Genomic DNA, 56,430 nt, shown 5'->3' on the forward strand with positions numbered 1-56,430 from the left:
GATCTGCCGCAGATCGGCACCGGCCGAGAACACTTCACCATCATTGCCGATGACGAGGCCGGCGAAGTCGCTTTTTACTTTTTCCACGGATTTATGGATCAGGTCGGTGATTTCACCGTTGATCGAATTCATTTTCGAGTGGAAGACCAGAGCGGCCACACCATCCTTGAGGTCCACAAGGCTGGCGCTGCCATTGCCAATGACCACGCGCTTGTCTTCAGGATTATGCGCCTTGGGCAGATAGAAAAGGTGCGGTTGTTTCGGGATCGGTTGATCCTTGCCTTTGGCCCCTGTGAATTGGGACACGGCGCCCGTCAGATGCCAGTCTACACTGTTAGGTGCCGGTTTATAAAATTTAACACCCGCCTTGAGCCAGTCCGGAAGTTTCACGCCTTCGAGTTTCATGCGCTCCAGGACGGTGTCGTAGCCCAGACCCTGCCAGAGTTCAAAGGGACCCCATTCCCAGTTGAAGCCCCACTTGATGCCGTTGTCGATGCTGAGCGGCTGACTGTCGGCAATCTCGTCGAGCAGAATCGCCGAATAGGCCATGGTATCGCGCAGGGTTCGCCAGATGAATTGCGCGCCGGCATCATTGTGGCTCAAGATCAACTTCAAGCGTTCGATGGTGTCGGGAACTTTTTTGGTCTGTTCCATCCAGGGAAACGTTTGCGGCTCCTGGGCGACATAGGTTTCTGTATCGGGACGATAGGCCAGGATCTCGGTTTCACCCTTGTCGCTGCTCGATTTTTTATAAGCACCGACCGAGTTGGACTTTTGACCCAACGAACCTTTTTGAATGAGGACTTCGATCCATTTCGGAACAGCAAAGACATCGATGTAAGGATCCTTGGGGGCATAGAGCTGGACGTTTTTCGCCACATGAGCGAACACGTCGATCCCCACCACATCCATCGTGCGGAACGTGGCAGACGCGGGGCGCCCCATGAGTTTGCCGGTCAAGGCATCCACGGTTTCCACGGTCAAGCCCAGTTCCTGCATGTGCTTGAACGAGACCATCATGTTGAAGACGCCGATGCGGTTGGCAATGAAGTTGATCGTGTCCTTGGCGTAAACGATGCCCTTGCCCAAATATTTTTCGATCCAGTCCGAAAGGTCGGCCACCAGTTTCGGATCGCTCTTGGAGTGGGGGATAATTTCGAGCAGCTTCATGTAACGGGGCGGGTTGAAAAAGTGCGTCCCGAAGAAGCGGCGATGAAAATGCTCATCGAGGTCTTCCGACATTTTTTCCAGGGACAGACCCGAGGTATTTGTGGTCACGGGAATATGCGGCTTCGCATGAGTTGCGATCTGCTTCAGGATATTCTTCTTGATATCGAGACGCTCGGCGACGACCTCGACGACCCAATCCACATCGGCGATCACCGACATATCATCTTCAAAGTTGCCGGGAATGAGATTGGCCAGAATCGAATCCGAGGCGAGGGGCGAGGGTTTCAGTTTTTTCAGATTTTCAATGGCCAGAAGGGCTGGAGTCGAGCGAAAATTCTTGCCGATGAGTTTGGCAATCTTGGGATCCTTGTGCGGTTCCTTGGCTGCCAAATCGAGAAGGTGGGTGCGCACCCCAGCAGCGGCGAGATGGGCTGCAATCTGCGCCCCCATCACACCAGCACCGAGTACAGCAACTCTGCGTATTTTGAGCGGCATACTTGAACTCCTAAAAAATTCTTGGTCGGTTGCGGTCCATTGCCCGTCAGCCCCGTGCGTACGTTGATTGACACCGTCAGGCGCACTTCAGCCCAATGCATTTGGTCTGGCCTATGCTTCACCAAATTCTCTTTTGTTTCAAGGGATCGTTTAGGGGCCGTGGCTGGGTTTTTGAGAAGAGAAGACAAACGTGAGCTGAGGGACTTGGGAAAAGACAATAAGGAGTTTTGTGAAAAGGCAAGAACCCTGTTCGCCGGGTGACGAACAGGGGGCTATGATTATTTCAGATCAAGAAAGTTTTTCATGCGAGCGGCGACCTGTTCAGGGGTGAAGCCATACTCCTTGGCGAGATCCCCGGCCGGGGCGCTGTCACCGTAATGATCCAAACCGATGTTCAAACCTTCACTGCCCGTATACTTCTGCCAGCCCAAAGTGGAGCCAGCTTCGATGGACACTCGTTTGCTGCATTTTGGATTCAGCACTTTGTCTTTGTAGCTTTTCGGCTGTTCATCGAAGAGTTCCCAGCAAGGCATGGAAACCACCTTGGCTTTCACGCCGGGCAGGAGCTTCAAGGCGTCCAGCGCCAGGGCGACTTCGGAGCCAGTGGCCAGAATCAGCACATCGGGCTGCTCCGTATCAACCACGGCATAGGCTCCAAAGCGGGCCTGTGACACTGTTTCCGAAGAAACAGGCAGAATCGGGAGCTTTTGCCGCGACAGACAGATGGCCGAAGGGGCACTCGGCAGATTCAGGGCAACTTCCATCATGACCTGGGTTTCGTAGGCATCGGCCGGACGCATCAGATAGAAGTTGGGAATCAAGCGCAACGACATCATGTGTTCCACAGGCTGGTGCGTAGGACCGTCTTCACCCAAATGGAAGGAGTCGTGGGTGAATTCATGAATCACGCGGGCCCGCTGAATCGCTCCCAGGCGCAGGGCTGGACGCGAATAGTCGGCAAAGGAAAGGAAGGTGGCATCGAAAGGAATAATCCCGCCGTGCAGCGCCATGCCGTTGCAGATGGCTGACATTGGGAATTCGCGGACGCCAAAGGCGATGTTGCGATTCTTTGCAGTGTCAGCATGGAAGTCGCCGCAGAGATGCGCGAAGCCTTCCAGACAGTTTGAAGGTTCCAGATCCGCACTGCCGCCCATCAGGTTGGGGAGGGCTTCCGCCCACTTCAGGATCACATCACCGAAGGCATTGCGCGTGGGATGTTCCTTATCACGCGGCCACTGAACCTGGGGCAGGTTCTGGTAGGCGTGGGTTTCGTAATAGGCGGTGAAGAGTTTTTTGAAGTTCGCATCGCTTTGTCTGGTTTCGAAGCGTTTTTTCCAGTTGGCCACGCGTTCGCTTTTGGCGCCGAAGAATTTACGGAAGTTATCATAGAATTCCTGAGGCGCGTAGAAAGCCTGATCGGTGGGCAGGCCCAAACGTTCCTTGGTTTTGGTGCGTTCATCCGCAGGCAGAGGCGAGCCGTGGGTTTTCTCGCTGCCCTCGAGCGAGTGAGCGCCCTTGGCCATGGTGCTGTTGCCGATGATGAGAAGAGGCCTTTTCAAGGCTTTTTCCGTGCCATCGAGCACCTTGCGCAACTGGCCGTGATCATGACCATCGATCGTGACCACATCCCAGTTCATGCCTTCAAAAACTTTTTGATAATCATCGGTCGCCGAGCGCGAGATTTTTCCAGAAATCTGCACCGCATTGCGATCGTAATACCAGATCAGATTGCCGAGTTTCAGGTGACCGGCCAACGACGCGGCGCCGAGGGTCACATCTTCCTGCATGCAGCCGTCACCCAGAAGGGCCCAGGTGCGGTGACTGAACAGCTCCTCATCCAAAACAGCCGCCTGATGTTTGGCGGCGATGGCAAATCCCACCGACATGGCCGCGCCCTGGCCCAGAGGTCCCGTCGTGCATTCGACGCCGTCGGTGATGAAGTTTTCCGGGTGACCTGGAGTTTTGGAATGCAGCTGGCGGAAGCGTTTCAGTTCGTCCATGGGCAGCCAGCCGATGCTGTGCAGGAAACTATAAATCAACATGGACTCATGGCCCGCGCTCAAAACGAAGCGGTCACGGCCCAGCCACTTGGTGTCTTTAGGATCAAAACGCAGATACTCACGGAACAGGAGATAGGCAAAATCCATGCTGGACATGGCACCGCCTGGGTGTCCTGATTTCGCTTTGTCAACGCCATCGATGACAAGGCCCTTGAGCACATTAATAGTTTGCAAATCATTCATGGAAATGTCCTCGGTTCGGGATACTATAGGGTGGCGGCGGGAGTATAGCGGCGAGGCCAGTGATGGTCAAATCACTTCGCTTGAGGACAAAGCGTGCCCCGCAGGAATGTCGGCTTAGTACAGATCCCGTTCCTGAGGAAGGTCCTGGGCTCCGGGGATTTCCCCTAGTTGAATCGGGATGTTAACTTGACCAGCGCGGCGGCGAAAAACCTTGGCGGTGACGCGGTCACCCGGTTTGCTCTTGCGCAGAAAGACCTGCAGATCCGTGATGTTCTGAATTTTCTGTTCACCGAGAGACAGAATCAGATCGCCGACCTGGAAGGAAGCGCGCGCCGCCGGGCCTTCCACGATCAGATTGTCGACCAAAACCCCGGCGCGAATACTGGGATCATAAAGCTCCGCCACGCTATCCAGCGAAGGCAGATTTTTGGCCACGAGGCCGAGCCATGGTTTGCTCAGCTTGCCATGGCGAATCAGATCCTGAATAAGACTCTGCATGACCCGGGATGGCAGTGCAAAACCCAGACTCCCCAGGCCGGATGAGGGTGATGCCAAAAGACCGATCACACGTCCCCGCGTATCCACCAAGGGACCACCGATATTGCCAGGATGAGTCGGCAAATCCAGCATGAAGTGCGCATCGTAAGGTCCAGCTCCCATGACCTGGCCACGCGCCGAAATCATGCCTGAGCTGACCATTGGTTTAAAACCCAGGGGAAAACCAAAACCCAGCACGGGATCGCCGGTTTCCACGCGATCACTATCGGCAAAATCCAGAGTGCGTAAACCTTTGGCATCGCGTATGCGCAGCAGCGCCAGATCACTTTGCCGATCACCACCCACGTACTCGGCGATATATCGCTTTTTTTGCGCTGTTATAATTTCCAAGCGCTGCAGCCCATCGACAAGTTGAAATGAGGTCACGCAATAACCGGCCGGCTGAATCAGAAAGCCGGTGCCCAGGGGAAACGTTGTACTGTTCTGTGGTGGCTGGCTTTGAAAAAAAAAGGCATAGGGATCTGTGCCGTTCGCAGGGCGCAGAGGCCTTTCTTTGGTTTGAATATGGACGACGCTGGGCTCAACTTGAGATACGATGTCATGAAAGCTCTGAAAAATGCGTGCTTCCGCCAAAGAGGGCAGGGTAATTATGAGAAAACACAGCACGCCGAGCCTTCGCCATCCACTTTTTTTCATGGGCCGTCGTCTCCTGAAATTTTCATTTCACTATTATAGCATATAAGCGAGTCCCACCCGATACAGAGAAGCTGTGGACTTCGCTCGAGCTTCGCGCGATAATTTACGAGTTCAGAGCTTTACATGCCAAAAGAGGTGCCCTTGAAACTCCAAAAAAAGAAATTCCTGGCCGTCCTTCTTGCGTTGGCCGGGGCCGGGGTGCTGAGCTTTCTTATCCTGGGAGGCATCACAGCATACCTGGTGTACTTTGGCGACGTATCGGAATTAAAAAAATCCACCATTCTCGCCCGTATCAACGAAGAGACAACTCTTTTCACGCTCGATGAGCAGACGAAAATAGGCAGCATCTTCGACGACGCGCATCGCAGTTATGTGACGATTGATCAGGTGCCGGAAAATATGATTCGGGCGATGGTGGCGGCCGAAGATAAAAACTTCTTCCAACACTTTGGTGTGGATCCCTTTGCCATCGGTTTGGCCTTTATGGAAGGGGTGCAGAGCGGGTTCCGTTTCAAACGGGGCGGTTCGTCCATCACGCAGCAGACCGTGAAAAACATCATGGATCACCGCGAACATTCCTTTAGCCGCAAGTTCAAGGAAGTGATTCGCTCGTTCCAGTTGGAGCGGATGTATTCCAAGCAGCAGATTCTCGAATTCTATCTGAACCAGTTCCATGTCACGGCCAACGGCAAGGGGATAGGGATTGCGGCGCGTTATTATTTTAATAAGGACGTCAAGGAACTGAACCTGATCGAGGCCGCATTCATCGCCGGCTCGGTGAAGGCCCCGAACAAATACAACCCGTTTGTGAAATTCACCCGCGAGGACAAGGAAACCGCCTGGAACAACGCCAACTGGCGGAAAAACTATGTGATCCGCCGCATGTATGAGCAGGGCTGGATCAAGGAAGACGAATTCAATGTCGCCTTCAAGGAAAAAGTCCCCTTTAATCAAGGCAAGTTCCGTACCCAGGAAGTGGCTCTGGTATCCCTGATTCGTGGTCAGCTGGATAAAAAGGAAATCCTGGAAGCCCTCGACATGGAATCCATTGCTGAACTCAACCATGCGGGTTTAAAGGTCTTCACGACGATCGACCAGAAGCTTCAGGACACGGCCCAGCTCCAGATGCGGCGGAACCTGTCGCGTTTGGAAATGATTCTGGAAGATTACAAGGTCGAGGATAAAAAGCACTATCGTCCCTTGCGGGAACTTGAAGTCAATCAGTTCTATTATGGAAAAGTGGATAAGGTGATCAAGGGCAAGACCCCCGAAGTTCATATCGACTTCGGTTTGCCCAAAGGGATCATTGCCACCGATGCCTTGATTCGCACAGCGAAAATTCTTTCGATACCCACCTATAGGCCCTATGAAGATCATTTGAAGGAAATGCTCGACCGCGTGAAGGTCGGTGATGTGGTCTTCCTTGAGGTTTTGGAATACGACGAGGAAAAACATCTGGCCGTCCTGGAATTGAAAAAGCGTCCCGAAGTCAACGGTGGTTTGATTGCCGTGGATGAAGGGGAAGTTCGGGCTGTGGTCTCGGGCTTTGATTCGCAGGGTTTCAACCGGGCCGTGTTCGCCACCCGGCAGCCCGGTTCCGTGTTCAAATCCGTGGTGTTCTTTGCTGCGCTCCAGCTCGGTTGGACCATCCTGGATCGTATCGATAACGAACGCCGGATTTTCCCCTTCCAGGGCAAGTACTATCTGCCTCGACCGGATCATAGCAGTCCTTATGAAGACGTCTCGATGGTCTGGGCCGGTGTGAAATCAGAAAACCTGGCGACCGTTTATCTTACGGCCCATCTTTTGGATAAGCTGAATTTCGAGGAATTCAAGGAACTGCTGGGCTCGATGGAACTGGTTCCCCTGGATGGCGAGGCGCCACGCGACTTTCATTATCGTGTGGCCAAGGAAACCGGCGTCCAGCTTGATAACAATGGCGTTAAGGAGCATATGCTCAACCGCGCGATCGAGGAGCTCAAGCCCGACCTGATTTTCTCGGGCCGCATGGAACTGCTCCGCGATGTGAGCAAGATCTGGTGGGGTCGTGGCTATATGACCGAACTCCAGAACATCTATCGACTGGATGATGGTGATGTCTCGGATCGTGAACGCAATCTGCGCCTTGATCTCGTCAAGAAAAACTGGGAACGCCTTTCCACGATGGCCCTGGATGCGCGTCAGGACTGGAAAATTCTAGCCTCGCGGGTGTCGTCGTCGGGCCCTGAGTCGATTTTTTCAGACCCGCAGACCCTCGGTCTGGTTTCGCGATTCCGCGTTTTGTCCACCGGTCATCGTCCTGCTTTGGGTTACGCGAAGGAGCTGCCGGGCGAGGAATTCAAACCCGGTTCCCGGGGCAAGATGGTGAACATAGATCCCCCTGCCGGCCGTCCCTTGAACCCGCTCGACGCGCAGGCTATCTGGGGCGGTGGCGGTGTAAGCCTTGAGGATGTGAACCTCGGTGGTTTCCTGCCCTTGCGTTATTACGATCGCATCGCGCAGTCGATGGAAGACCAGTATCAGTCGGTGATCTCGCAGAAAGATCAGTATTCTCTTTATCAATACTTTAACCACCACGATTTCCGCATCATCGTGGGTCTGCGCTACTTGAGCAACCTGTCCCGAGCCATGGGCGTGTACTCGAAACTGGAGCCGGTTCTGTCCTTTGGCCTCGGTACCAATGATGTGAGCGTGGCCGAGGTGGCCAAGGTTTATCAGACTTTCGCCAACGGCAAGATTTACCGTTTCTATAAGGAAGGTCCGGACAATCAGCTGAACTTTATCCGCCGCATCGAGGATCGTGACGGTAATCTGCTTTATGAACCCAAACGGCAGGAATTCCAGCTGGTCGACCCTTGCTATGCGGCCCAGATGAGCGAGATTCTGCGTAAAGTCGTAACTCACGGAACGGGTCGTCGTGCGCGCGGTGAACTTTATCTGGAATATCCGATCGAAGGACAGCCGGCGGATAAACTTCGTAGAATTGGTGTTCCTGCTTATGGTAAAACAGGTACGACCAACGATTACACCACAGCTTATTTCGCTGGTTATGTGCCCTTTCCTGTGAAGCCGAACGAAGCTCTGGAACCCATGGTTCATACGCATGTGATCGCTTCTTACGTTGGTTATGATCACAATAGAACCATGCGGCGCGGTGGATTCCGAATCTCGGGTGCCTACGGGGCTTTGCCGGTCTGGACCGATTATGCCAAAGCCATGATCAAGGAAACCGGCTACCAGAAAATGCTCGACCCGACGCAACCAGCCATGGCCAACATTCAGGTCTGGCCGACGCGCATGCATAGCTGTTCCGCGCCGGTCGCGGTGGATTTGCCACAAGGTCTTGTCATGCAGGGCGGTGGTGATGGTGATGCCTTTGAATTCACCAACTTTGAAAAAGAAGGTGAAACCTTTCAGAACGAATTCGCACGAAGTGCCAGCGTTCGTTCGTATGTGAACCTTGCTACGGTCTTGAGCGGTGGATCACGGGTTCCTCGCCGGGCTTTCCAGCCTTTCCTGAAACCTGATGGCGTGCAAAGTGGTCCCAAATTGATTGAAGGTCTACCGGGCAAGGATAATAGTGCGGCTCGCGAAGGCAGCATTCCTGTTCTGCCGGTCATGGATCAGGCTCCGATTGCCAAGGGCGAAGCTCCTCGCGGCTCAGCTGCTGTTACAGCCCCGGCCGGCGTAATGCCCAACCCAGGCTCCGAACCCGTGATGCCAGCTGCTCCTCCCGCACCCGCTGGTGCTCGAACCGACGCGCCGATGGTCCGACCGGTGGAGAAAGTGTCGGGCGCGGAAAAAAAGGTGGAACCGGCTAAGAAAATCGAAGAGGATGCAGGGCTTCAGGACGATGAACTCTGGTGATGGCTGGTCTTGAATTCAGTGCAAAAGGAATCTTTGATGAGTCGCAAAACTCTCTCGTTCACGCGCAGTAAAAAACTTTTTGATGAAGCCTGCCAGATTATTCCGGGAGGGGTCAATTCCCCCGTTCGGGCTTTCAAGCAGGTTGATGCGCATCCGCTCTTCATCAAAAGAGCTGAAGGTGCTTATGTGTGGGACGTCGACGGTAACCGTTTTGTTGACTACGTAGGCAGTTGGGGGCCGGCCATCCTTGGTCATGCGCATCCTGAAGTGGTGAAGGCGGTCACGGCTGTGCTGAGCGATGGTTTTTCCTTTGGTGCTCCTTGTGAAGCTGAGATTATGCTCACGCGCAAGGTTCAGGAAATCCTGCCCAGCATCGAGATGCTGCGCCTCGTTTCGAGTGGAACCGAAGCCTGCATGTCCGCTTTGCGCGTGGCGCGTGGGTATACGGGTCGCGAAAAAGTGGTCAAATTTACAGGTTGCTATCATGGCCATGCTGATATGCTCCTGGTCAAAGCCGGATCGGGCGTGGCGACTTTGGGAATCCCTGGCAGCCCCGGTGTCCCGCAGGGTTCGACCAAGGACACCATCACGCTGGCTTTCAATGATAGTCAGGGACTGAAGGAGCTCTTTGCTGCCCAGGGCAAGGACATCGCCGCCCTGATCGTGGAACCTATTGTGGGCAACGGCAATTTTATCCGGCCCAAGGATGGTTACCTGGAGCTGATGCGCGAACTTTGTACGACTCATGGTGTCGTCTTGATTTTTGATGAAGTGATGACGGGTTTCCGCGTCGGTCTGAGTGGGGTTCAAGGGCTTAAGAAGATCAAGCCCGACCTGACCACCCTTGGCAAGGTTATTGGCGGCGGCATGCCCATCGGGGCCTACGGCGGCAAAGCAGAAATCATGAGCAAGGTTGCGCCTGCAGGGCCGGTCTATCAGGCCGGAACTTTGTCTGGAAACCCGGTCGCTGTAACCTGCGGTATTAAGACGCTGGAACTCATCCAAAACAAATATACCTTTACAGAGCTGAGTAAGCGTACTAGAGAGCTGGTTCTGGGATTGAAGGAGCGGGCCTCACGTCATGGTGTAGCGCTTTCGGTCGACAGTGAAGGCGGCATGTTCGGCTTCATGTTTTGCTCAGAATTGCCCACCTCGTTTGAGGCGGCAGCTCTGGCGAATATCGATCAGTTCAAGCGATTCTTCCGCGGCATGTTGCATCAAGGCGTGTATTTAGCTCCGTCGGCGTTCGAGGCCGGTTTTGTTTCCTTCGCCCATGGCGATAAGGAAATAGCCGCGACTCTCGAAGCAGCTGATCATGTTTTTGCTAACTTGAGTCAATATTAAAATGAAAAGTGCCAGTACAGACCGCCAGGAAACGACCTTCATTGGTTGTTCCAATTCCTGGAGCTCACATCCTCTGGTTCAAGAACTCGAAAAGTACGCACCTCGTTTCCAACTCGTACGCGATGATGGAGCGGGGCTGAATAGGAAATTGGAACAGGGCGAAGTCACCATGGCCTTCTGTCCTTCCATTAGTCTTGTTCGTCATGCTGATTTCGAGATGGCCCTGCCTGTCGGTGTCGCGGTTGAAAGCGGCAGCTCCCTTGCCCTCTGGGGTCTTAGCAATCACAATATGCACCTTAAAAATGTCATCGATGCCCGCGTGGAAGCCCTGCGCGAGGTTTTCCGTTGGGCCCAGCTGCACAAGACGGAAAACCTGAAGCAGGCCATGACTGTTCTGCATCAGGGTCTGGCGAATCTTCCGGTGCCGCGTTTGGAAAATCTGCCGACCATGCGCCTGAATGCATCCGCCTCATCCTGGAATGTCCTGGCTCGGGTTCTTTATCGTTTGATCTTTGGGGCCGAAGCGTATGACCTGCTGGTGCGCATTGCCAGCAGCTCGGGAACCGGAACCAACTGGAACGGTGGCGGTGAGGACGGACCCAATCTGGATCTGCGCATTGAAAACGAAGCCCTTCAGAAGCGCTGCAGTTTCCGCCATTATTATGATTTAGGCGAGCTCTGGCGCACCATCACCGGTCTGCCTTTTGTGGCCAATGTTCTGCAGAAGAACAAACGCAACACAGCCAATTGTCGAAGTTCGCTGTCCGAGGTTCTGGAACTGGCCCAGATGCGCATGCAAATTGAACCTTGCAACTATCTGCCGGATATTCTGCCCCGTAACTGCCAGCAGCAGAGCATCGATCTCTGTTCGATGTGGAAGGGTGTGCATTACCGTCTGGGCAGTGAAGATTTGCGCGGTCTGCTGGTGTTTCTGGCCCTCTCCAAACCGGTTGAGAAAAAATCGGGCGAGGATGATGCTTTCACTTTGAAAATGCTTCGTTGGCAGCAAAGAGAAGGTTTCATGAATGGGCAACTGGCCTGAGAGGGCGGAATGATTATTCGGGCCCTAGGATATGGTTTGGTCGCTCATCTGATACTCGGATGGGCTTTCTTTTTTTTTATTCCCCGTCAGGCGCCACGCCGGGTGACTCCCCATCTTCCTGTGCAAATCCAAATCTCAGAAAAGACGGCACCAGTGGTTCGCCGTCCACGCTTGCCCGCTTCGGGACTGGGCTCAGGAACTGCGGTGAAGCCGCAGGCCGATGCCAGATCCTCAGCGTCACCGATCCCTGCTCCCGTTCCCCGTTACACGGACCTTATTCCCAAAGCTGCAACGGGACAGATGCCGCTGCCTGAAGCCTCAGCGCCGCGGGAACAATCACTGCTTCCAGGGCATGAATTCAAAGCAGGCAGCTCCGGACTGACGAAACAGAATCTTGTGGTTGATGCCAGCGTGCTCTCGGCGGCGCTTGATGTGCCCTTGCATGCCCGGCGTCTATCATCCGGATCCGAAGCCTTTCTTCGCATCAGGCGGATGCGTGCCAATCATCTTCGTATTGTTGATCTTCGCGGTGATCCGATGCTGCGTGCGGTGCTTTATGAAAAATTGCATCAGGCCAGTGTCATGGCGGTTATCCTGAAGCTTATGGATGAGCTTCAGGAAACATCGCTCCCGATCACACTGCAAACCCTGACCGGAGCCGCAGGTCGCATGCAGGACGAGACCGACTTCACCTGGATCGGACGCAAGCTGGTCATCCGCAAGTCGGCGCCGCCGCCGTCACGAGCGGGAGGCGGCGCTATTACCTTGCCGGATGAGGACGCGAAAAAAGCGATTATCAAAGATCGTCTGGAGTTCGAACAATTCCAGACGTCGCGAGCCTATCGTTCCGCGATTCAAAACTACGATCTTCCCACTCCCTAAGTCCCATTCTTGTCTTCTCTTCGAGGCTGATATAAAGGTAGAATTTGAATGTCGCAACGCATTGAATTTTAGGGTTTTTTTACCCATGCCAGTGGAACTCTGGAAACAAAGGAGCAAGACCTCGTGTCAACTGCATCGCTTCCTCTTTTGCAAACAGATGTCATCCCACAACCCCCACGCCTGCCGCTGCTTGGTCATGCCCATCATTTCATGGGCGCGGATTTCGTTCAGGGTTTGATGAAACTTGCCAGGCAGTATGGGCCCCTTTTCGAACTGCATCTGCCCGGGAATCGTGTGCTGGTTGCGACCGATTATGCGTTGGCGGAAGAGCTTTGCGATGAAAAGCGTTTTGGCAAGCGGGTCGGGGGACCGCTCAAACACGTCAGGCGTTTTACCGGTGACGGCCTATTCACGGCCATGAATGATGAGGCCAACTGGGCCAAGGCGCATCAAATCCTGATGCCTGCGTTCAGCATGAAAGCCATACGCGGTTATTTTCCTGGAATGCTCGAAATGGGTAAAAAGCTGGTGGAGAAATGGTCCAACCATGATCCTGCCGGCGTGGAAGTCGCCGAGGATTTTACCCGGCTGACCTTGGATACGATTGCCCTCTGTGGTTTTGATTATCGGTTCAATTCATTCGATAGCGACGAGCTTCATCCCTTCGTCAACGCGATGAACCGTTGCCTGGCGGATTGCCGGCGGCAGATGCGGTCCACTCCTGTGCAGCGGCTGCTCAATTTCAAGGGCAGGCGGCAGTTTACTCTGGATCGTGATCTGATGTTTCGCATCGTTGATGATGTGATTGCGGAGCGTCTGGCTGATCCTCGACCGGGACAGAAGGATTTGATGGGCCTGATGCTGGATGGTGTCGATCGTAAAACGGGAACCGGCCTCGATGCTGAAAATATTCGCTATCAGCTGATTACGTTTCTGATAGCCGGCCACGAAACAACCAGTGGATGGCTATCTTTCGCTCTTTATTTTCTAGTCAAAAATCCTGAGATTATGGCCAAGGCTGTGGCTGAAGTCGATCATGTGTTTGCGGATGCCAACCAGATGGACCCCACCTTTGTGGATGTTCAAAAGCTGACCTATCTGGATCAGATTTTAAAGGAATCGCTGCGGCTATGGCCCACAGCCCCTGCCTTTTCGCGGACGCCGCACAGTACCACGACATTGGGCGGCAAGTATCGAGTCCGGCTCGGGGATCGGGTCCTGGTCTTCACACCCATTGTGCATCGTGATCCACGCATCTGGGGTCCGGAGCCTGAAGTTTTCAATCCCGATCATTTCGCGCCCGAGGCCTGTAAGAAAAGGCCGGAGAAAGCCTATCGCCCTTTTGGAACCGGCATGCGGGTTTGTATCGGCCAGCACTTTGCCACCGTGGAAGCCACGCTGGCTTTGGCCCTTCTTCTGAAGAATTTCGAATTTGAGGATTTTGAGAACTACAAGCTCAAGATCATAGAAAATCTAACGCTCAAACCTCAGGGTTTCCGCCTGCGCATACACCCGCGTCGGGCGCAGTTTCAAAAGGCGATGGAAGCGGCCCGCGGTTGAAGCCAGAGAAGACAGAGCATGGGTATGGAGTCAGGCGGCGCGCGGTTGAGGCCAGTGAAGGGACAGCATAGCGCCTGGGCCGCGATCATTGGGCTGAAATTGGAGGCTTCCTCCGGTTTCGTGGCAAAGACTCTGCACGGCACTCATGCCGACGCCACGTCCGCTGGTGTTGGTCACGGTCTCGGTGGTGGAAAGTCCATCCGCAAAAACCAGATGGGTCAGTTCGTGATCGGATAAGCCCCATTTCCCCATAGCCTGTGCTCTTTCGCGGAGCTTGGACCAGGCGATGCCACGGCCATAATCACGAATCACGAGGCGAATGCCTCCCGCATCCTGCTCCGCGTCCACTTCGATGCAGACGGAATCGACCACCTGTCCTTCCTTCCGAGGCTGTAGATAACCGTGATCGATCGCGTTATTCATGGCATGAACAAAAATCGATTCCAGTTTCTCCACGACGCGCGATGGCCAATGCCTGACGAAATCCCGCACCACAACGCCCTGAAAGTCCAATCCGTTGTCGAGGCATCGGCGGCGCAAACCCGGCAAAAGATGATCAAGACTTGAGAATAGGGACTGCTCTGAAGCCATCGCTGCCCTGGGAGCGAGGGTCACATGCGATTCGAGGGAGACGTAATCATCAAAACAGGCTTGAAAGCGCACCAGACTCTGCTGCAGTTCCGCGGGATCCGGTTCGCGACCCACGAAAATATCCTCAAAATCATGCGCAGCTTGTGCGAGGTCACGCAGTCCAAGACTTCGCGCCAGGCCTTTGAGGGTATGGAGACGACGAAAGATCTCAGCGCCGTGGCGGTCCGATAGCCATTTGGGGCAGCTGCTCAGGAAATCTCGCGTGTCTTGAAACATGCGACTCGCCTTGATCGGACCCAGCTGGGTAAGCTCCTGCAGACAGCGCGTGATGCGATCACCGCGCAGACGTTCAAACGCCACCTGCTGCATGAGCTCCTTCTGATGCGTCATGTCCCGGAAACTGAGCAGGATCGACGACATGCGGCCGCGTGAGCCAAAGATGGGCTGCCACTGCAACGATAGAATGCGTTCGTTCTGCCAGATCAATTCCACAGGCAGAAGATGCTGGTTGAGTTCCCAGGTCAGAGGCCCTTCGCTCATCGACAAGGTCAGGACTTCTTGAAATATCTGCATATCCTCGGTCGTAAACGGTGCCGATGCCAGGACATCCCGGAGAATATGGCGGCCGTGCAGAGGTTTGCCAAAAACTTTCTCCACATACTGGGAATATCCAGCCCTGATCCGCAGTTGGTCATCGAAGGTCAAGATGCCTTCCTGGATTTGCTGCAGGATGCGACGCATATGCAATTCCCCGCGCCTCAACTGACGGGATCGATTCGCAGCCAGCAGGAGCGAAGCGATGGCCACCGCGGCCAGGATCAGGCTGATCATAAGCAGAAAGCGGAGATGCTCTGCATCCTTCAGTCGCTGGCTCTGGGAGTCATTCTCGGCTTTCAGTGTCCTATTGCGCTCCTCTTCCACGCGCAGGCCCAAATCAACCATAGCCTTGGAATATTCACGAACTTCATTCTCAGCCTTTAGCTTCTGACTGAGTTCAGTGAACTTTTTTAAATGATGGAGAGCGTGATGGGTCTGGCCTTGGCTTTCATACGCCAGGGCCAGCATCTGATGGATTTCGCTCTGGTCGTACAGATAGTCGGCTGGAATGAGCTTCTCGGCCTTGTGCAGAGCCGCCATGGCTTCCTCGTGCTGCTTCGCGCCGAGATAGGCGATGCCCAACTTTTTATAAGCGTCGCCACTCCAGAGATCATTGTCAAAGCTGTCGAACATTGTCACGGCCTGACGGCCCATAGCGATGGCCTCCTGATAACGCTGGAGCTTTGCATAGAGTCTGGCCAAAGCCGCATGACCTTTGGCGATCGTCCATTCATCACGGAAGGGACGCGCCTGCTGCATGGCGTTTTTAAACCAGGCTTCAGCTTTGGCCCAATCTTCAGGATCCTTGGAACTGCTGTAATGGAGTCCCATCTCATGGGCATTGGTAATACAGAGTGAACGGAGCATCTGCTTATCGCAGTGCGCGGCAATTTCCTGATACAGCTGCAGGGCCCGTTCAGGCTGGCCCTCCGTGTCCAGCACCATCGCCATATCGATCTTGAGGCGTAGCCGTTCAATCGCGGGAACGTTGGGAATGGAATTCAAGAGGTCAGCGGATTTTTTTTGCAGTTGAATAGCTGCTAGCATATCGCCTCGCTCATAGAGCCAGAACGCATGCTCTCGCAAAATGCGTGAAGCGGCTAACGGTTGCCGTAAAGCTTGCGCCTGCGCCAGGAGCTGCTCGAAATCCTTTTGCATGGAGTGCTTTTTCTGTTCGAGCAGGGAATCCAATTGCAGGTCCAGGGCTTCCCGAACCAGACGCAGTTCGTGGGCAAGGTGCCTTGCCGTTATGCGGTCATCGGGAGTCGCGCCCTTTTCTCCAAAATCCAAGGCAACGGGAGCCTCGGCCCAGACCGCTCGCACCCAGAGTTTTTCCTGACCCTGGGGACCGCGCTTGATAATCTCGCGGGTCATATTCAGGAGTATGCGCGGATCATCTTCACGTAGCACAAGCACGCGTTCGTCGTCAAGGATCTCGCTCACTTGCGCGAGAGCCTTGAAACTGCATACGAGAAGGATAAAGCTCACAAAAAAAGTCTTTGGCATTTTATAAGGATAGCAGTCATCGCTTTGAAAATTTTGCCGGCCTGGACAGTGTCGCACCCTTAAACGACTTTTCCGCCAATTATGATAATGATTCCCTTGAATTATTCGTGGTGTGGTCCTTGCAAATCTGTTCAGGTTGGTAAAAATTTGAAGTACGGAGAAGGCCATGAACCGCATGCTATGCTTGGCTGCAATGTTTCTATTGCTGTCCTGTAAAGGTGGAAAGAACGGCAGTGATGATCGGCAGTTCGGTTCGCTCAGTGCGAGTTTTGGCAGCAAGACCTATGGCCAAGGCAGCGAAGATGCTGTGGTCATTCCTGATGAAGATACGATCGTGATTGATAAGAACATTGACGGAGGCGTCATCGACGCCATCGGCAAAGGCGGCCCCAAACCCGAAGAAAATCCCGGTCCTGGCAAGGAGACGCCTCCTCCGGCCAAAGGCCCGGAACTGCCTGATGCCCTGAAAGTCAAACTCGCCAAGTGCTGGCCGCAGTGGGATAAAGGTGCGGCTGGTGAAAAATATGATATTCGCCAGGTCACCCTGGATGTCGAGAAGTTGAAAAAATCCACGATTCAATTGACGGGCGATAAACCTGAAGTGGTTTTCGTCAGCATCACGTCCGCCAGTTATATTGAAAAGGTGAGTCTGGCTTTGGAAAACGCCAAGGGACTTTATTGCCTGGATATAACGGCCGAAAAGGGCATCGAGTATCTGGATATCGCCTATGTCTGCGGCGCCAAACTTGGCCTCGTCGACATCGAAGGTGGCAAGGCCAAGAAGGTGAATATTCGCGAGGTTTGTAACAAGCCTTGATCGGATTCAGGACGCCAGAGCCAGATTCGTCTGGCTCCTTTTGAACTGAATTTCAAACCAGAAATCGTAGTACTCCGCGGTTTCATCCTTGGGCGCTCCCACGCGCACGTGGATAGTGCCGCCGACTTTTTCCATGAAGGTCTGCACGGCATGCATGCCGACACCCCGACCTGGAATCTCCGAAATTTCATGAGCTGTGGAAATCCCCGACGCGAAGATCAGATCCGCGACGTCCTGGAGCGTGCTGCTGCCGTTCAGTAAGCCATGCGCTTCGCCTTTGGCTCGCAATTTTTGAACGGCCAGTCCACGACCGTCATCACTCATGCTGATGGTCAGCAGATGCGGTTCGATGGTGGTGACAGCCTTGATGCAGACATGCTCGGATTTACCCTTACGCTTGCGCTCGGCTGGGCTTTCTATGCCATGATCCAAAGCATTGCGTAACAGGTGGACCATGCAGTTATCAAGCACCGTTTTTTGGTCGGGCGGTATGGAAATATCATCTATATTAAAATCAAAGATGGGATCCGCCTTGCCCAGATCACGGGCAATCTTCAGAGCCCGCTCCTTATAGCCATCAAAACTCGCGGGGAGCTGCTCAAAGATGAGGCGTGTGAGCGCTTCATTCTGCTCACGCAGCCAGTCGATGATATTGCCGACTTCCGGAGGATCCTCGATCAGGTCCTTGATAAAGAAGTAGTGCTTTTCAATGAAGTCACGTTCCAGGACGACTTTGCTATAGTTATCGGCGCGATTCAACTTGCTGCGGTTAATGTCCACATAGCGATGGATGACGGCCAGGGTTGCGGCAATATCATCCTTCAGCCGCTGGGTGAGGATCAGTTCGCCGTCTTTGAAAATATGGGCATAGTAATCTTCCATTTCATGAATCTGGCGCGCCAGGTCCTTGAACTGGAGCGTTCGCGCTGCACCCTTCACGGTGTGTGCATTCACAAACAGCATGCGAACCGCGGCTGGGGTCAGCTGCTGCTCCTGATGAATGATGCGTTCGTTTTCTTTGAGCAGGGGCAGACTGGTCGAGAAGAACTGGGCCGCCTTGCTGGGCGAAACATTCAGCAGTTCCTGGATCAGCATCAGTTCCTGACGCTGCTTATCGGTCTCCTTCTGTAACTCCCGCTCAGCTGTGGCGTCCAGAAAAGTGACGAGGAGGCGGACGACAATGTCATCTTCCACGTTCCAGGTCGCGCGCAGAAATTTTTCGTCTTTGGCGCCGCGATAGATCATTTCAAGCGGTAACTTGCCAGCATTGGCCTCGAAGTTAAACTCCTCTTCACCAAGAGGACGTCGCGGCGCCGCGGACGATATTTGTAGCCCTGCAGACCTCAGAGAAAGAATACCTGCTGTCGACACAATCCGATCATGTCATCCTTCGCGCGGATGAAGGTGGAGTCATGGGAGATCCATGGTCGGGTCTTTCGATCAATAGAGGGTCCTTCCTCGTTTCCTTCCTCGTTTCCTTTGCTGGAGACAGCAACTGGAGATGGAGCTACAATCTTCGCTTTCGATTCCAGGACAATGACTGGTTTTTGATCGGCAAGACTGAAGAGAACTTTGCCGTATCTTCAGGAGACGCCGACTTCGAAAAAACGGACTATAATCTTTTGACCGGAGTCATGATTCATACAGTCGGCAAAAAACCACCCGTTAAAAAAAATTTCGGAAAGAAGAAAATTCGGCTTAAAGATTGGGAATCGGAGACCTAAGTGGAAGTCTTCAAGTAGCTTTCTTCGCCCGGTTGCCATCTGACCGCATTATTTGGGTGAGGGCTCATGCTGAGATCGCATGGAAACTGAACATGCGCTTCTAGAAAGCTTGTACTTGCAGCTCCCATAGTCACAGCAGACCCAAGCGCTATTCTGTGTTGGGTGAAATTGTGCGCATACCCCCTCGCCTGGAACGTGAGCCGTGAGTATGATGGCTAAAAACCTTGAGCCTGCTCGCCAGGGCTCATGATGCCACCAATGTCCCTTGATGTCCCCCAGCTTTCCTTGTTGTCCCTCCAGCTAACCCATAAAACAAGAGCATCAAAAGCCGCTGTCTGCGGTACCCATACTTTCCCAGGAGTCCATGTTATGAATTTTCTCCGTAAAATCCTCTTCGGCCTTTTGCTTCTCTCCTCAGCTGCGCAATCCCAGGTAGACCCATTGACCGTGGAGTTCGAGGGCAACTTCGTGTCCACCGGGTCCGCCACCGGCACAGGCATTAAGATTTATTATGGTTCGCGACCGACCGTCACTGTCGACCTGGTCACCAATGATCTGTACTGGCAGTTTGCAGAAGGCAAGGACGTCCGGGTCAGCGGTCTTTGGACCCAATCGAGTGACGGTGATATGCGTTTGATTGCCAAGGATGTGCAGCCCATGTCCTTCAGGAAGGGCACGCTGGAAAGCGCGTTTGGGATCGGCGGCGAGTCTACCGGTTATCAGCTGCGCATGGCCAATGGACTGAAGATCGAAATCGATTTGCAAAGCTACGGCCTGACCGGTGAATTTGCTCTGGATCGCTCCGTGGAAGTCCGCGGCTATTTTAAGGTGATTCAGGCTGTGCAGACCCGTCGCGTGGTCCTGGTCGTCAATCAGGTCAAGCCTGCCCTTTAAGAAGAAAGGGCCTATCCGGGAAACATGGATACGCCCTTCAACTCCTACTCCTGCCTATGGACCTCCACGCTCCGGCCAACGATCTTCATAGGTGGCGTCGGTCCCTTTCATGTTATCGGGGTTTGTTTTCAGGCGTAACGGCGTCTCGATGGCTTTTTTCTCGACGAGCAGCTGTTGAAAAGCGGCCTCGTCCATGTACCGGGCTTCCACGAACTCGTTGGGAATGAACTGGATGTTCCCGTTCACATGAAAGTATTCCCGATTTCCAAGGTGGGTGAGATCCAGAGTTCCGCCCTGAATCGTAACCATCTCTTCCTGGGCGAAGCGGAGCACCGATATCTTGTGAAAAATGGAAGTGTCCGCTCCTGCCACGCCCGCCCACATCCATGCGAAGACCATGAGGAACCTGAACATACGAGCCTCTTATGCTGATTCCTGGAAACCAGCGGGTGGAGTCTGATTGGCAAAGAGAGAATCCAGAGCCAGGCGTACCTGATAATTGGGTTCGATCAGAAGAGTGCGAACGATATAAGGCAACGGGTCGCCGTCCTTGCGGGTCGGTTTGCTGCGCAGAACTTTGACGGTGAAATAGCGTTCCGTTAAATGCGGCTCGAGACCCTGGCAGAGGATATGCAGGACGGAATCCTTGAGGAAGTTGGCGGACGAGCGAACGAGAAAGCTTGCGGGCGTCACCTGAACGATTTTCATAACAGGCAAAATATTAACGTGGACCAGTTCGCAGGCGAAATCACAGACCAGCTTGCGGCTGAGATCCAGCGTGTCACAGGACATGCCGAGCAGGTCTTCCACTTTGGTGATAAGTTTGTCCAGTTGAACGGGCTTGGGAATGAAGGTGCCGACGCCAATGCGCAGGGCAGCATCCAAAAAGCTTTGGTCGACACGCTTGCCACTGATAAAGGCCATGGCGAACTCACGCGAACCGCGCTCTTCCTGAAATCGTTTGGCCAGAGCGATGCCATTGGTGTCTGATTCAAGATCAATGTCCAGGAGGATGAGTTTCAGCTCAGGATGCTCATGGAAGAGGCGGATGGCCGTGCTGGGCTGGCTAGCCGTTAGCACTTTATGGCCTCGCGCGGACAGCACGCCGTCAACCAGTTTGAGGGTATCCGAACTGTTGTCCACCACCAGGATGGAATTTTTGATTTTGAGGTCTTCTTGCACCATGATTCGTCCCTTCGCTTAAGACCGGAAGCTGCCTTGTTTATCGGTCTTTTCTCGCAGATTTCAATAAGGCGGCGATCGATTTGATGAAAAGGTATGAATTTGTCCTTTTAACTCGACGGGAAATGCGATAAGTCTGGAAAATTAGTGGGATGCAGTGAGGTAAGTTATGGATAACAGGATTATTGCATTGGAGCGCATCGACGAACTTAGAAAATACGACACAGAAGAAAGCCCTTTTGTCGACGACTTGCTGTCAGGATGCCTTGAGACGGCACGCCAAACGACATTCTTTCTGAAAAGTCATATTGCTGAGCGCGACAAAAAACTCCTCAACAGCAAAGCTCATACCGCGCGTGGATCGTGTCTGGATGCCGGTTACAATCGACTGGCTGGGATCTTTGGGACCATTGAAATCGCGGCCAACGAAGAAAGTTTCAACCAAATCGAGTCCAGCCTGCCCGACCTTGAACATGCCCTGGAAGCGACAGAACAGGCTTTGAAGCACCTGCTCAACGGCCGACCCTAGACCCTATCCAGCCGATCCGTCCTTCAAGTGACGGATCTTCTTGGCTTTTCTTACGTATCCTAACCGAAGCATCTCATGTCCCTGGAAGACATGGAATGAAACGGTTAGTCGTCTTTTCCATGAATGCACTTCTGGGTCTCATCATTTTGCATTGTTTCATCCTTCATCGCTGGCGCGGAACCCAGGGATTGCGGGCTTGGTTTGAAGAAACTCAGCGTGTGCTTCGGTGCCTGGAAGCACGACAGTATGCATTGGATACCGAGGTCCTGACGCCGCTGATGACCCTTTTTAGCGCGCAGTTGCGGACGGGGCGCCTGCAGCCTCAGGCTATACGCACTCTTTTGACATGGATAAGAACCCTGGATCGGGCCGACGCAGAACGCCGTCGCGTGGGCTATGGGGCGGCTTTGCGATTAGGACTGGCCGCGGGTCTGGGGCTTTTGGCCAGTCTTATCCTGGATGGTACCTGGTTTTTACGCCTGGCTGACAACCCACCGGCCATGCTGCTGATAATCGGTGATAGCCTTATTCTCTCACTTTGGTTACAACGCCTGAAAGCTCATCCCCTGGCGGATTCTACGGAACTGCGGGTCCAGTTCACCCGAGCGTTTCTAGGCCAAAGTCAGGGTGGACCCTGGCATGAAACCTGGATCAAAATCCACGAGCGTGGACAAATCATGGGACGCGATGGACATGATGAGCAGATCCAGGTTCTTGAGGATTGGCTTTTGAGCGGGATTCAGGACCAGGAAAAGCGTCTGACCTGGGCAGATGAGCTGTTTGGTCTTGTTGAATTGGCCGGCTCCGTTTATTTTCTTGGAACTGCGTGTGCCCTGCCTTTGCTGAAACTCTGGGGCGGATAATTCAAGGTCTTGTTTGGCAAGGAACCCTTATGCGATGGCCTTATCTTTGGCTTGTATGGATCATTTGGCTCGGATGGGTTTCAGAAACGTCGGCTCAAACCTTGACGGTAGGCCCGGTTCCAGGCTGGGTGCAAACCCACGATGCAACGTCAGCATCGGTATCTGATTTTGATGGTCCGGTGACTTACCTGCTGGTGGATCGTCAGGATTCCTTTGTGGGTACGGTTCCCCAAGCTTATTTTCGGCTGGTGGGTCGCATTAATAATCCGGCTGGGCTCGATGAGTTGAGTCAGATCATGGCCGAATTTGATCCCGGCTTTGAAAAGGTGATCGTTCATCACATCAAAATCAAGCGTGACCAGACCACGGCTGTCATCCCTGTGAAGCCAGGTGATTTTGAAATGATCCGTCGTGAAAAGGACAGTGAACGACAGATTTTTGATGGCACGCTCACCGCCTCCTACCTTCTGCATGATCTGCGCGTCGGTGACATCGTGGACTTCGCCTATACGCTGACCGGTCAGCAACCTTTGCTTGGAAAAAAATTCAGCGGCCGCCATGATTTGAACTGGAACGTTCCCGTGCTGGAAGCTCACGTTCGTCAAATATGGCCTCTGGATGCGCCGCTGCAGTGGAAGGTCACTCGGTCGGATATTGCCGTCCAGCAACGTGTAGAAGGTTCGCAGCTGATCACGCAATGGACAGGGCGCAAACTGCAGCCTCATCTGGAAGAAGATCAAATCCCCGCGTGGATGGATCCGATGGATAGCTTTGCGTTCAGCAGCTGGCAAAGTTGGGAAGAGGTGGCTCGCTGGGCCTTGCCTTTTTATCAGGTGAATGCAGCCAGTGAGTTGGCCGTGGAAGATATGGCTCAGCGTATTCGCGAGCGTGTGCGCGAGCCCAAGGCACGGATTGAGGAAGCGATTCGTTTTGTTCAGGATGACATTCGCTATGTGGGGATCGAACTAGGCTCTGGTTCCATTGTCCCAAGGCAACCGGATGAGGTCTTGCGACGCCGATTCGGCGATTGCAAGGATAAGACTTTGCTGCTGTCGCGGCTCATTCAAAAGCTCGGTTACGAGGCTTTCCCCATCCTGGTTCGCAGTGAAGGCGGTCAGGAACTGGATAAAATTCCGCCGACACCGTTGGCCTTCAATCATGTGATTGTAGGTGTGAAACATCCCGAGACGGACATCGTCTATTGGGTGGATGGCACCATGCAGCATCAGGGTTTCAAATTGGAAACGCGAGATTATGCGGGTCTGTATCAGGGCCTTCCGCTCCGCCCCGGTTCGAAAGAACTGCTGAAACAGGATTCCAAACTCACACCCTTGGGCCGCATCGAATATAGCGAACACTATGCAGCGCAGGATTTGAATGAACCTTTGGTGCTCACCATTCGCAGCAAATTTTCGGGATGGCAGGCCGAGAAAATGCGAACCGAGCTCGCGTCCCAGGGTTCTGTGGTGCTGAGCGATAGTCTGGCCAATTCCATTAAAAAAATGTATCCCGAAGCTCAAATCCAGCAGGATCCTGTGTTTCGCGATGATCGTTTCACCAATGAACTGACGGTTGAGGAGCGTTACGCCATTCCTGGTTTATGGCGTTCCTCCGAAGACGGCACCTGGCGATTGGATGTGTCAGCAGCGGCTTATATAGCGCAGTACCTTACGCAGCCGCATAAGGTGAAGCGTACCCATGCTGTGGCGCAGATGCATCCCCTGCAGATCACGCATCGGCAGACGATTGAGATTCCATCCGATTGGTCGATGCCTTCTGCTGAGCTTGAGATCCTGAACGCTGGTTTTCGCTATCACATGAACCAGACTTTTCAGGATGGTGTCATGAGCTTTGCCCATGAATGGGAAAGCCTCCAGGATCATGTGAACGTCAGTGATCTGGCCGAGTATCTGCAGGACGTAGAGTTGGTTCAGCAGGAACTGGGGCGGTATGTGAGCTACAAGCCCAAGGGCTCGCCTTCGGTATGGGAACGATTTACGGTAGCCTTTCCGCAGATCCTGGGACTTTTTATTTTGTTCCTCGTGGCGATTGGCTGGCATTTGCAGAGCGATGATTGGGTGGATGGGCGCATGCTATGGCCGTATCGGTCCCTCTATTTCATGACCATCATGCTGATTCTGAGCAGTGGGGCTTTTGCTTTATTCTGGTATGCCGATGCCGATCGTCGGATGCGGCGTACGGGGCGCAGTATCGCACCCCGGTCCCTCATGTGGCTGTCGCTCGGCATCTTTGCCGCTGCCCTGGCCAGTCGCGGCATCCAGGTGCTGATTGATCCGTCAACCTTTCAGGAGGCCCCCTGGCCATTGCTGGCGGTGATCCCCATTTTGCATCTGCTGTGGGCCGTGTTCATGCTCCGCCTGCTAACCCGCGAATTTCCTGAACAAGGCTGGCGCCAATGGCCGTCCTGGATCTTCGGTCCGCTCTATTTTCAAAGCAAAATGCAGCATCTGGCTGTGCCTCTTCGTCCTGAGACAGCAGCCCCTTTGATCGAGCCCTTGTCGACCGACCCTATGTTATCATCAAGTCGTCTGCATCCGGCCGAAGAGGGCCATGAACCACGTTCTGAGGGAGTCTAAGTCTTGCGTCAATTCTGGTCATGTCTCGCTTTTATCATGCTCGGCATTCTGCCGCGGGTCACCTTTGCCCAGGATAAGGTCAAGGAACAGAAACTGGTTCTGGCCATCGGTGTCGGCAATTTTGAAGATCAACGCTGGCCGAATCTGAAGTACGTGGAGAAGGATGCGGCGTCTGTTTATCAGTCCTTGAAAAATAACTTCGACGGCGGCTGGCTGCTGACACCCCAAAGCACAGGCCAGGCTGTGACGCGACGCAGCGTTCTGGATGCGATCGCCCAGCTTGAAAAGGAAAACCGCAGCGAGAACGATACCATCGTTATTTATTTTTCCGGACACGGCACGCTCGCCAGCGGCCCCCGTCCTGAAAGCGGTGGGCTCGGCCTACGAAAGTTCCTGGTGATGGGTGATACCAAATTCAATGATCCTGAAGACACCGCTTTGGGCATCGATGAACTGCTGAGTCGTTTCCAAAAATTGCGTTCCCGTCGCAAGGCTCTCATCATCGACTCCTGCTATGCCGGGGGTGGGAAGGCCTATCTTACGCCGCAGATCATGAGTATCCTGGCTCAGCAAAAAGCTGGCGCGATGCAGGAGCCGCCGGATAATGTGGTCGAGAGTGCCGCAATATACACCGCCAGTGCCTGGGCCGAGGAAGCGCGTGAGAGTGAAAAGCTCGGGCATGGTGTTTACACGTATTTTCTTCTGGAAGGCTTTAAATCCGATTTGGATGGTGACGGTGCCGTATCGATGTCGGAAGCCCATCAGTATGCCAGCAACCGCGTGATTGCCTATACGCAAAACAGCCAGCATCCTACCGCGAAAGTGGAGTTTGTGGGCAAGGATCCCGTGATTGTCTCGGGTAAATCCACCAAGGTCGGGGCTTCGATCCTTTATGCCTGGCAATGGAGCCTGCGAAAATACGAAGTGTTCGTCAACAAGTCCCCCATTGGAACTCTGCAGCAGGGTGCGGTGCCGATTCCTGATGGCAAGCATCAGCTGGTGATTATGGACCCCGTAACCAAAAAGGTGGTTCTGGATCGCGTCGTGGAATTTGAAAAAGGCCGCGATTATTCGCTTTCTGAACTCTTTGTCAGTCAACCTACCCATCACATCACGTTTGGTCCCACGGCCATGCAGTTTCTGGCCAGTGATCTGAAAGACCGTTGGTCGCCCAAACCCTGGGCCGGCTGGCATATCAACTATCAGAAGGATGAGGCCTGGCGGGATTTCAACCTGCATCTGCAACTGGCCCAGTATGCGGCCCGACGTCAGGACGTTATCATCGACCTTGAAGACGACGGGACTGGCCTGAGTCTCGATACGACCGATCAGGACATCAGTGCGCAAAAAATCAGCGTGGCGCTCGGCAAGCATGAAGAAATCAGCTGGCTTTCGCGGCGTGCGGCGGGCATTCAAACCCGCTGGCAATGGCAGGCTGGGCCGGAAGTGCTGCTCGTCAATCGAGCCTTGAGCGTTTATGGCGACCGCGATTTCAAGGAAAAGCAAACGGTCGGTGGCCTGACGTTCGGCCTGTCGCTGCACAGTGTGTTTCTCTATCCGCATATTGATTTAAGTCTGGGCACCAACGTCGATGCGCTGCAGGATGTCTTCATGGATAAAAATGTGGCGTTGACGTCCGTCTTTTATTTGGGGCTCGGCAGCAGCTGGTAAGGGGAAGCCTGGATCCTGGGATCCAGGCCGGATGCTTAGCGGGAAAGTTTACGCTGGTTGGGTTCTGTCATCATCTGCAGGGCAGCCAGCGGACTGATGATGCCCGAACCAAAGTCGAAATCAAACTTGGGTTCCATCGAATAGAGCAGGAGCGATTTCAGATCTGCCAGGGACATACGACCCGTATTCTGCAGGATCAGGGCAATACTGCCTGCGGCATGCGGCGTCGCCATCGATGTGCCGGACATGTAAGCATAGCCATTGCCGGGCATGGCTGAATAGATATCCACACCTGGTGCCGCCAAATCCGGTTTGAAAACATTCAACACATTCTTATTGATACGCCAGTAGTTGGGACCGCGGCTGGAGAATTCTGCGACATTGTTGCCTGCGTCGATCGCAGCGACGGACAGCACTTCAGGAAAACCACCGGGCATGCCGTTGGGTGAGGTTCCGCTGTTGCCAGCGGCAAAGACCGGAATGATATCGGAATCAACCCAAGCGATCATGGCGCGATGAAAGGCTTCAAATTCCGCGATATCCGTGATGTTGAACGGGATGTCGAGGCCCCATGAGTTGCTGACGAGATGGGGGAAGTCTTCGGTTTCAGGGTTGCCATCAGGATCATACATCCACTGCATGGCGTTCAGGAGCCAGGCGTCACTCGCACTGCCGGTGGCACTGAAAGCTTTGGCCACATAGAGATCCACATTGGGCGCCATGCCGGTGGTGGCGCCGGCAATCGTTCCCGAAACATGGGTGCCGTGGCCATTGTCATCGTAAGCATAAGCGATGCCGTTCACGAAATCCTTGAACACCACTTTATTCTTCTGTTCAAACTCCGGATGTCGACTTTGAATGCCCGTATCGATCACACCCACCCGTACACCCTGGCCGTTGACGCCGGGAAAATCGGTATGAATCTGTTCTGTATTCAGGCGGCGTAGACCCCAACCTGGATCCATAACCACTGGGGCTTCCTGGGTCACAGGCGCAATGTACTTGCGGGTCTGATTCGGAACCACGCGCTCGACAAAATCCAGCTTTTGCACCTGGGGCAGATCCGCTGATTTCAACTGCATTTCCACGGCGGAAACCAGCCAGAGGTCCTGATATTTTACGGTATCCTTGCTGACGCCCAGAGCCTGGAGCAGCTTGTCGATGCGTTCACTGTTGCTGACTCGTTTGCTGACCATTTGTTGTTTGTGAGCATCCTTGCCCACCACGAGAGTGGCCTGACTTTTAAAGAGAATGATATAGGATTCAGCATGCAGAGCCGCTGTCCATCCCCACAAAACCAGAAATAAGGTCCATCGTTGCATCATAAAAAGGCTCCTCAATTGATGGTCTGAATGACGATTTTTTTACCGGCGGCCTTGGCTGTCTCGAGGGTGTTAAGACCGAGCTTCGTTTTGAAGCTGGTTCCATCGGTCAGAAGCATTTCCACAGCACCCTGATAGCCTTTAGGGAATTTTTCATTGATGAAGGCGCGCATCTTCTGCTTCTGCTCGGCCGATACATTCATAAGCACGCCGGTCTGCGAAAGGGTGGTGGACAGTTTGATGGGAGCCTGGCCAAAATCCAGTTCCTCGTTGCCCAGCCGCACTTTACTGATTGCATAGTGCAGCTTGCCGCCCATAAACTGACCAGCGCGCAGAATGTCCCACTTCATACGGGTCTGTTCGGCAACACGCTCGATCAAAGCCTGCGGACGGGAGAAGAGACCTTCCTCACTCAGATTGCGATCATCGATCTCGTCCATGGAGAGGTCGTAATCCACCATTAACTGAATCTGGTTATCGGGTGGCAGGATGATCGTTCCATCCTTCGGGATCGAGATCATTTCGATCTTGCCGCCCTTATAAGGGAACTTGTGCCGATACGTGGTGCCGTCGGAATTGGTGCGAACGTTGGAGGTGTACGTATAGGCACTCGGGTAAAGTTTGGTGACGATCTGCTCCACACCATCGCCAGTGGGTGAATTATCGTAAGTCACTTCATAGACCCATAGGCCCACTTCATCGACTGTTTCCATGTCGATTTTAGCAAAACCATTGGTGCGGACTCCAGGTTGACCGGGATAGTTCTGGATAGCGCAGTTGCTCAAAAGCAGGCCTGACGCCATACAGCCGAGCAGCGCCCACCCTTGTGGTCTCAATACCATAGCATTCTCCTTCGAGTTGTTTGCATCATAGTAGCCGATGTGAGAGTTGGCGGTCTGTAAAAATAAACTGGATATCGGCGAAGGTTGGCTCAAAAAATAAACGCATGAAATTTCTTTTGTGCAGGTCGCGCGAAACGGCTAGATTCCTCAGGTTCTTTCCTGAACAGGTATAAAGATTTCGCCCCAGGGCATGTCCTGTCAGGATTTCGTGTTCACGTTTCCATCGGCGGAGCAGGCTTTTCCATGCAACATGCAGAACCCCAACGTCAATTGACCCTTCGCGCGGCCATTGCAGGCATGTTGCTCGGTGGGCTCATGAGTCTATCCAATCTCTATGTATCACTCAAAACCGGCTGGAGCCTGGGCGTCTCCATCACAGCCGGGATATTGGCCTTTGCGATCTTTTCTGTCCTCTTGCGACTTCGCATTGTGCGCACGGCCTTTGGCATGCTCGAAAATAATGCGATGCAATCGGTGGCGAGTGCCGCAGGTTATATGACCGGTGGGGGTACGGTGGCGGCCATCCCGGCTTTGATGATGATCACCGGCGAAACCATGGGCGCGTGGCCGATGTTTTTCTGGATCAGCGTGATTGCGATGCTGGGTGTGGTGATGGCGATCCCGATGAAACAGCAGATGATCAACGTGGAGCAGTTGCGCTTTCCCACGGGAACTGCGGCGGCAGCCACTCTGCAGGCCCTGCATGATCATGACGGGGGCGCAGAAAATAAGCAGGCGCGCTATCTGACCATCGCCGGTGTGATTGGGGCTGTCATCGCGTTTCTTCGTGATGCGCACGGACGCTTTATTCCCTTTAATTTACCTGACAAATTCACTTTTCCTGGCAAGTTAGCCGGTCGGCCTTTGGTGGATTACACGTTTGCGATGGAAAGCAGTTTAATCCTGATCGGCGCGGGCATGATCATGGGGTTTCGCGCTGCCTGGAGTATGATGCTCGGCGCTGTGATCAATTATGGAGGCCTTGCGCCCTGGCTTTATGAAAACGGTGTGATTGATGCCAAGCTTGGCTATCGGGTGATCGTTGGCTGGAGCGTTTGGTTTGGTTCGGCCATGATCTTGACCAGCGGGCTTTTGGCCTTTGCCTTCCAATGGAAAACCGTGGTGCGTGCGGTGCGCAGCGTGTCAGCAGCTTTCGGCGGTCAGGGCGAGGACGCCAAGGAAGTGCCCATGAGCTGGTTTTTTATGGGCGTTCTGGTGATCGCTCCCTTCGTCGTGTTTCTGGAATGGTATCTCTTTGACATTAAGATCTGGATGGGCGTTCTTTCCGTGATGCTGAGCTTTTTCATTGCCATCGTTGCCTGTCGAGCCACCGGTGAAACCGATACCACGCCTACGGGGGCCTTGGGCAAGATCACGCAGATTACATTTGGAGCGCTGGATGTGGGCAACGTCACGACCAACCTGATGACGGCCAACGTCACCGGCGGGGTCGGGCTTCATTCCGCGGATTTGCTGACGGATCTGAAAAGTGGTTACATTCTGAAAGCGGATCCCAGACAGCAGTTCTGGGCCCAATTTTTAGGCGTTCTCGCGGGCTCGCTCTTTGTGGTGCCGGCCTATCATCTTCTGATTCCAACCGCCGATGTGCTCGGCACGGATAAGTGGCCCGCACCTGGGGCCCAAACCTGGAAAAGTGTGGCCGAACTTCTGGCGAAAGGCTTCAATAGCCTGCATCCCACAGCTCAGATGTCACTGCTCGTGGGCGGTTTGCTTGGGATTGCTCTGGTGCTTTTGGAACGCTATCTGCCGCGCTGGAAAAAGTATATTCCATCGCCTACCGGCCTGGGTCTGGCCTTTACGATGCCGGCCTATAACACGATTGCCATGTTCATTGGCGCCCTGGTGGCCTTATGGCTCGAGAAGAGCCGACCGACCTTGGCAGAAAAGACAGTGATTCCCGTAGGCTCCGGATTCATTGCCGGCGAGAGTCTGATGGGCGTTCTGATTGCGATTTTGGTTGTGATCGGGGTGCTTTCCTGATCCAACAAGACATGGACATTCCCGGGGAACAGGTGTAAGGATCAAAGTTTGACCGGAAAAACCTTCCGATCCAGCCTGACCTTTTGCCGGGGAGCCTACCCATGGAAAATCGACTTTCTGACTCCTTCGTTGCTACCAGTCTCGATGCTGGACATCAAAATTTAGCCTGGGAACCAGGACCACCTTCGGGTTTCTTAGCAGGTATCGATCTTAAGGCGATCCTTGCCGATCCTGATGCTGCTGAAGTTGTGCCGGAATTGCCGACCCAGGCGCTTTACTATGCCTTGAAACAGCAGGGAGTTGAGGATGCCCTCGATCTCCTGCCCCTGCTCAGTCCCGAGCAGGTGGAACGCATGCTCGACTACGAGGCGTGGTCGCAGGATGAGTTGGTTCCTAAAAAATTCTTTAACTTTTTAAAGCCGTTTGGCGAAATCAGTCGCGAGCAGCTTTACGAGCGCTTTGCTCACCTTGATGAAGAGTATCAGCTGGCCGCGCTGCAGGGATTTTTCCGCGTGCATGAAGTGGAAGATGCTTACGATTTGCCAGAAAGTCTTGCGGAAACGGCCTATCGCATGCCTTGCAATCGCGTCTTCTACGAAATCCTGAGCGAAGATCCCGAGGAGATTGCTTTCCTTGAAGAGCTGATGGAATCGATCCGGGAAAACAATATGCGTTATGCCTATTCCGTCCTCGGTCACGCCAGCCATCAACCTCCAGGTGAAGCCTTGGCTCAGGTCGCCCGCTTCCGTAAAGGTCGTTTGGAAGATGAAGGTTTTGTGAGTTACGAGGAAAGTCTGAGCATTTTCGCGCCGATCGATCCGTCGAATCTGCTGAAGAAGTGGACCGAGAGCGACCGGTCCATGGACCTGACCAGCCTCGCGGTGCAGGGCGGTTCCGGTTTGTTTTTGGACGCTGTACTCCAGGCCGCGCGTGAACAGAATGTCTCGGTGGATGAGCTTTATAATATGCATCAGGGATTTTTGTACTTGGCGAACGCACTGTGTGCTTCGACCCAGGTTGGTCCTGATGATATCGCGGGATTGAATCGCCTGCTGGAACAGGGCAAGGCGCTTTTGAGCCTGGGTCTTGAATACCTCGCTCAAGGTGAATTGGAAACCGGCATTCGGGTGCTGCGGGGCGAGAGTACGCGGACGCTGTTCCGTGTCGGCCTGAGTCTGGTGGACCAGCTGCGCGGCGAGGTGATCAAGCGTCTTGAAGAGATGCGGTGGCCGCGTGCGGATCGTATGCGCCGCTTCTATATCGCCAGGCAGTGGGGCCAGATTCTTTTGGAACTCGATCGCCACTGGGTGACCCACGTGGGTTTGCAGGCCGGTGAGGTCATGAAGGGTCTGTTCAATCGCTTCCCGATGGTGCCGATGCGCATGATGCAGGATCAGAATCGCATCGTGTTTGCGCCGATCATCAACCTGCGGGAATTTTTGCAACTGGAGCGTAATCTTCAGACCATTATGGGTTATCTTTATGCGGCCACATTCAGCGGCCTGCCGTTGAATCAGTCCATCGACCTTGTCCTGCGTGAAGGGGCGATGAACGCCATCCGTAACGCCGGGACGGACAGCAACGTGCCACGGATTTTGGAAGAGTGGAGACACCGCCTCGAAGCCGAGCAAAAAGCCTGGTGGGTGGGCGAACATTCGGGCCAGGACGAAGTCCTGGATGCCGTCATTGATATGATCCATGAGGAATTGCATGGGCTGATCGTTTTGCCTCGCGGCAAGCGTTCGTCCCATGATTCACAGAGTGAGGTGCCAACGACATGAGTGAAGCCAACGATCATTCCGAATTTTTGACCCAGGAAGACTGCGATGCCCTGGCCAAAACCATGGAATCAAAATATGCCATGGCTTTGAAGGGTCGAGGTTTTCAGGTGGAAGCCGAAGTCAAAGGCCGCGGCGTCTTTGTGAAAGTCGTTCTCTCGAATCATGACAAGAGCTACTACTACCCGGTGGAAGCCCGCGTTCTTTATGAAAAAGAGGAACTGCAGAAGGGCGAAGCCGCGCTTTTCCTGCTCGATTACATCGATACTTATTTTGAAGAGTATTTGACTCAGGAACATGAGGACGTTTATCTGCCGATCGACTGGGCTGACTATCAGTATGAAGCGGTCGATTTTCAGATGCGCGGTCAGATTTTGAATTTGAAACTGGAAGAGATGGCGGAACAGCTGCTGAAAAGCGACTCGGCTGCGATGCATTGATGATGGAATAGGCGGACGGCTCCAGAGGTCAGGACCTGAGCAGGTCCTGATCAGTTCAGGAGCCGGTTGCTGTTCGAGCGGTATTGATGATCTTGCCGCCGTCGTGGAGTGAAACCATGTTTCGACCCTGGTGTTTCGAGTCGTAAAGGGCAGCATCCGCGCGGGCCATGGCTTCGGAATAGGTTTCCTTGCCGATTTGAATCGTCGCCACACCGCAACTCAAGGTTGTGGGAATGTGCTTCTCTTCAAAAATCATGACTTCATCCTGCACGGCCTGACGAAGTTTGTTCGCGGCGATGGCAGCATTTTCAAAGGTTGCCGCGGGCAAAATCACCAGAAATTCCTCACCACCGTAACGGCAGCAGACGTCAGTCTTGCGGAAAGTCTGTTTCATGATGCGCGAGACATTTTTCAAAACATAGTCACCGGCCTGGTGACCATATTTATCGTTGATCTTCTTAAAGAAGTCGATGTCACACATGACGACCGAGATATGATAACGCTCATTCTCAGGCAGGGCTTCCATGCGGGAGACCTGGCCGGTCAGGTATTCTTCGAAATAGGCGCGTGTAAAGAGGGTGGTCAGTGGATCCGTGATCGACTGAATCGCCTTGTCCTTATACTGATCCTGCAGATTGGTTTCTGCCGTCACGTCGCGTAACAGGAGGAAGAAGCCCAGCTTCTGACCCGTGCTTTGCTGCACAAAGGGATAAATGCCCAGGATCAGGTTCAAGGTCTCGTTTTCAGGTTTGCCTGCCAGATGACCCCGAACTTCATCGATCCGAATGGGACTGTCGTATTCAAGGAGTTCCTTGAAGCCGATGGTCTTGCCATCCAGGGAGAAGTTAATGATGGAATCAAGGCTGTCCGCTTTCAGGAGCTGACGGAGCTTCTGCCCCGTCACCTGCGCGAGCATCTGATTGGCTTTGACAACGCGACCTTGGGCGTCGATCACCATGTAGGCGTCCAGCAGTACTTTGACGAAATGCTCAAAACGCGCAAATTCCGTCGTAATGCTTTCGAGGTTGTCTAAACTTTTTACCGCTTCTGACATGCCCGCACCTTTTTAGGACCGCTTCTTCAACTTCAATTCCTGCGCTTCTCTAAGCCGCCAGGAACGCGAAATACTCTTCTTCCATCTCTTCCAATTCCATGTCGGCACCACAGGAGGAACACTTTACAGGTTCAAGACCAGCATCCGGATTCTCGGGAAGATTTTTACCAGCTTCAAACAGTATATCTTCTTCATGACCACATTCGTCACAAACATAACAACCATAAACTGAGCGGATATCCGCATTGCCCTTGAAACTGGGTATCATATTGATCTGCATGACGATTTCACCAGTGCACTCTTCGAAGATGATGCTCCGCTGATCCTTCTGCAGGTCCCGCATGAAGTTGATCCAGCTACGAACTCCGCAGCTATTGACCGAATCCACGTTCTTGAAATTAAAGACGACTTGTTTACCCAGCTTGGGGAGTAATTGACTCAGATGAACCTCCGCCTCGGCGTCGATCGGCCCGGCATAGTTCACATGGTCCCATCCATCTTTCTGGACGATTTGTATGCTAATCCCCATGAAATCCCTCTCAGTATCCCATCGCTGGCACAACACTAGTAGCAGGATCGGATTGAAACATGATTCCTTGAGGCAAAAAAGAAAAGGTCGCACAGGGCGACCTCGGTAAGATTTTTAACTCTCTGGAATTATTTGCCTTCTTTGAGGTAGGGCGAGGATTCCAGATATTCTTTCAAGCGGGCTTTGATTCCCTCGGCTTCAGCTTCGGTGAGAAGATCCTTACTCATGGCCGTATTCAACTGCTTGAAAAAGCTTTCCCAGAGTAATGGCATCTCATAGTTACGACTCGTCAGAAGTTCTTCAATCGGATCGCCGGTGGTCGTTTTGGTGATTTCCCAACGACCGTCGTTCTTCATGATGATTTCCGCTTCGTTGATCGCTCCGAAGAGGTTGTGTTCGTTCGCCAAACTCTCCTGATAAGCACCCACCAGGAAGAAGCCCAGGTAGTAGGGCTTCGCCGAGGGGGAGTGCAGATCCAGCACGTTGCGCATGTCGCGGCGGTCGATGAATTTCTCCAAACAACCATCCGAATCGCAGGTGATGTCGACGATCGTGGCCTTGTGCGTCGGCTTCTTCTCATGGTGCGACAAAGGAATCACGGGGAACAGCTGATCGATCGACCAGGAATCCGGGATGGACTGGAAGATCGAGAAGTTCGCCAGGAACTTGCTCACCATGCGTTGCTGCAGGTTCTCGAATTCTTCGGGCTGGTGCTTTTCGTAGGACGAAAAGAACAGGGCCCGACGGCAGATGCGGTAAAACAGCTGCTCGGCATTCGCGCGATCCTGCAGGGTCACATAACCCAGGTTGAAGAGCGTGAACATCTCTTCATAGTATTCGATCGCATCATGGTAGTACTCGACGAAGTTCTTCCGGTTGACGTTATCCAGGATGTACTTCAGCTCGGCCAGACCCTTGTGCGAACCATTCTTTTCCTGTGGAAAGAAGTCGTATTCACCGACCGCGGAAAAGCTTTCGGTGCTTTGGACTTCCCGAATGTCCGTAATCACGATGGAGTGATAGGCCGCGATCACGCGACCGGATTCGGTCACGATCTGGGGGCTTGGCACCTCTTCGTTCTTACACACTTCGCCGATCTCGTAGATCACGTCGTTGGCCAGCTCCTGGAGGGAGTAGTTGGCGCTCGACGCGAACGAGGTTTTACTGCCGTCATAGTCCACGCCCACGCCGCCACCGATGTTCAAACACACAGGTTTGAAGTTCATCTTGTGGACCTTGGCGTAAACGCGCGAGGCTTCCTTGATCGCGTTTTTAATACGCTTGATCTCGGTCACCTGGGAACCAATGTGGAAGTGCAGCATATACAGACGATCGCGCAGGTTGGCTTCGTCCAGCATCTTCAGACACTGCAGCACTTCAATGGTGGTCAGACCAAATTTCGACGATTCCCCGGACGACTTCGCCCATTTACCGGAACCGCGGCTGTAAAGCTTCACACGGATACCAATATAAGGACAGTGTTTGGGATCGGTCTTCGCTTGATCCAGGATCATCTGCAATTCATCCGGTCCTTCGACGACCAGAACCGCATTCTTGCCCATGGCGTTGGCAACGAACCCGAGGTCGATGAATTCGCGGTCTTTGAAACCGTTACAGACAAACAGAGCATCAGGGCTCAGATCGTAGGCGAGGGCCGCGATAAACTCGGGCTTGGAACCAACTTCCAAACCATAGTTATACTTCAGGCCGCATTCCACGATGCTGTCGATAAATTCACGGCGTTGGTTCACCTTAAAGGGGAACACCGCGCGGTGGCTTCCTTGATAGTTGTATTCCCACATCGCATCCTTGAACGCGGTGTGGAGACGGGCGATCTGATTCTCAATAATCTGCGGAAAACGCATGATCATTGGCGCATGAATGCCCAGCGACTTGGCCTTGCTGATAGCTTCAGGCAAATCGATAAACAGATGTTCTTCACCTGTGGGGTGGCAGACGACATTGCCGTTGTCAGCAATGCTAAAATAGCCGGCGCCCCAGCCGTCGATGCCGTAGAGTTCGCGAGCTTCCTGTATCTGCTGGATATTCATACGCTTTTCCCCGCCAAAAGAGACCTAAAGTAGCGATACTTTAGTGAATCGCTAGCAAATTGCAAGCCTTAATACCCCCTGGGGAAAAAATGATTTCAACCCAGCTCCAGCGCCTTGTCAGAGGCTGCGGAACCCACTAAGCTGCCCTCCGTAAGTCGTTAGGAATATACAGTTCAACTTCGAGGTCAAGCGTGGCAAGGAAGGAACCCACCCGATGAGTCTTCGCCTATCGTCTGGATTTTGTCAGGGCATGCGTCTCGAAAATCCTGCATCCGTGACTCGTCCCACCGCCAGTCGGGTGAGAAGCGCCATTTGGAATACATTGCAGTTGCGACTCCCAGGCGCGCGGGTTTTGGATATTTGCGCCGGCTCTGGTGCGGTCGGGATTGAAGCGCTGAGCCGCGGGGCGAGCCGGGCGACTTTCGTTGAACAGGATAAAGCCGCCTTGAAAGCTCTGCAGCGCAACCTTGCCGAAGTGGAAAGACGGGCGAAAAACCAGGGTCTCACGGTCGGGATTCAGGTGCTGGGCAAGGCTGCAGAACAGGCCCTCACCCAGTGCCCGACCGAGGGTTTTGATATCCTGTGGATCGATCCGCCGTTTGCCATCATCAGCGAACTCCTGCCACGACTCGTCTCTGAACTGAACCGACTCGGTGCCGAGGACAGCACGCTGGTCGTGGAAAGCGATAGCGCTGACCTGGAAAAAATTCCTGCCCTGCTCGATCCCACTGGGCAAGGAATGTGGGATCTCCACAAGCAAAAAGCCTATGGTAAAATTGGGGTGAGCTTCTTTAGCAAAAGAAAGAACGTGGCATGAAAACATCCAGCAAAGTCGCCATTTTTCCGGGGAGCTTCGATCCCTTCACTATCGGTCACCAGCAGATCGTCGAGCAGTCGCTTGATCTTTTTGATGAGGTGATCATTGCCATCGGTCAGAGTGCGACCAAGGTTCCGCTGCTCAGCACCGAGCTGCGGCTGGAAGCGCTCCGGGAAACCTTTGCCCAGAGCAAAAGGGTCAAGGCCGAAGCCTTCTCAGGTCTGGTCGTTGACTTCGCCCGTCAGCGAGGGGCGCGTTTTCTGATTCGCGGCCTGCGGAACGAAACCGACCTGGCGTTTGAATTGCCGATGGCCCACACCAACCGCTGTCTGGCCAGCGACATTCAAACGGTTTTTCTGCCGACATCCCCGGAACGCGCCTTTATCTCCTCGACCCTGGTGCGTGAAATAGCCAAACATCGCGGAGATTTTGCTGCTTTTGTGCCGGAATCCTTCGCGCGTCGCATGAAAGCAGCCCATCCCTGATTTTGGGTATGGTCATACATACCTGGAGCACTTGACCTGGATTCTAAAATCGTTTCTAATGGGAGAAGGTTCAATTCGCCAAACCGAAAAGATAGTTTAAGGGTCACCGACCTTTAGCATCTGAAAGCTATTCATACCTGGCAATGGGAGAGTCGATGAAGAAGGTTGAAGCAAACCGTTACCCCCATTCGGCAACCTTGTTCAGATTCTGCAAAGAAGCGCTCGAGATACGTTACGACGGCAACGTCAAGGTCATCGATCAGGACGTCGGTGCCATCCTCGGTTACGATCCAGCCGACTGCAGCCACTGGAAAAAGGGTAAGAAGAATATCCGCTCGCTGAGCACGCTGCGCAGCATCGCGGATCATCTGAACGTCGATGAATCCCTGCTGATCGACATCACCTCGGGCAAGGTCTCGCTGGATGAAGCGGTCTTTGAATTCCGCGGCTACGGCCAGTTCACTCTGAGCGGCAAGCCCCTGGAAAGCCTGAAAAAGGAATACTTCAAGAACCCAGGCAAGTGGCAGTCCTCGGGTCAAACCTCGGCCTTCGAAGAAGTCTTCGATATCCAGCGTTATGCTGTGGTCCGCCTGGCCGAAGATATCATTCATAATGGTGGCTTCACCGAAGCTCCTATTTATATACCTGAGATCCTCCGCATGTTCCCAGCCATCCAGCTGGCCACTCGCGTGGAGCAGGAAGAGCCCTTCACCGTTCGTCATGAAGGCGAAGGTCGCGATCTGAAGAGCACCATCGTCAGCCGCGAATCAGAAACCCGGCCTTACATTCGCTTTATTGCCGCCAAGACGCTATTCAAACACCTGGTAGCCAGTCAGTATCCTGATACCGGCATGTTTGCCAACAGCCCGGCCGAGATTCTTGATATCCAGTCCAACATCTTCGCTGGTGCCCTTTTGGTACCTGGCGACATGCTGCGGCGCGAAGTGGATCGCATCGATACTTCGTTTGATCTACTCCGTCAGCTGGCGGATATGTTCTGGGTCTCCAGGTCGCTTATGAATCAGAGATTGCGGGATTTCCTCGAATTCCATAATTGATTGTTGAAACGTGAAAACGAACAGCCCGCTTCCTCTCGAAGCGGGTTTTTTTATAAGCAGATTCGTGGTTTCCACCTCCTCCCCCATATTTGTCCCGATCATTCATGACCTGCCGGCTAAAGTTAAAACCCACTCAGCCGAAACTTAACTGGAATGCCGAGAGTGTAATAATACCCTCAGGACGGGATAGATGAGCCAGCTGTTTAGACTCAAAAATGGAACTGTGCTGCTGTCGACGGAAGCGCCTGGCGGTATCTATAATTCCAGCCAATTGAAGAAAATCGCCGAGTTATGCTCCAAGGAGCTGGCGATCGTCAAAGCGACTGAAGATCAAAGGCTGGCCTTATTCGTCAAAGAAAGCGAAGTCGAGAACGTTGCCAAGCAATTGCGGGCCATGGGTCTTGGCTTCCGTCATTATCAAGATAGTCTGCATCAACCCGTATCCTGCCTGGGCGAACTCTGTGAAGAACATGAGCAGCCCGCTATGGCCACGGCCATGGAGATTACCAAGGAAATTGCGAGCATTCAGCTGAGTGCATCTTTGAAAATTGGGGTGAACGGTTGTGCCCGTTGCTGCACGCCTTGCCATACCCTGGATATTTCTGTTGTGGGCGATGCCAGCGGTTACCGCATCAGTCTTGGTGGAAAAACCAAGCAAATGCCCGAATTTGCCAGCTATTTTGCCGAGGGCGTACCGCCGAAGGAATTGCCGAAGCGGCTGAAGGCTGTGATTGAAGCTTATAAGAGCCTCGCGGAAGACGGCGAAACCCTGCATGACGTGATCGAACGCTGCGGGGTTACGGATTTTGTCCAGGCCCTGGCTCCTTATAGTCAGGATGCGGCCCAGCGGGAAGATCCCTTTGCCAAGGAAGCCAGCGGTGAATCCTTGGATGATCTGGCGATCATGGAGGACAGCTCACTCGACGACGTGTCTCTGGATGGCGAATCTCTGGATGCTGAATCTCTGGACGACGCATCGTTGAACATGGAGTCACTCGACGCCGATGAGTCGCTGAGCGACGAGTCGTTGGAGACGGAAACTGCGGACTCTGCGGATGATGAAATTCTAGATTTTGAAGATGCTACGCCGGCCGCTGATCTGGAAATGGATCTGGCCGTTGAAGATGACTTGAGTGTTGTCGATGACCAGTTCGATGAAGGGACTCTTGAAGAAATCCCCATTGATAAAGCTGGCCATGGATCGCTTGAGGATGACTTGTCTCTTGGCAACGATGATGTTGCATTGGACATGAACGACGTTGATTTTACCGAAGACAGCGTGACGTCGTCTAACGATGACAGTCTGCTTGATGATACCCTGGAAGATGAGTTGAGCCTCGATCCAACTTCGGCCGTCGCGGAAGATGACATCGATCTGAATGCGCCGGAACTCGACGTGGCTGATGACGTGGTCGAAACTCTGCCGGAAACTTCGGACATGGAACTCGACGAGTCGATCTCCATGGAAGACGATCTGCCGGAAGACCTGAGCGCGGACCTTGGTGACGACCTTGATGACAGCAGCATGGACCTGGCGGAAACTCCACTGGACGAAGATCTGGAAGGTATTCCAGAATTGGATGAAGATCTTTCTCCAGAAGACGTGCCCGCACCGACTCTGGTGGCTCAAGCGCCTGCACCGGCTCCCGTAGCGGCCACGCATGATGAATTCGGTGAGGAGCTGCCGGCGGATGTCGCCGACCTTTCCGATGAAGAAGAAAGCCAATTTGAAGAAAAGCTTCAGGCCTCGATCGATGAAGAGAGCCGCATGATTGCCAAAGCTGACCCGGATTCCAATGTCGGTGATCGCGAAGCCGCGCTCAGCTTTTTGGAAAGTCCCGAAGCCATGGACGACGACCTTGAGGCCATTGAACTTGATGACGCCACCCTGGAAGAGCCGCTGGCTGTCGATGATGAGCTGGAAGAAATCAGCAGTGACGATGAACTCGAAATCCTCGGGGATGATGAGTCCCTCGATACCGATGCGGATACGTTGAGCGTGGCCGATGAAGAACTCGAACCCATCAATGAACCGATGGAAGAGTTCCCTGAACCGGGTCCGAGCGAGCTGGCGCATATCAAATCACGCCAGGTCGGACAGAAACTGCAGGGTTCTTCGACCCGTCAGCAATTTAAAGTCAGTGCCATTGCATTCCAGGACGAGCACATGCGCGTCACCTTCGATACCAGTGCCTATGTGGATTTCGATCTGAGTGCTTTGGGTCTGGGTGAGGAACGTAGCTTCCGACTGGGTGTCCAGAACGTTTCTGTGACCAGCACGAGCGAGGGTTACATACTCGAAGTTGACGGGATGCGACTTTTCCACCCGAAAACCAGTCTCCCTGCGGCTTCGTGAACTTCCGCCCTTGCCTAGCCTGACTTCGATCACTATGGTAAACCTTAATGATGAGAATCCTTCTCAACATGTCTGAGCAGACACATTGAGGTAATCATGACCCTCGGCGAACTCAAAAAAGGCCAGAAAGCCAAAGTCCTGCAAGCTCCTGTGTCACAAGGCACTGGCGAGCGTTTGCGGGAATTCGGCTTTGTTCCTGATGCCATTCTGGAAATTCTGGCTGAGGCTCCGTTTGGAGGCGATCCCATCCTGGTCATGATTCACGATACCAGAGTCGCCGTTCGACGCGATGACGCCCGTGGCATTCAGGTTTCTCTCCTTCAACCTTAAGCTGAGTCCCACGATGTCAGAAACGCAAGCCAGTCTTCCCACGCTTGTCCTGGTTGGCAGTCCCAACTGTGGCAAGACGGCTTTATTTAATGCCCTGACCGGTCTGAACCATAAGGTTGCCAACTATCCGGGCGTAACGGTGGACTGGGCAGAAGCCCTGAGCCGCAAACAATTTGGCCCGGCTATAAAAATCCTCGATCTGCCAGGAACCTATAGTTTGAATCCGCAGAGTGATGATGAGCTGCTGACGAAGCAGATCATTCAACGCGAAGGCCACTATCCGATCCAGGCCGATGTGCTGGTCTGCGTGGCCGATGTCAATCACCTGAGTTTACACCTGCGTCTGGTGATGGAAGTGATAGCCCTAGGCCAGCCGATGGTTCTGGCTATCAGCATGGTGGATCAGGCGGAAAAATTCGGCACCATGCCGGATCTGAAAGAATTGGAGCAGGCGCTTGGCATTCCCGTGCGTGCGGTCAGTGCTTTAAAGAATCGCGGTCTGCAGGAACTGATGGACACGATTCATGAGGTGCATGCGAAGTCGATTCAACCGCGAACTCTGTCCCTGCCGCAGGAACCTGTCGGTCGCATTCATTTTTTGAATAATCTGCTGCGCAAGGTCCAACCCAACGCCATGAAGCGCGGGTCGGGATGGACCGATCGCATCGATCGATGGCTTTTGCATCCATGGTTGGGACCGGTCGCTTTGATGTTGGTTTTCCTTCTGATCTTTCAGGCCATTTTTTCGTGGGCGAGCCTGCCTCAGGATTGGATTGAAGGCGGCATGGGGAACCTCGGTGTCTGGGCCGGCGGATTTTTGCCGGATGGACTTTTGAAAAGCCTGATCGTCGATGGTCTTATCAGTGGTGTCGGTGCGGTGGTCGTCTTCCTGCCCCAGATTCTTATTCTGTTTTTCTTCCTCCTCATCCTGGAAGATTCCGGATATATGGCACGCGCGGCTTTCCTCCTGGATCGCCTCATGCGCGGGGTGGGGCTGAATGGGCGTTCAGTGTTGCCGCTGGTTTCCGGTTTTGCGTGTGCCATTCCCAGTATCATGTCAACGCGCATCATGGGATCGCGCCGCGAGCGTTGGGTCACGATTCTTATTACGCCGCTGATGACCTGTTCGGCGAGGCTTCCGGTTTATACGCTATTAATCAGCGCCTTTATTCCTGAACGGCACATCTTTGGCTTCTTGAATCTGCAGGGATTTGTGCTGTTTGCTCTGTATGTCGGCGGCATCGCGTCAGCTCTGATGGTGGCGTGGGTGATTCAAAAGTTTGGCTGGGTCGGTGGTGCCAGTAGTTTTGTAATGGAGCTGCCCACCTATCGTTGGCCCACGAGCTTGAACGTCATCCGTGGACTTTATGATCGCGGCCTGGCGTTTCTTACGCGCGCGGGTACCTTCATCATGTCGGTGGTCATCATCCTGTGGTTTCTGTCGACCTTTCCGCTGCCGCCTGACAATGCGACCTTGCCAAGCATTCATTATTCGTTTGCGGGTCAAATGGGGCAATGGCTTGAACCCATCTTTGCTCCGCTCGGTTGGAATTGGAAAATAGTTGTCGCTTTGATTCCGGGATTCGCCGCCCGCGAAGTTTTGGTGGGTGCCCTGGGCATGGTCTATGCGATCGATCATACCATTGCTGATGAGCAGCAGATTACGGCGTTATCATCGATACTGTCTCATGAATTAACGCTGGCTGCTGCGGTCGCACTCCTGGTCTGGTATGTGTTTGCTCCGCAGTGTTTTGCAACTTTCGCCGTCATGCAAAAGGAAACACGTTCCTGGCGGATGACAGCGGCTGGATTCTTTTATCTTTTGGCCCTGGCTTATATGTTTGCGTGGATGGCCCACGGTTTGACGGAAGCCCTGGCCTGAAGGAGCCCTTATGCAGCCTTGGGATTATTTGGTTTTTGTCCCGGTGATTGGCGCGGGTTATTATCTTTGGCAAAGCCGTCGCAAAAAATCCTCCTGCGGGTCCTGCTCGTCGTGTCCGGCGACTCAGGGTTGTGGCAGCCGTGAGGATAAGGGCAAAAAAGTTACGCGCCTTTAATTTTTTTCGGGGATGCTGCGTGGCCCAAAGCCCGGATCATCCTTCCGCTCGACCTCGATGCCCCGGGGCTGCCAGGTCCCATCTTCCGTGCAGACCCTTTGATCATTGACACTGCGAACCCAATAGACGCGACCGACCGTGATGTCATCACAGGCCGGCAGCTCTTCTTCACTTTCCAGGGAATCCAGGGCAACCGCAGTGGGACGGCTGTCCCGAGTGGTTTTGCAGGCTGATAGCAGAGCCAGATTCATGATCACGAACGCCGTGAGACGCATGCGGTTCCTCCCAGAAAACCAGGGCGGAACCCTGGCGGTCTAATCCTGATGGGGCTTTTTCTTAAAAATGGTACCCGAAGACGTCACCGGAAGCATCAGGAAGCTGTTCTGAGCAAAGAATTCCGTAAGGTGCGGATAACGACCTCGCGATTGATAAGCCCAGAAAAGCTGGCGACGCGGATGCCGATGATTGAACAGCATTTCAAGAACGCCGATCTCTTCATCACTGAGGTTCTTTTCCTGTTTTTGTTGCAGAAGCAGTTCCACCGAATCACGCAAGCGATGATCGAGTTCAATGTGCTTATGCCGGGCTTCGAGGATATCAACCTTTTCCGTCTCTTCCTCGAACAGGGTCTGGTAGTGATGCCAGGCACTGGCCAGAAGGCTCAAGGTGGGAATCCGCGTTCCAAAGTGACGAACGACGATCAGCACTTGATCCACGGGATGAGTGTCGACCAGAATCTTGGCATCGCGTTCGGCGTTGAGAATTTCCTGATCGTTGACATCATCGCGGCCTTCCATAAACGCTTCCAAAATGCGTTTCCAGGTCGGCAGGGGATGCTTGATGGTGGGGGTGATGTCGCTTTGATGTTCACGATCATGCAGATAACGGACGTTGCTTTCGCGCTTGAAGGGGAAGAGCACCGCATCGTGACTCGTCACATCCTTGTCGAAATTCAACTGCCACAGATGAATGTTATACTGCAAGCCAATTCGCAGGGATTGACGGCCTTTGGGCTGCCCTGAGTCATGCACTTTTACATGCACGATATTGCGATCGATAAGATTTTGCATGGCCGCATGAAGAACTTCCTCCTGCTCCCCGACCAGCGACGCGAATTCCTTTTCGGTCGTAATCAGTTCGTGCATGTTGGACACAGCACAATTCAGAAGATAGAGGCAAATACTGTATTCACATGAACCGAGTCGTGCCATGGCCAGCACCTTGAAGCCTGACTCGGTCATGAAAGTTTGAAATGGCATGGGGCCTCCTTTCCCATTGAGTTCTCTCGAAAGAGCCTGATTCCTGCGCGAACAATAATGTCATAATGTCTTGTTCCGCGTGGATTGTCCAGCGCGGAGCGAATTCCGGACTTACGGAGCCGCAACACGCCACCGGGCAAGCAGTTCATCAACCTGAACCTGTTGACCTGTTGCCACAAGGACTTCATCGATAGTCCCTGAACGACTGGCTTGCACTTCGAATTCCATTTTCATGGATTCAAGAATGGCAACGATCTGCCGCTCTTTAACATTATCACCTGTTTTTACCAGAACTTTCACAACTTTTCCTGGCACGGGGGCGCAAATGTCAGCACTTTGTGCGGAGGAGCGGCCCGAAGCCAGGACGTCATCGGGTCTTTCCTCGCGCCAATAGGGTAAACCATCCAGGCTCACCCAGGTCAGGCGATGCCCCTGGTATCTGGCTTGGCAGAAGCAAAAACTCTGCCGATGCCCCTGTTCAAAAATAAGCCCACGACCCAGGACCGCCTGTCTATTGCGAAAGCGATGAGGCACCGAGACCTGTTGAACATACGGCAGATACATGTCCACATCAGCCAGTCGGGATTCCTTTTGGAAGATATCACGTGTCAGCTCGGAAATGCCGGGCGTATGCTGCGACGCTGGCTTATCCCTTTGTTCAATCTTCTGCAGAATACGTTCCGCCGTCTTTTGCTGCTTTTGGATCCTGCTATCCAACCATTCCGTGATTTCCGTCAGGTGCTCATCGATAAAGCGCGTGGTGGGAATGGATTCCGCGAAGGCTTTGTGATGCAAGACCGCGAGCAGAAATGGGACATTACTGGTGGGAATGGCCAGCACCGTGTGCGTCAGGCTTTGAATTAAGCGTTGAATCGCCTGCGTCCGATCGGCTCCCGTGGCCACGAGTTTTGCGATCATGGGATCAAAGCGGGACGTGACTTCGTCGATGGCATCAATGCCGACTTCCCAACGGATGCCCGGTCCGTGGAACGGCAGGAAGCCATGCACCGGACCGGGAGCAGGGAGAAATTTATTTCTGGTATCTTCCGCATACAGGCGCAGCTCAATGCTGTGGCCGGTCGGTGTCTGATGAATGCGGTCCTTAATCGTTTCCCCGTTGGCCACGCGGAACTGCCAGGCAACAAGGTCTTCGTTGAAGATCTGTTCGGTCACAGGATGTTCCACCTGCAGCCGCGTATTCATTTCGAGGAAATAAAATTGCTGCTCGGCTTTGGTGCGCTGTTCAGGCGACCAATCGACCAGAAATTCCACCGTTCCTGCAGAACGGTAGCTGACAGCCTTGGCGAGGCGGATCGCGGACTCGTGCATGCGGGCCCTTGTGTCGGCGCTCAGACCCGGGGCTGGGGCCTCTTCAATAATTTTTTGATGGCGCCGCTGCACGGAACAATCCCGATCACCCAGGGCCACCACGTGGCCGTGGCTGTCGCCAAAGATTTGCACTTCCACGTGACGAGGATATTCCAGGTAACGTTCCACAATCAGCGCGCCATCACCAAAGGCATTGATGGCTTCCGACTGCGCACGACGGATGGCTTCCTCAAATTCCTCTTCGGCGCGAACCACGCGCATCCCTTTGCCGCCGCCGCCCATGGCGGCTTTCAAAAGGATGGGGAAACCATGTTGCCTGGCAAAATCCCGGACCAGTTTCAAGTGGCTGCCATCTTCATGAATCGGCAAGCGTTCAATACCGGGGACCACCGGTACCTGATGCGCCTTGGCAATGTCACGAGCTTCGGCTTTGGAAGCCATTTCAGAAATGGAGCGCGCGGTCGGTCCTACCCAGGTCAGTCCTGCGTCTTCGACAAGGCTGGCGAAGCGAGCGTTCTCGGACAGAAAACCAAAACCCGGATGCACGGCATCGCATTCACTTTGCTGAGCGAACTGCACCATCAGCTCAGCGTTCAGATAAAGAGCCGGATTTTCTTCCGGAACTTTGATAAAGCGATGGACGAGGCCTTCCAGAAAAGCCGGAGGCGCGTCGCCGCTATAAATGGCGGCCGATTCAATACCAAGAGTGCGCGCGCCGAGGGCAATACGCCGAGCGATTTCCCCACGGTTGGCGATAAAAACACGTTGGATAGACATCTCAGCTTCCTTAGGACAAAAGATTCTGCGGAAGAGCCACGCGCTGCGCAATCAAACCCTGAGCAAAGGTTTTACCCTGGGCATCAATGCGAAGTGTCATGGTTCCCCCACCGCCCAAGGCCTGATCCAAAAGGAAGTTAAAGCCTTGCATGTTGGGCAGACTGTGCCTTGTAACGGTGCCATGGCAAAGTTCCTGGAAGAGATCCTTCACGCGTTGGGCGGTCAGGTATTTATCCAAAAACTCATAAGCCGCCTGGCTGCGCGCCATGACTCCGATGTTGGCCATATCTCCTTTATCACCGCTGCGCGCGAGGCAGATACGGCTCAAGGGCTGAAGCTGTTCACCTTGGTATTCCTTGATAACGTCCGCAATGGGTTTGGATGCCTTGGATGCGACCTGAGCCTTGGCTTCGGTCGGGGCATAGTGTCCCACCGGCGTTGTCGTGACGGTTTTTTCACTGGTGATTTCTCCCTTTTCATAAAGGGCGATCCGCGGATGCACGATATCCTTAGGCATCAGCGCCGGCCAGTAGCTCATGACCTTCTGGGCCTTGGGCACACCGCCGATCACAGCGACGCCAGGGGGCCCGCTCAGGATCAGCGATGGAATCATTTTGCCGAAGAGTCGCAGATCTTTTTCATCGGTCGCGCGAGCGCCCAAACGCAGCAGGATTTCATTGCCATCATCGCGATGAATCAACGAACGATGGCAGGCATTGAAGCCGACGTATTCAGTCAGCGTTTCAATAAAGGGCCCAGGACAGCGCTTCCAGAAGATTTCTGAAAAGGCTTCAGCCTTGCGCCGGGCGTTCGGACCCGAGATCATGATGGAGCCGATGGATTTATAGCCATCTTCATAGGCCATCGAAACTTTATAAAGAGGCGTGGGCTCAAAGCCTTTGACACCGAAGACGCGGACCCGGTCCTGACCATCCTGAGCCAACTGGATACTGCTGAAATTCGCCACCACATCCGGGGTGATATAGGCTTCGGGATGCCCCATTTCGTAGAAGAGCTGTTCACGGACGGTATCCACCGTCACCATTCCACCGCTGCCGACATGTTTGGTGACGACGAAGCTGCCATCTTCATTGACTTCAACAATGGGATATCCAATGTTGTCGAAGCTTGGCACTTTTTCCCAATCCGAGAAATTGCCACCCGTCGATTGTGAACCGCATTCAATAATGTGACCGGCGACGATGCCGCTGGCGAGGCGATCCCAGTCGTTCAGCTTCCAGTTAAACTCATGGATCATCGCGGCTATGGTGATGCCGGTATCGGTCACGCGACCGGTGACTATGATATCAGGATTCCATTTCAGAGCCTCGACCACAGGGGCCGCACCGAAATAAATATTCGCGGCCTGGATTTTATTCTGCACCGTGGCGAAATCCTCGCCGTTTTCCATATTGGCGAATTTGCAGCCTTTGGACTGCAGATCCTTAATATCGGGCAGAATATCGTCGCCGTAGACGATGGCGATCCTGGGTTGCAGGCCCAGTTCAGCGGCAAGCTTCGCGATCGCACGGGCACAGCTTTGTGGATTGACACCACCCGCGTTGGTGATCACAGTGGTTTTATCGGCCATCAGTTTGGGCAGAACGCCCTTGAGCATGCCGAGAAAATCCTTGGCATAACCCATCTCGGGATCAGTGGACCGCTGTTTTTGCAGGATGGACATGGTGATCTCAGCAAGGAAATCCATGCTGATGTAATCCAGGCGTCCGCCTTGGACCTGGCGCTCCAAAGCGTTGGGATCGTCACCCCAATAGCCTCCCGCATTGCCGATTCGTATGACTTTCTTCTGACTCATAATGTGATGCCCCTCTTGAGAATTGTCTTGAGCTTTACATGCGGAAGACGCCGTTAACCGTCTTCTCCCAGTTGTGGTGCAGCGTGCTGGCCAAAGCCATGGCCAGAACCTGCCGGGTTTTGCGCGGGTCAATCACACCATCATCCCAAAGCCGGGCGCTGGAATAATAGGCGGAGCTCTCGCGCTCATATTTTTTCAAAATCGGTTCGCGAATGGCGGCCAGATCCTCCGGTGACAGCGACTTGCCCTGTTTGGCCAACTGCTGAACCTTGACCGTAGCCAGAACATCGGCGGCCTGCTCGCCACCCATGACCGAGATGCGGGCATTCGGCCACATAAAGAGATAGCGTGGTTCATAGGCACGACCACACATCCCGTAGTTGCCAGCCCCAAAACTGCCACCGACCACACAGGTCACTTTGGGAACATTGGCATTGGCCACTGCATGCACGAGTTTCGCGCCGTCCTTGGCAATGCCACCGTGTTCGTATTTTTTACCAACGATAAAGCCGGTGATGTTCTGCAGGAACAGGAGCGGTATACGTTCCTGCGTGCAGAGTTCAATAAAGTGCGTGCCCTTCAGAGCGCTTTCGGAAAAGAGCACACCATTATTGGCAATGATGCCAACCGGAATGCCGCAGATATGGGCAAAACCCGTGATCAGGGTCGTCCCATAGTTGGGTTTGAATTCGAAGAGGCGCGAACCATCGACGACGCGAGCGATGACTTCCCGAATATCATAGGCTTTGCGCGCATCCATGGGCACCACGCCGAGCATTTCCTCGGGATCATAGTGCGGCTCTTCAGGTGTTTCGAGTTTAACGGGGGAACTAGCGGTTTTGCCGAGATACTTTACGATTTGACGCACGATTTGCAGCGCGTGATCATCATTTTCCGCCATGTGATCGGCCACACCGCTGACGGAGGTGTGAACCTTGGCGCCGCCCAATTCTTCGGCCGTGACTTCTTCACCGGTTGCAGCTTTGACTAAAGGCGGGCCGGCGAGGAAAATGGTTCCCGTCCCTTTTACGATGACGCTTTGATCGGACATCGCCGGGATATAAGCCCCGCCTGCCGTACAAAAACCGTGCACGGAACTGATCTGCTGAATGCCGAGGCTGCTCATGCGCGCCTGATTATAAAAGATACGGCCGAAGTCGTCCTTATCGGGAAAGACTTCATCCTGCATCGGCAAAAATGCGCCACCCGAATCCACTAGATAGATACAGGGCAGATGATTCTGCGCGGCGATTTCCTGGGCCCGCAGATGTTTTTTTACGGTAATCGGAAAATACGTCCCGCCTTTGACCGACGCATCGTTCGCGACGATCATACAGGGCCGACCCTGAATCATGCCGATGCCGGTGACAATGCCGCCCGATGGAACGGGTGAATCATAAAGTTCATGACCCGCCAGTGACGAGAGTTCCAAAAATTCGGAGCCGGGATCGACCAGCTTTTGAATGCGTTCACGGGCCGGTAATTTACCCTGTTTTCGCAGGCCTTCGATGACCTGCGTGCCGCCGCCGAGCTGGACTTCTTCCAGGCGGGCGTTCAATTCCTGCGTCAGCTTCTGATGATAAGCTGTGTTCGCCTGGAATTGTTCACTGTTCCGATCGACCTTGGATGAGATGCGCATAGACCCCCACGTATCACGCGACTTGGAAGGCGGAAAAATCCTTCCATTGCTGCAGTCCGGCCCCCTCGCCGAGCAGCAGAGATTGCAGCACAGCGCCGGTCACCTCGCAGTCACCGATGGACCGGTGACGGGCCGCGAAGCTGAGGCCATAGTGCTGTGCCAAACTATCAAGATTTTTGGATTCCAGATCCGGCAGCAGCTGCCGGGCTAGTTTCAATGTACAGAAACACGACCACTCAATCTGATACCCGAGTCGATGGCAGGCATTCTTAAGAAAGGCCATATCGAACTCGGCATTGTGGGCCACCAGAAGCGACCGATCAATAAACTGGAGAAAAGAGGGCAGCACATCTTCAATGGATGGCTGATTTTCGAGCATCTCGCTCGTGATCCCGGTGATGCGACTGGCCACCTCGGGCAGTGGAATATCGGGTTTGATCAGCGTGGAAAAATCAGCGACACGTTGCCCGTTTTGATATTTAATGGCCCCCACCTCGATGATGCGGTCACGCAGTGAGTCCAGGCCGGTGGTTTCAAAGTCGAAGATGACCAGGGTCGAATCCCGAACCAGGCAATCACCGGCGAGATGATGGCGAAGGACCTTTTGCAGGAACAACTGGCTATGGCTTTGGCCGTCCTCTTCATCCGCGGGAAAGAGGATGTCGTAGAACATGGAGTTTTGTAATTGTGTCATGCTCGAAACCTGCTCCCTGTCAGCTCGTATGGGCACTTTCAGGCCGGAAAAAATGTCACTCGAACTTAACCGATATAGCCCTGAGGGGCAAGGCCCGCTGGAAATGCCGGCCTTAGCTCATGGTTTGCCTGGGGCGGGGCTTGTGTTATAAGACTGCAACTTAATGAAACGGAATACGACAAGGAGGATAGTGAATGAAATCCTTTTGGCCCAGTATATGCGGACTCTCGGTTCTAATGTACAGCAGCTGGCTGCATGCGGACACGTTGGATGAGGTCAGGAAACGCGGCTTTCTCAAGTGTGGCGTGAGCCAGGGACTGGCAGGCTTTTCCAGTCCTGACAAAGCCGGCCAGTGGCGTGGCATCGACGTCGATTTTTGTCGTGGCGTGGCCGCGGCGACCCTGGGCGACGCGAACAAGGTGAAGTACACTTCGCTTTCCGCCAAGGAACGTTTCACGGCCCTGCAGTCGGGCGAAATTGACCTTTTATCGCGCAACACCTCGTGGACCATTGTGCGGGATAGTTCCCTGGCAGTGGATTTTCCTGGCGTGCTTTATTATGACGGCCAAGGATTCATGGCCCCGAAAAAATTGAATCTGAAAGGTCTTAAGGAACTGAACGGGGCCACGGTCTGTGTCAATCTGGGAACCACCACGGAACTCAATCTTGCTGACTATTTCCGTTCGCAGAAGATGACCTATAAGCTGGTGGCTTTTGAGAAGAATGATGAGGTCGTCGCCGCTTACGATGCGGGTCGTTGTGATGTGATGAGTTCCGATCAGTCGGGTCTGTACGCAGATCGCACACGCATGAAAAAACCCGAGGATCATGTGATCCTGCCTGAAATTATTTCCAAGGAACCCCTGGGACCTGGGGTTCGTCACGGCGACAACCGATGGGCCGACATTGTCCGCTGGACTCTCTATGCCATGATCGAGGCCGAGGAACTGAAGCTGACAGCTGCCACGATCGAACAGCAAAAAGCCAATACCAATCCCGCAGTGCGCCGCCTCATGGGGCTTGAAGGTGATATCGGCAAGAACCTGGGATTGAAGCCCGATTGGGCTTTGCAAGTGATCAAGCAGGTGGGCAGTTACCAGGAAATATTCGAGCGCAACCTTGGCAAGGATACGCCGTTGAAAATTGCGCGCGGACAGAATGCCCTTTGGCGTGATGGTGGTCTGCAGTACTCCATGCCCTTCCGCTGATCGGTCGCTGCATGGCTCAAGTCGCTGCAAAAAAAATGCGTTGGCGTAGCCTGCTTTTGCAGGCTTTGGCCCTGGTGGTGGTCGCAGGTCTGATCGGCATCCTCATTCGCAATACGGCCCTGAACCTGGAGGCGCGGGGAATCGCGTCCGGTTTTGGCTTTCTCAGCCAGCCGGCTGGGTTTGATCTGGCCTTTCATCTTTTACCTTATGATCAGACGACGACCTTTGGTCAGGTCTTTATCATCGCCCTCTTGAATACGCTGCTCGTCTCCCTGATCGGTGTTGTGATGGCCACGATCATCGGATTGATCGTGGCTCTGGCCCGACTGTCGTCCAACCCCATCATTCGCCTTCTCGGTACGACTTATGTGGAGACGCTGCGCAATATCCCGCTGCTGCTCCAGCTGTTTTTTTGGTATTTCGCCGTACTGCGGAACCTGCCTGGGCCGCGGGACAGTCTGGAGTTTTTTGGTTTTGCGTATTTGAATAATCGCGGCCTCTCAATTCCTTTCCCGGTGGAGCCTGTCGCGGCAGTTTATATTGCATTGGCTCTGGTGGTCGGCCTTGCCCTGGGGCACTTCGCCCGTCAGGCTGCGGATCGGCAGCGGGTGGAACGGGGACGTTTTCCTGCCTGGTATCCGGTGCCTTATGCCCTGCCATTGCTTTTTCCTCTCGTGACTTTGCTGTTCCTTGGCCAAAGCTGGGACATCAGCTGGCCTGAGCTCCAGGGATTTAATTTCAGTGGGGGTCTGCAGCTGATTCCCGAATTCGTTTCGCTGGTGGTGGCGCTCAGTCTTTACACAGCGGCCTTTGTCGCCGAAATCGTAAGAGCCGGGATTCTGTCCGTTCAAAAGGGACAAATGGAAGCGGCGCAGGCCCTTGGGTTATCGCGATGGAACAGCATGCGCTTGATCATCCTGCCTCAGGCTTTGCGGGTTATCCTGCCGCCTTTGACATCGCAGTACCTGAACCTTGTTAAAAATTCCTCGCTCGCCGCGGCGATTGCTTTCCCGGACCTTGTGCTGGTGTTCTCCGGAACTGCCATCAATATCACCGGTCAGGCTGTGGAAATCATGGCGATGGTGATGCTGGTGTATCTGGTTTTAAGCCTGAGCATCAGTGCGGTCATGAATCGTTATCAAAGAAAAACTTTGCATTATTTGGGTCAGAGGAGTTGAACGCATGGCGACCTCGCTTACGGCATGGTCCCGTTTTGCCAAAAAATCGCCGCTGCAGCTCCTGATCACAGGTCTTCTCGTGCTTGGCCTCATCTATCTTGCGTGGCCGGTCTTCGACTGGCTGTTTTTCAAAGCGCAATTTACCGGCAATGATCGGAGCGCGTGCACCGGCGAAGGCGCGTGCTGGCTGTTTGTACGGGAACGCTTTGATCAGTTTATCTTTGGATTCTATGAGAAGAGTGAGCGTTGGCGACCGATGGTGGTGACGGGGCTTTGGCTGCTGGGATTTGTACCGCTTCGGTGGACCAGGTTCCCCGCACGGAAATTGATTATACCGATTCTGCTGGTGCTCTTGCCTGTGAGCAGCTGGTTTATTTTGCAAGGCGGGTTCTGGGGTTTGCCCCTGGTCGAAACCTCGCGTTGGGGTGGGCTGATGCTCACGCTCTTGATTTCGGCCATTGGTATTTCGCTCTCGTTGCCACTCGGCATTCTGCTGGCCTTGGGGCGCCGCTCGTCGTTGCCCCTTTTGCGCCTGCTGACCGTTACGTTTATTGAACTCTGGCGCGGTGTCCCACTCATCACGGTGCTTTTCATGGCTTCGGTCATGCTGCCTTTCCTTTTGCCTCCGGGCGTTGAGTTTGACAAGCTGCTCCGTTGCCTTGTCGGAGTTGTCCTCTTCACCAGCGCTTACATGGCTGAAGTTGTGCGCGCCGGGCTGCAGGCCGTTCCGAAAGGCCAGCATGAAGCCGCATCCGCGCTTGGTTTTGGTTACTGGCAGAGTACGGCCCTGGTGGTCCTGCCGCAGGCGCTGCGACTGGTCATCCCCGGGATCGTGAACACCTTTATCAGTTTATTCAAAGATACGAGCCTCGTGTTGATCATCGGTATGTTTGATCTGCTCGGGATGGTTCAGGCGGCCAGCACGGATCCGGAATGGATGGGCTTTGCGATGGAAGGCTATGTGTTTGCCGGCCTGGTGTTTTGGCTGTTCTGCTTTTCCATGTCGCGGACCAGTATGCGACTCGAAAAACGCCTGGAGCAGGCTCGTTAAAGGAGACAGGATCGATGCTGCAGTTGAATGCTGTTCATAAATGGTTTGGTGATTTTCATGCCCTCAAGGGCGTCAACCTTCAGGTCAAGGCCGGTGAAAAGCTGGTGATCTGCGGACCCTCGGGTTCAGGCAAATCCACTTTGATCCGGTGTATCAACCGCCTCGAAGCACATGACCAAGGGGAAATTACCGTCGATGGCATTCGCCTGGATGATGCGCCGAAGTCCATTGAAAGCGTGCGGCGCCAGGTGGGAATGGTATTTCAGCAGTTTAATTTATTCCCGCACCTCACGGTCCTTGAAAATCTTTCGCTGGCACCGATCTGGGTCCAAGGTCGCCCGAAAAAGGAAATCGACGCTCAAGCGATGGAGTATCTGCACCGGGTCAAGATTCCGGATCAGGCGCATAAATATCCTTCGCAGTTGTCAGGCGGGCAGCAGCAGCGCGTGGCCATCGCCCGGGCGCTGTGTATGAATCCTCGTATCATGCTGTTTGATGAGCCCACGTCGGCACTGGATCCTGAGATGATCAAGGAAGTGCTTGATGTGATGGTGGAACTGGCCGGCAGCGGTATGACCATGGTGTGCGTGACCCATGAGATGGGCTTTGCCCGCCAGGTGGCGGACCGGGTTATCTTTATGGATCAGGGCGAGATCATCGAAGAGGGTGCGCCGCAGGAATTTTTCACGCATCCGAAATCGGAACGCACGCGGGCTTTTATCGCTCAGGTTTTGCATCACTGAGACAGGGGCGGGTCCTTAGCCCTGTTCCAGCTGCTGAAGAAGATCGTTAGCCCTGTTCCAGCTGCTGAAGAAGAGTAGGCGCAATTTTATTGAGTGACACCACATACTGCGCGGCCCCCTGATCAATGGCGGCTTTCGGCATCCCAAACACGATCGAGCTCGCTTCATCCTGGACGATGGTTTTTGCCCCGGCCTCACGCATGGCCAGAAGACCAGCCGCTCCGTCTTTGCCCATTCCTGTCAGGATAAGGCCAATTGCAGCGGATCCACAATGTTCCGCCACCGACTTGAGCAAGAAGTCGGCGGCCGGCCGTACACCATGAAGAGGGGGCGCCTGGTGCAGACGTACGACGTGTTCACCGCCCTTCCTGATGACTTCCATATGAAAATCTCCTGGGGCGAGCAAGGCGACCCCAGGCTGAATCTTATCCCCATCTTCCGCTTCCTTCACGTGCATGCGGCAAATATGATTCAGGCTGGAGGCAAACGCCTGCGTGAAAAAGCGTGGCATATGCTGCACGATGACAATGCCGGGCATGCCTCGCGGCAACTCACTCAGGACCTGCTTCAGCGCTTCGGTGCCGCCCGTGGACGCTGCGAAGGCAATGATCTGCTGAGAAATCTTGAGCCCATCATTCACGGGCGCCGTCTTTCCCTCGCGAAGGACCTGGGCTGGCAAAGCAAGTTTGGCGATCGACACGACTTTTATTCGCTCGACGAGTTCGGTACAGAAGTCCTGCATAGCCTCAACCGATGACATTTGAGGTTTGCCGATGACCCCGATAGCTCCTGCAGAAAATGCCCGGAGCGCATTGGCGGAACCAGGATCGGTGCTGCTGCTAATTACG

Annotated in this window: 45 protein-coding genes (1 of these 45 cut by a window edge); 26 read left to right on the forward strand and 19 right to left on the reverse strand. The window is 53.8% G+C overall.

Translation table 11 applies throughout. From position 1 onward, the window contains the following. The 3 genes from VE954_RS20715 to VE954_RS20725 all read right to left on the reverse strand — a co-directional run. Positions 1-1,665, reverse strand: partial view of a 3-hydroxyacyl-CoA dehydrogenase/enoyl-CoA hydratase family protein gene (locus VE954_RS20715; protein ID WP_324956296.1) — the 5' portion only. Its footprint begins 762 nt before the window's first position; 1,665 of the gene's 2,427 nt are visible here — the first part of the coding sequence; it begins with the start codon at positions 1,663-1,665; the stop codon falls past the left edge of the window. A 278-nt stretch (positions 1,666-1,943) separates the two neighbouring features. Next, the gene (locus VE954_RS20720; RefSeq protein WP_324956298.1) at positions 1,944-3,908 is read right to left on the reverse strand and encodes a transketolase; all 1,965 of its coding nucleotides are present in this window, start codon (positions 3,906-3,908) and stop codon (positions 1,944-1,946) included. A 114-nt stretch (positions 3,909-4,022) separates the two neighbouring features. Continuing rightward, positions 4,023-5,102 carry a S1C family serine protease gene (locus VE954_RS20725; RefSeq protein ID WP_324956300.1) on the reverse strand — a complete coding sequence of 360 codons (1,080 nt, stop codon included), beginning with the start codon at positions 5,100-5,102 and terminating at the stop codon, positions 4,023-4,025. Positions 5,103-5,243: 141 nt separating this feature from the next. On the opposite strand from VE954_RS20725, the gene VE954_RS20730 reads away from it, so the two are divergent. The 5 genes from VE954_RS20730 (at position 5,244) to VE954_RS20750 (ending at position 13,797) form a co-directional block, all read left to right on the forward strand. Then, positions 5,244-8,969, forward strand: a complete 3,726-nt coding sequence (locus VE954_RS20730; RefSeq protein WP_324956303.1) for a transglycosylase domain-containing protein — start codon at positions 5,244-5,246, stop codon at positions 8,967-8,969. Positions 8,970-9,005: 36 nt separating this feature from the next. Next, positions 9,006-10,313, forward strand: coding sequence for a glutamate-1-semialdehyde 2,1-aminomutase (gene hemL, locus VE954_RS20735; protein ID WP_324956304.1), 1,308 nt, complete (start codon positions 9,006-9,008; stop codon positions 10,311-10,313). A gap of 1 nt (position 10,314) precedes the next feature. Next, complete coding sequence (locus VE954_RS20740; protein WP_324956305.1) at positions 10,315-11,355, forward strand: hypothetical protein; 1,041 nt, start codon at positions 10,315-10,317, stop codon at positions 11,353-11,355. 9 nt (positions 11,356-11,364) lie between these two features. Continuing rightward, positions 11,365-12,237, forward strand: coding sequence for a hypothetical protein (locus VE954_RS20745; protein WP_324956307.1), 873 nt, complete (start codon positions 11,365-11,367; stop codon positions 12,235-12,237). A gap of 123 nt (positions 12,238-12,360) precedes the next feature. Beyond that, on the forward strand, positions 12,361-13,797 hold the full coding sequence (locus VE954_RS20750) for a cytochrome P450 (RefSeq protein WP_324956309.1): 1,437 nt from the start codon (positions 12,361-12,363) through the stop codon (positions 13,795-13,797). Positions 13,798-13,827: 30 nt separating this feature from the next. Here VE954_RS20750 and VE954_RS20755 read toward each other — a convergent pair whose 3' ends face one another. Then, a complete protein-coding gene (locus tag VE954_RS20755; protein WP_324956311.1) occupies positions 13,828-16,473 on the reverse strand; it encodes a tetratricopeptide repeat protein in 2,646 nt (881 codons plus the stop codon). Between the two features lie 184 nt (positions 16,474-16,657). Between VE954_RS20755 and VE954_RS20760 the strand changes: the two genes are divergently transcribed. Then, complete coding sequence (locus VE954_RS20760; RefSeq protein WP_324956313.1) at positions 16,658-17,308, forward strand: hypothetical protein; 651 nt, start codon at positions 16,658-16,660, stop codon at positions 17,306-17,308. Positions 17,309-17,314: 6 nt separating this feature from the next. Here VE954_RS20760 and VE954_RS20765 read toward each other — a convergent pair whose 3' ends face one another. Next, a complete protein-coding gene (locus tag VE954_RS20765; RefSeq protein ID WP_324956315.1) occupies positions 17,315-18,679 on the reverse strand; it encodes an ATP-binding protein in 1,365 nt (454 codons plus the stop codon). 41 nt (positions 18,680-18,720) lie between these two features. Between VE954_RS20765 and VE954_RS20770 the strand changes: the two genes are divergently transcribed. Continuing rightward, complete coding sequence (locus VE954_RS20770; protein ID WP_324956318.1) at positions 18,721-19,032, forward strand: hypothetical protein; 312 nt, start codon at positions 18,721-18,723, stop codon at positions 19,030-19,032. A gap of 369 nt (positions 19,033-19,401) precedes the next feature. Beyond that, complete coding sequence (locus tag VE954_RS20775) at positions 19,402-19,926, forward strand: hypothetical protein (RefSeq protein ID WP_324956320.1); 525 nt, start codon at positions 19,402-19,404, stop codon at positions 19,924-19,926. Positions 19,927-19,980: 54 nt separating this feature from the next. On the opposite strand, the gene VE954_RS20780 is transcribed toward VE954_RS20775, so the two are convergent. Beyond that, on the reverse strand, positions 19,981-20,340 hold the full coding sequence (locus VE954_RS20780; RefSeq protein ID WP_324956323.1) for a hypothetical protein: 360 nt from the start codon (positions 20,338-20,340) through the stop codon (positions 19,981-19,983). 9 nt (positions 20,341-20,349) lie between these two features. Next, positions 20,350-21,111 carry a response regulator gene (locus VE954_RS20785; RefSeq protein WP_324956325.1) on the reverse strand — a complete coding sequence of 254 codons (762 nt, stop codon included), beginning with the start codon at positions 21,109-21,111 and terminating at the stop codon, positions 20,350-20,352. A gap of 166 nt (positions 21,112-21,277) precedes the next feature. Here VE954_RS20785 and VE954_RS20790 point away from each other — a divergent pair, with 166 nt between their 5' ends. From VE954_RS20790 to VE954_RS20805, 4 genes are all read left to right on the forward strand, one after another. Continuing rightward, on the forward strand, positions 21,278-21,637 hold the full coding sequence (locus VE954_RS20790; protein WP_324956327.1) for a hypothetical protein: 360 nt from the start codon (positions 21,278-21,280) through the stop codon (positions 21,635-21,637). A 95-nt stretch (positions 21,638-21,732) separates the two neighbouring features. Beyond that, the gene (locus VE954_RS20795; RefSeq protein WP_324956329.1) at positions 21,733-22,500 is read left to right on the forward strand and encodes a hypothetical protein; all 768 of its coding nucleotides are present in this window, start codon (positions 21,733-21,735) and stop codon (positions 22,498-22,500) included. Positions 22,501-22,529: 29 nt separating this feature from the next. Continuing rightward, positions 22,530-25,097 carry a DUF3857 domain-containing protein gene (locus VE954_RS20800; protein WP_324956331.1) on the forward strand — a complete coding sequence of 856 codons (2,568 nt, stop codon included), beginning with the start codon at positions 22,530-22,532 and terminating at the stop codon, positions 25,095-25,097. 3 nt (positions 25,098-25,100) lie between these two features. Next, positions 25,101-26,768, forward strand: a complete 1,668-nt coding sequence (locus VE954_RS20805; protein WP_324956333.1) for a caspase family protein — start codon at positions 25,101-25,103, stop codon at positions 26,766-26,768. Between the two features lie 35 nt (positions 26,769-26,803). Here VE954_RS20805 and VE954_RS20810 read toward each other — a convergent pair whose 3' ends face one another. Continuing rightward, complete coding sequence (locus tag VE954_RS20810) at positions 26,804-28,093, reverse strand: S8 family peptidase (RefSeq protein WP_324956335.1); 1,290 nt, start codon at positions 28,091-28,093, stop codon at positions 26,804-26,806. An 11-nt stretch (positions 28,094-28,104) separates the two neighbouring features. After that, positions 28,105-28,932 (reverse strand): hypothetical protein, encoded by an 828-nt coding sequence (locus VE954_RS20815; protein WP_324956337.1) that lies wholly within the window; start codon positions 28,930-28,932, stop codon positions 28,105-28,107. A 243-nt stretch (positions 28,933-29,175) separates the two neighbouring features. Between VE954_RS20815 and VE954_RS20820 the strand changes: the two genes are divergently transcribed. From VE954_RS20820 to VE954_RS20830, 3 genes are all read left to right on the forward strand, one after another. Further along, entirely contained in the window at positions 29,176-30,933 is a 1,758-nt protein-coding gene (locus VE954_RS20820; protein ID WP_324956339.1) for an OPT family oligopeptide transporter, read from the forward strand. Positions 30,934-31,034: 101 nt separating this feature from the next. Continuing rightward, positions 31,035-32,714 carry a DUF6178 family protein gene (locus tag VE954_RS20825; protein ID WP_324956341.1) on the forward strand — a complete coding sequence of 560 codons (1,680 nt, stop codon included), beginning with the start codon at positions 31,035-31,037 and terminating at the stop codon, positions 32,712-32,714. Continuing rightward, on the forward strand, positions 32,711-33,151 hold the full coding sequence (locus tag VE954_RS20830) for a hypothetical protein (RefSeq protein WP_324956342.1): 441 nt from the start codon (positions 32,711-32,713) through the stop codon (positions 33,149-33,151). Before VE954_RS20825 ends, VE954_RS20830 begins: the two co-directional genes overlap by 4 nt. 55 nt (positions 33,152-33,206) lie before the next feature. Here VE954_RS20830 and VE954_RS20835 read toward each other — a convergent pair whose 3' ends face one another. The 3 genes from VE954_RS20835 to speA all read right to left on the reverse strand — a co-directional run bounded on the left by VE954_RS20835 (position 33,207) and on the right by speA (position 36,785). Further along, on the reverse strand, positions 33,207-34,205 hold the full coding sequence (locus VE954_RS20835; RefSeq protein WP_324956344.1) for a diguanylate cyclase: 999 nt from the start codon (positions 34,203-34,205) through the stop codon (positions 33,207-33,209). Between the two features lie 49 nt (positions 34,206-34,254). Further along, positions 34,255-34,734, reverse strand: coding sequence for a hypothetical protein (locus VE954_RS20840; protein ID WP_324956346.1), 480 nt, complete (start codon positions 34,732-34,734; stop codon positions 34,255-34,257). 128 nt (positions 34,735-34,862) lie between these two features. Further along, positions 34,863-36,785 carry a biosynthetic arginine decarboxylase gene (speA, locus tag VE954_RS20845; RefSeq protein ID WP_324956348.1) on the reverse strand — a complete coding sequence of 641 codons (1,923 nt, stop codon included), beginning with the start codon at positions 36,783-36,785 and terminating at the stop codon, positions 34,863-34,865. 214 nt (positions 36,786-36,999) lie between these two features. Between speA and rsmD the strand changes: the two genes are divergently transcribed. The 7 genes from rsmD to VE954_RS20880 all read left to right on the forward strand — a co-directional run bounded on the left by rsmD (position 37,000) and on the right by VE954_RS20880 (position 43,888). After that, positions 37,000-37,602: a 16S rRNA (guanine(966)-N(2))-methyltransferase RsmD gene (gene rsmD, locus VE954_RS20850; protein WP_324956350.1), complete on the forward strand. Its 603-nt coding sequence runs from the start codon at positions 37,000-37,002 to the stop codon at positions 37,600-37,602. Continuing rightward, entirely contained in the window at positions 37,599-38,087 is a 489-nt protein-coding gene (gene coaD, locus VE954_RS20855) for a pantetheine-phosphate adenylyltransferase (protein WP_324956352.1), read from the forward strand. Before rsmD ends, coaD begins: the two co-directional genes overlap by 4 nt. A 155-nt stretch (positions 38,088-38,242) precedes the next feature. Beyond that, on the forward strand, positions 38,243-39,145 hold the full coding sequence (locus tag VE954_RS20860; protein ID WP_324956354.1) for an ImmA/IrrE family metallo-endopeptidase: 903 nt from the start codon (positions 38,243-38,245) through the stop codon (positions 39,143-39,145). Between the two features lie 190 nt (positions 39,146-39,335). After that, a complete protein-coding gene (locus VE954_RS20865; RefSeq protein WP_324956356.1) occupies positions 39,336-41,501 on the forward strand; it encodes a hypothetical protein in 2,166 nt (721 codons plus the stop codon). A gap of 96 nt (positions 41,502-41,597) precedes the next feature. Next, positions 41,598-41,831 (forward strand): FeoA family protein, encoded by a 234-nt coding sequence (locus VE954_RS20870; RefSeq protein ID WP_324956358.1) that lies wholly within the window; start codon positions 41,598-41,600, stop codon positions 41,829-41,831. A 13-nt stretch (positions 41,832-41,844) separates the two neighbouring features. Then, positions 41,845-43,713: a ferrous iron transporter B gene (gene feoB, locus VE954_RS20875; protein WP_324956360.1), complete on the forward strand. Its 1,869-nt coding sequence runs from the start codon at positions 41,845-41,847 to the stop codon at positions 43,711-43,713. Between the two features lie 10 nt (positions 43,714-43,723). After that, positions 43,724-43,888 carry a FeoB-associated Cys-rich membrane protein gene (locus VE954_RS20880; RefSeq protein WP_324956362.1) on the forward strand — a complete coding sequence of 55 codons (165 nt, stop codon included), beginning with the start codon at positions 43,724-43,726 and terminating at the stop codon, positions 43,886-43,888. Here VE954_RS20880 and VE954_RS20885 read toward each other — a convergent pair. From VE954_RS20885 to VE954_RS20910, 6 genes are all read right to left on the reverse strand, one after another. Then, positions 43,885-44,163 carry a hypothetical protein gene (locus tag VE954_RS20885; protein WP_324956364.1) on the reverse strand — a complete coding sequence of 93 codons (279 nt, stop codon included), beginning with the start codon at positions 44,161-44,163 and terminating at the stop codon, positions 43,885-43,887. The genes VE954_RS20880 and VE954_RS20885 overlap by 4 nt on opposite strands. Before the next feature lie 39 nt (positions 44,164-44,202). Then, complete coding sequence (locus VE954_RS20890; RefSeq protein ID WP_324956366.1) at positions 44,203-45,147, reverse strand: hypothetical protein; 945 nt, start codon at positions 45,145-45,147, stop codon at positions 44,203-44,205. Between the two features lie 111 nt (positions 45,148-45,258). Then, positions 45,259-47,253 carry an acetyl/propionyl/methylcrotonyl-CoA carboxylase subunit alpha gene (locus VE954_RS20895; protein ID WP_324956368.1) on the reverse strand — a complete coding sequence of 665 codons (1,995 nt, stop codon included), beginning with the start codon at positions 47,251-47,253 and terminating at the stop codon, positions 45,259-45,261. Positions 47,254-47,263: 10 nt separating this feature from the next. Continuing rightward, positions 47,264-49,069: an acyclic terpene utilization AtuA family protein gene (locus tag VE954_RS20900; RefSeq protein ID WP_324956370.1), complete on the reverse strand. Its 1,806-nt coding sequence runs from the start codon at positions 49,067-49,069 to the stop codon at positions 47,264-47,266. Between the two features lie 34 nt (positions 49,070-49,103). Then, the gene (locus tag VE954_RS20905) at positions 49,104-50,708 is read right to left on the reverse strand and encodes a carboxyl transferase domain-containing protein (RefSeq protein ID WP_324956372.1); all 1,605 of its coding nucleotides are present in this window, start codon (positions 50,706-50,708) and stop codon (positions 49,104-49,106) included. A gap of 13 nt (positions 50,709-50,721) precedes the next feature. Continuing rightward, on the reverse strand, positions 50,722-51,402 hold the full coding sequence (locus tag VE954_RS20910) for a 3'-5' exonuclease (RefSeq protein ID WP_324956374.1): 681 nt from the start codon (positions 51,400-51,402) through the stop codon (positions 50,722-50,724). A gap of 194 nt (positions 51,403-51,596) precedes the next feature. On the opposite strand from VE954_RS20910, the gene VE954_RS20915 reads away from it, so the two are divergent. The 4 genes from VE954_RS20915 to VE954_RS20930 are packed head-to-tail and all read left to right on the forward strand — an operon-like array spanning position 51,597 to position 55,582. Continuing rightward, the gene (locus tag VE954_RS20915; protein WP_324956375.1) at positions 51,597-52,610 is read left to right on the forward strand and encodes an amino acid ABC transporter substrate-binding protein; all 1,014 of its coding nucleotides are present in this window, start codon (positions 51,597-51,599) and stop codon (positions 52,608-52,610) included. Between the two features lie 35 nt (positions 52,611-52,645). After that, positions 52,646-53,788 carry an ABC transporter permease subunit gene (locus VE954_RS20920; protein ID WP_324956377.1) on the forward strand — a complete coding sequence of 381 codons (1,143 nt, stop codon included), beginning with the start codon at positions 52,646-52,648 and terminating at the stop codon, positions 53,786-53,788. A gap of 4 nt (positions 53,789-53,792) precedes the next feature. Further along, entirely contained in the window at positions 53,793-54,839 is a 1,047-nt protein-coding gene (locus VE954_RS20925) for an amino acid ABC transporter permease (protein ID WP_324956378.1), read from the forward strand. A 14-nt stretch (positions 54,840-54,853) separates the two neighbouring features. Continuing rightward, positions 54,854-55,582: an amino acid ABC transporter ATP-binding protein gene (locus VE954_RS20930; protein WP_324956380.1), complete on the forward strand. Its 729-nt coding sequence runs from the start codon at positions 54,854-54,856 to the stop codon at positions 55,580-55,582. A 46-nt stretch (positions 55,583-55,628) separates the two neighbouring features. On the opposite strand, the gene VE954_RS20935 is transcribed toward VE954_RS20930, so the two are convergent. Beyond that, positions 55,629-56,430, reverse strand: an 802-nt coding sequence (locus VE954_RS20935) for a chemotaxis protein CheB (protein WP_324956382.1), incomplete at its 5' end; no start/stop codon positions are given.

Source organism: Oligoflexus sp. (assembly GCF_035638955.1).
Classification (GTDB): Bacteria; Bdellovibrionota_B; Oligoflexia; order Oligoflexales; family Oligoflexaceae; genus Oligoflexus.

Bases quoted from the DNA above. Each gene is read 5' to 3' on its own strand.
- VE954_RS20835 (WP_324956344.1), bottom strand. From the start codon at position 34,205: ATGTCAGAAGCGGTAAAAAGTTTAGACAACCTCGAAAGCATTACGACG.
- VE954_RS20865 (WP_324956356.1), top strand. From the start codon at position 39,336: ATGAGCCAGCTGTTTAGACTCAAAAATGGAACTGTGCTGCTGTCGACG.
- VE954_RS20840 (WP_324956346.1), bottom strand. From the start codon at position 34,734: ATGGGGATTAGCATACAAATCGTCCAGAAAGATGGATGGGACCATGTG.
- VE954_RS20880 (WP_324956362.1), top strand. From the start codon at position 43,724: ATGCAGCCTTGGGATTATTTGGTTTTTGTCCCGGTGATTGGCGCGGGT.
- VE954_RS20810 (WP_324956335.1), bottom strand. From the start codon at position 28,093: ATGATGCAACGATGGACCTTATTTCTGGTTTTGTGGGGATGGACAGCG.
- VE954_RS20825 (WP_324956341.1), top strand. From the start codon at position 31,035: ATGGAAAATCGACTTTCTGACTCCTTCGTTGCTACCAGTCTCGATGCT.
- VE954_RS20815 (WP_324956337.1), bottom strand. From the start codon at position 28,932: ATGGTATTGAGACCACAAGGGTGGGCGCTGCTCGGCTGTATGGCGTCA.
- VE954_RS20760 (WP_324956313.1), top strand. From the start codon at position 16,658: ATGAACCGCATGCTATGCTTGGCTGCAATGTTTCTATTGCTGTCCTGT.
- VE954_RS20885 (WP_324956364.1), bottom strand. From the start codon at position 44,163: ATGCGTCTCACGGCGTTCGTGATCATGAATCTGGCTCTGCTATCAGCC.
- VE954_RS20820 (WP_324956339.1), top strand. From the start codon at position 29,176: ATGCAACATGCAGAACCCCAACGTCAATTGACCCTTCGCGCGGCCATT.
- VE954_RS20830 (WP_324956342.1), top strand. From the start codon at position 32,711: ATGAGTGAAGCCAACGATCATTCCGAATTTTTGACCCAGGAAGACTGC.
- VE954_RS20930 (WP_324956380.1), top strand. From the start codon at position 54,854: ATGCTGCAGTTGAATGCTGTTCATAAATGGTTTGGTGATTTTCATGCC.
- VE954_RS20870 (WP_324956358.1), top strand. From the start codon at position 41,598: ATGACCCTCGGCGAACTCAAAAAAGGCCAGAAAGCCAAAGTCCTGCAA.
- VE954_RS20795 (WP_324956329.1), top strand. From the start codon at position 21,733: ATGAAACGGTTAGTCGTCTTTTCCATGAATGCACTTCTGGGTCTCATC.
- VE954_RS20740 (WP_324956305.1), top strand. From the start codon at position 10,315: ATGAAAAGTGCCAGTACAGACCGCCAGGAAACGACCTTCATTGGTTGT.
- VE954_RS20775 (WP_324956320.1), top strand. From the start codon at position 19,402: ATGAATTTTCTCCGTAAAATCCTCTTCGGCCTTTTGCTTCTCTCCTCA.
- VE954_RS20745 (WP_324956307.1), top strand. From the start codon at position 11,365: ATGATTATTCGGGCCCTAGGATATGGTTTGGTCGCTCATCTGATACTC.
- VE954_RS20725 (WP_324956300.1), bottom strand. From the start codon at position 5,102: ATGAAAAAAAGTGGATGGCGAAGGCTCGGCGTGCTGTGTTTTCTCATA.
- VE954_RS20860 (WP_324956354.1), top strand. From the start codon at position 38,243: ATGAAGAAGGTTGAAGCAAACCGTTACCCCCATTCGGCAACCTTGTTC.
- VE954_RS20770 (WP_324956318.1), top strand. From the start codon at position 18,721: ATGGGAGATCCATGGTCGGGTCTTTCGATCAATAGAGGGTCCTTCCTC.
- VE954_RS20790 (WP_324956327.1), top strand. From the start codon at position 21,278: ATGGATAACAGGATTATTGCATTGGAGCGCATCGACGAACTTAGAAAA.
- VE954_RS20910 (WP_324956374.1), bottom strand. From the start codon at position 51,402: ATGACACAATTACAAAACTCCATGTTCTACGACATCCTCTTTCCCGCG.
- VE954_RS20780 (WP_324956323.1), bottom strand. From the start codon at position 20,340: ATGTTCAGGTTCCTCATGGTCTTCGCATGGATGTGGGCGGGCGTGGCA.
- VE954_RS20905 (WP_324956372.1), bottom strand. From the start codon at position 50,708: ATGCGCATCTCATCCAAGGTCGATCGGAACAGTGAACAATTCCAGGCG.
- rsmD (WP_324956350.1), top strand. From the start codon at position 37,000: ATGAGTCTTCGCCTATCGTCTGGATTTTGTCAGGGCATGCGTCTCGAA.
- feoB (WP_324956360.1), top strand. From the start codon at position 41,845: ATGTCAGAAACGCAAGCCAGTCTTCCCACGCTTGTCCTGGTTGGCAGT.
- VE954_RS20800 (WP_324956331.1), top strand. From the start codon at position 22,530: ATGCGATGGCCTTATCTTTGGCTTGTATGGATCATTTGGCTCGGATGG.
- VE954_RS20785 (WP_324956325.1), bottom strand. From the start codon at position 21,111: ATGGTGCAAGAAGACCTCAAAATCAAAAATTCCATCCTGGTGGTGGAC.
- speA (WP_324956348.1), bottom strand. From the start codon at position 36,785: ATGAATATCCAGCAGATACAGGAAGCTCGCGAACTCTACGGCATCGAC.
- VE954_RS20900 (WP_324956370.1), bottom strand. From the start codon at position 49,069: ATGAGTCAGAAGAAAGTCATACGAATCGGCAATGCGGGAGGCTATTGG.
- VE954_RS20915 (WP_324956375.1), top strand. From the start codon at position 51,597: ATGAAATCCTTTTGGCCCAGTATATGCGGACTCTCGGTTCTAATGTAC.
- coaD (WP_324956352.1), top strand. From the start codon at position 37,599: ATGAAAACATCCAGCAAAGTCGCCATTTTTCCGGGGAGCTTCGATCCC.
- VE954_RS20890 (WP_324956366.1), bottom strand. From the start codon at position 45,147: ATGCCATTTCAAACTTTCATGACCGAGTCAGGCTTCAAGGTGCTGGCC.
- VE954_RS20895 (WP_324956368.1), bottom strand. From the start codon at position 47,253: ATGTCTATCCAACGTGTTTTTATCGCCAACCGTGGGGAAATCGCTCGG.
- VE954_RS20920 (WP_324956377.1), top strand. From the start codon at position 52,646: ATGCGTTGGCGTAGCCTGCTTTTGCAGGCTTTGGCCCTGGTGGTGGTC.
- hemL (WP_324956304.1), top strand. From the start codon at position 9,006: ATGAGTCGCAAAACTCTCTCGTTCACGCGCAGTAAAAAACTTTTTGAT.
- VE954_RS20925 (WP_324956378.1), top strand. From the start codon at position 53,793: ATGGCGACCTCGCTTACGGCATGGTCCCGTTTTGCCAAAAAATCGCCG.
- VE954_RS20720 (WP_324956298.1), bottom strand. From the start codon at position 3,908: ATGAATGATTTGCAAACTATTAATGTGCTCAAGGGCCTTGTCATCGAT.